The 57,671-nt window shown below is 45.2% G+C and carries 53 protein-coding genes (1 of these 53 running past the window's edge); 23 read left to right on the top strand and 30 right to left on the bottom strand.

Features of this window, described 5'->3' with window-relative positions; genetic code table 11:
* From ACED42_RS08355 to pilM, 13 genes are all read right to left on the bottom strand, one after another.
* Positions 1-250: the beginning of an ExeM/NucH family extracellular endonuclease gene (locus ACED42_RS08355; protein WP_371702138.1), read on the bottom strand. 2,345 nt of this gene lie to the left of the window's left edge; only the first 250 of its 2,595 coding nucleotides appear in the window; its start codon is at positions 248-250; the stop codon falls past the left edge of the window.
* Between the two features lie 384 nt (positions 251-634).
* Positions 635-1,651 carry a tryptophan--tRNA ligase gene (gene trpS / locus ACED42_RS08350; protein ID WP_010435234.1) on the bottom strand — a complete coding sequence of 339 codons (1,017 nt, stop codon included), beginning with the start codon at positions 1,649-1,651 and terminating at the stop codon, positions 635-637.
* A gap of 175 nt (positions 1,652-1,826) precedes the next feature.
* Entirely contained in the window at positions 1,827-2,513 is a 687-nt protein-coding gene (locus tag ACED42_RS08345; RefSeq protein ID WP_012604940.1) for a phosphoglycolate phosphatase, read from the bottom strand.
* Positions 2,514-2,615: 102 nt separating this feature from the next.
* Positions 2,616-3,290 (bottom strand): ribulose-phosphate 3-epimerase, encoded by a 675-nt coding sequence (gene rpe / locus ACED42_RS08340; protein ID WP_009848911.1) that lies wholly within the window; start codon positions 3,288-3,290, stop codon positions 2,616-2,618.
* A gap of 188 nt (positions 3,291-3,478) precedes the next feature.
* The gene (locus ACED42_RS08335) at positions 3,479-4,339 is read right to left on the bottom strand and encodes a Dam family site-specific DNA-(adenine-N6)-methyltransferase (RefSeq protein WP_012604942.1); all 861 of its coding nucleotides are present in this window, start codon (positions 4,337-4,339) and stop codon (positions 3,479-3,481) included.
* 69 nt (positions 4,340-4,408) lie between these two features.
* Positions 4,409-5,926: an SPOR domain-containing protein gene (locus tag ACED42_RS08330; protein WP_371702136.1), complete on the bottom strand. Its 1,518-nt coding sequence runs from the start codon at positions 5,924-5,926 to the stop codon at positions 4,409-4,411.
* A 79-nt stretch (positions 5,927-6,005) separates the two neighbouring features.
* Positions 6,006-7,094, bottom strand: coding sequence for a 3-dehydroquinate synthase (gene aroB, locus ACED42_RS08325; RefSeq protein ID WP_012604944.1), 1,089 nt, complete (start codon positions 7,092-7,094; stop codon positions 6,006-6,008).
* Positions 7,095-7,118: 24 nt separating this feature from the next.
* The gene (gene aroK / locus ACED42_RS08320; RefSeq protein WP_009848907.1) at positions 7,119-7,637 is read right to left on the bottom strand and encodes a shikimate kinase AroK; all 519 of its coding nucleotides are present in this window, start codon (positions 7,635-7,637) and stop codon (positions 7,119-7,121) included.
* A gap of 176 nt (positions 7,638-7,813) precedes the next feature.
* Entirely contained in the window at positions 7,814-9,532 is a 1,719-nt protein-coding gene (locus ACED42_RS08315) for a type IV pilus secretin PilQ (protein ID WP_017100004.1), read from the bottom strand.
* Positions 9,533-9,567: 35 nt separating this feature from the next.
* Positions 9,568-10,086: a pilus assembly protein PilP gene (locus ACED42_RS08310; RefSeq protein ID WP_371702152.1), complete on the bottom strand. Its 519-nt coding sequence runs from the start codon at positions 10,084-10,086 to the stop codon at positions 9,568-9,570.
* Positions 10,073-10,702 carry a type 4a pilus biogenesis protein PilO gene (locus ACED42_RS08305; protein ID WP_017100002.1) on the bottom strand — a complete coding sequence of 210 codons (630 nt, stop codon included), beginning with the start codon at positions 10,700-10,702 and terminating at the stop codon, positions 10,073-10,075. The genes ACED42_RS08310 and ACED42_RS08305 overlap by 14 nt, the downstream gene beginning before the upstream one ends.
* Entirely contained in the window at positions 10,695-11,309 is a 615-nt protein-coding gene (locus ACED42_RS08300; RefSeq protein WP_065679726.1) for a PilN domain-containing protein, read from the bottom strand. The genes ACED42_RS08305 and ACED42_RS08300 overlap by 8 nt, the downstream gene beginning before the upstream one ends.
* Positions 11,293-12,318, bottom strand: coding sequence for a type IV pilus assembly protein PilM (pilM, locus tag ACED42_RS08295; protein ID WP_371702134.1), 1,026 nt, complete (start codon positions 12,316-12,318; stop codon positions 11,293-11,295). Before pilM ends, ACED42_RS08300 begins: the two co-directional genes overlap by 17 nt.
* A 151-nt stretch (positions 12,319-12,469) precedes the next feature.
* Here pilM and ACED42_RS08290 point away from each other — a divergent pair, with 151 nt between their 5' ends.
* Positions 12,470-15,028, top strand: a complete 2,559-nt coding sequence (locus tag ACED42_RS08290) for a penicillin-binding protein 1A (RefSeq protein WP_371702132.1) — start codon at positions 12,470-12,472, stop codon at positions 15,026-15,028.
* A gap of 107 nt (positions 15,029-15,135) precedes the next feature.
* Here the strand turns inward: ACED42_RS08290 and oxyR are convergent, their stop codons facing one another.
* Positions 15,136-16,029, bottom strand: a complete 894-nt coding sequence (oxyR, locus tag ACED42_RS08285; RefSeq protein ID WP_017103618.1) for a DNA-binding transcriptional regulator OxyR — start codon at positions 16,027-16,029, stop codon at positions 15,136-15,138.
* Positions 16,030-16,250: 221 nt separating this feature from the next.
* Between oxyR and ACED42_RS08280 the strand changes: the two genes are divergently transcribed.
* Together ACED42_RS08280 and ACED42_RS08275 are read left to right on the top strand one after the other, a co-directional pair.
* The gene (locus tag ACED42_RS08280; RefSeq protein WP_010435300.1) at positions 16,251-16,979 is read left to right on the top strand and encodes a glutathione peroxidase; all 729 of its coding nucleotides are present in this window, start codon (positions 16,251-16,253) and stop codon (positions 16,977-16,979) included.
* 306 nt (positions 16,980-17,285) lie between these two features.
* Positions 17,286-18,752 (top strand): dihydrolipoyl dehydrogenase, encoded by a 1,467-nt coding sequence (locus ACED42_RS08275; RefSeq protein ID WP_371702129.1) that lies wholly within the window; start codon positions 17,286-17,288, stop codon positions 18,750-18,752.
* 179 nt (positions 18,753-18,931) lie between these two features.
* Here the strand turns inward: ACED42_RS08275 and ACED42_RS08270 are convergent, their stop codons facing one another.
* Positions 18,932-19,279 (bottom strand): RidA family protein, encoded by a 348-nt coding sequence (locus ACED42_RS08270; RefSeq protein ID WP_004729674.1) that lies wholly within the window; start codon positions 19,277-19,279, stop codon positions 18,932-18,934.
* Between the two features lie 87 nt (positions 19,280-19,366).
* On the opposite strand from ACED42_RS08270, the gene ACED42_RS08265 reads away from it, so the two are divergent.
* Positions 19,367-19,615 (top strand): DUF3624 domain-containing protein, encoded by a 249-nt coding sequence (locus tag ACED42_RS08265; RefSeq protein ID WP_371702127.1) that lies wholly within the window; start codon positions 19,367-19,369, stop codon positions 19,613-19,615.
* Positions 19,616-19,858: 243 nt separating this feature from the next.
* Here ACED42_RS08265 and argH read toward each other — a convergent pair whose 3' ends face one another.
* The 4 genes from argH to argC all read right to left on the bottom strand — a co-directional run bounded on the left by argH (position 19,859) and on the right by argC (position 25,211).
* The gene (argH, locus tag ACED42_RS08260; RefSeq protein ID WP_009848895.1) at positions 19,859-21,733 is read right to left on the bottom strand and encodes an argininosuccinate lyase; all 1,875 of its coding nucleotides are present in this window, start codon (positions 21,731-21,733) and stop codon (positions 19,859-19,861) included.
* Positions 21,734-22,080: 347 nt separating this feature from the next.
* Positions 22,081-23,292 carry an argininosuccinate synthase gene (locus ACED42_RS08255; protein WP_192889519.1) on the bottom strand — a complete coding sequence of 404 codons (1,212 nt, stop codon included), beginning with the start codon at positions 23,290-23,292 and terminating at the stop codon, positions 22,081-22,083.
* A 113-nt stretch (positions 23,293-23,405) separates the two neighbouring features.
* On the bottom strand, positions 23,406-24,194 hold the full coding sequence (argB, locus tag ACED42_RS08250; RefSeq protein WP_371702126.1) for an acetylglutamate kinase: 789 nt from the start codon (positions 24,192-24,194) through the stop codon (positions 23,406-23,408).
* A gap of 12 nt (positions 24,195-24,206) precedes the next feature.
* Entirely contained in the window at positions 24,207-25,211 is a 1,005-nt protein-coding gene (argC, locus tag ACED42_RS08245; protein ID WP_017091989.1) for an N-acetyl-gamma-glutamyl-phosphate reductase, read from the bottom strand.
* 153 nt (positions 25,212-25,364) lie between these two features.
* Here argC and argE point away from each other — a divergent pair, with 153 nt between their 5' ends.
* The 3 genes from argE (at position 25,365) to ACED42_RS08230 (ending at position 30,276) form a co-directional block, all read left to right on the top strand.
* The gene (gene argE / locus ACED42_RS08240) at positions 25,365-26,501 is read left to right on the top strand and encodes an acetylornithine deacetylase (RefSeq protein ID WP_004729680.1); all 1,137 of its coding nucleotides are present in this window, start codon (positions 25,365-25,367) and stop codon (positions 26,499-26,501) included.
* Between the two features lie 251 nt (positions 26,502-26,752).
* Positions 26,753-29,389, top strand: coding sequence for a phosphoenolpyruvate carboxylase (gene ppc / locus ACED42_RS08235; RefSeq protein ID WP_017096539.1), 2,637 nt, complete (start codon positions 26,753-26,755; stop codon positions 29,387-29,389).
* A 347-nt stretch (positions 29,390-29,736) separates the two neighbouring features.
* Positions 29,737-30,276, top strand: a complete 540-nt coding sequence (locus tag ACED42_RS08230; protein ID WP_009848889.1) for a PadR family transcriptional regulator — start codon at positions 29,737-29,739, stop codon at positions 30,274-30,276.
* 179 nt (positions 30,277-30,455) lie between these two features.
* Here ACED42_RS08230 and metF read toward each other — a convergent pair whose 3' ends face one another.
* The 3 genes from metF to ACED42_RS08215 all read right to left on the bottom strand — a co-directional run bounded on the left by metF (position 30,456) and on the right by ACED42_RS08215 (position 35,290).
* Positions 30,456-31,355, bottom strand: a complete 900-nt coding sequence (metF, locus tag ACED42_RS08225) for a methylenetetrahydrofolate reductase (protein WP_009848888.1) — start codon at positions 31,353-31,355, stop codon at positions 30,456-30,458.
* Positions 31,356-31,694: 339 nt separating this feature from the next.
* Positions 31,695-34,106 (bottom strand): bifunctional aspartate kinase/homoserine dehydrogenase II, encoded by a 2,412-nt coding sequence (locus ACED42_RS08220; protein ID WP_371702123.1) that lies wholly within the window; start codon positions 34,104-34,106, stop codon positions 31,695-31,697.
* A 2-nt stretch (positions 34,107-34,108) separates the two neighbouring features.
* Positions 34,109-35,290 (bottom strand): O-succinylhomoserine (thiol)-lyase, encoded by a 1,182-nt coding sequence (locus ACED42_RS08215; RefSeq protein ID WP_371702122.1) that lies wholly within the window; start codon positions 35,288-35,290, stop codon positions 34,109-34,111.
* Between the two features lie 208 nt (positions 35,291-35,498).
* Between ACED42_RS08215 and metJ the strand changes: the two genes are divergently transcribed.
* Positions 35,499-35,819 carry a met regulon transcriptional regulator MetJ gene (metJ, locus tag ACED42_RS08210; protein ID WP_004729686.1) on the top strand — a complete coding sequence of 107 codons (321 nt, stop codon included), beginning with the start codon at positions 35,499-35,501 and terminating at the stop codon, positions 35,817-35,819.
* A gap of 207 nt (positions 35,820-36,026) precedes the next feature.
* Here metJ and ACED42_RS08205 read toward each other — a convergent pair whose 3' ends face one another.
* Complete coding sequence (locus ACED42_RS08205; protein WP_009848885.1) at positions 36,027-37,316, bottom strand: malic enzyme-like NAD(P)-binding protein; 1,290 nt, start codon at positions 37,314-37,316, stop codon at positions 36,027-36,029.
* 331 nt (positions 37,317-37,647) lie between these two features.
* Entirely contained in the window at positions 37,648-37,866 is a 219-nt protein-coding gene (gene rpmE / locus ACED42_RS08200) for a 50S ribosomal protein L31 (protein ID WP_009848884.1), read from the bottom strand.
* Between the two features lie 330 nt (positions 37,867-38,196).
* Between rpmE and priA the strand changes: the two genes are divergently transcribed.
* From priA to rraA, 7 genes are all read left to right on the top strand, one after another.
* Positions 38,197-40,398, top strand: coding sequence for a primosomal protein N' (gene priA / locus ACED42_RS08195; protein ID WP_371702120.1), 2,202 nt, complete (start codon positions 38,197-38,199; stop codon positions 40,396-40,398).
* A 240-nt stretch (positions 40,399-40,638) separates the two neighbouring features.
* A complete protein-coding gene (gene cytR, locus ACED42_RS08190; protein WP_009848882.1) occupies positions 40,639-41,643 on the top strand; it encodes a DNA-binding transcriptional regulator CytR in 1,005 nt (334 codons plus the stop codon).
* Positions 41,644-41,765: 122 nt separating this feature from the next.
* Positions 41,766-42,305 carry an SPOR domain-containing protein gene (locus tag ACED42_RS08185; protein WP_009848881.1) on the top strand — a complete coding sequence of 180 codons (540 nt, stop codon included), beginning with the start codon at positions 41,766-41,768 and terminating at the stop codon, positions 42,303-42,305.
* Between the two features lie 228 nt (positions 42,306-42,533).
* Positions 42,534-43,082 carry an ATP-dependent protease subunit HslV gene (gene hslV / locus ACED42_RS08180; RefSeq protein WP_004729692.1) on the top strand — a complete coding sequence of 183 codons (549 nt, stop codon included), beginning with the start codon at positions 42,534-42,536 and terminating at the stop codon, positions 43,080-43,082.
* Positions 43,083-43,140: 58 nt separating this feature from the next.
* Positions 43,141-44,481, top strand: coding sequence for an HslU--HslV peptidase ATPase subunit (hslU, locus tag ACED42_RS08175; RefSeq protein WP_009848880.1), 1,341 nt, complete (start codon positions 43,141-43,143; stop codon positions 44,479-44,481).
* A gap of 155 nt (positions 44,482-44,636) precedes the next feature.
* Positions 44,637-45,554, top strand: coding sequence for a 1,4-dihydroxy-2-naphthoate polyprenyltransferase (locus ACED42_RS08170; RefSeq protein ID WP_371702118.1), 918 nt, complete (start codon positions 44,637-44,639; stop codon positions 45,552-45,554).
* Positions 45,555-45,627: 73 nt separating this feature from the next.
* Positions 45,628-46,146, top strand: a complete 519-nt coding sequence (rraA, locus tag ACED42_RS08165; RefSeq protein WP_009848878.1) for a ribonuclease E activity regulator RraA — start codon at positions 45,628-45,630, stop codon at positions 46,144-46,146.
* A gap of 109 nt (positions 46,147-46,255) precedes the next feature.
* Here rraA and zapB read toward each other — a convergent pair whose 3' ends face one another.
* The gene (gene zapB, locus ACED42_RS08160; protein WP_371702117.1) at positions 46,256-46,498 is read right to left on the bottom strand and encodes a cell division protein ZapB; all 243 of its coding nucleotides are present in this window, start codon (positions 46,496-46,498) and stop codon (positions 46,256-46,258) included.
* Positions 46,499-46,822: 324 nt separating this feature from the next.
* Between zapB and glpX the strand changes: the two genes are divergently transcribed.
* The 3 genes from glpX (at position 46,823) to ACED42_RS08145 (ending at position 49,141) form a co-directional block, all read left to right on the top strand.
* Positions 46,823-47,830 (top strand): class II fructose-bisphosphatase, encoded by a 1,008-nt coding sequence (glpX, locus tag ACED42_RS08155; protein ID WP_009848876.1) that lies wholly within the window; start codon positions 46,823-46,825, stop codon positions 47,828-47,830.
* A gap of 200 nt (positions 47,831-48,030) precedes the next feature.
* A complete protein-coding gene (locus tag ACED42_RS08150; protein ID WP_371702115.1) occupies positions 48,031-48,657 on the top strand; it encodes a helix-turn-helix transcriptional regulator in 627 nt (208 codons plus the stop codon).
* 136 nt (positions 48,658-48,793) lie between these two features.
* Positions 48,794-49,141, top strand: a complete 348-nt coding sequence (locus tag ACED42_RS08145) for a DUF3135 domain-containing protein (protein WP_012604966.1) — start codon at positions 48,794-48,796, stop codon at positions 49,139-49,141.
* A 68-nt stretch (positions 49,142-49,209) separates the two neighbouring features.
* Here the strand turns inward: ACED42_RS08145 and ACED42_RS08140 are convergent, their stop codons facing one another.
* Both ACED42_RS08140 and ACED42_RS08135 read right to left on the bottom strand, forming a co-directional pair.
* Positions 49,210-49,632 carry a DUF805 domain-containing protein gene (locus ACED42_RS08140; protein ID WP_009848873.1) on the bottom strand — a complete coding sequence of 141 codons (423 nt, stop codon included), beginning with the start codon at positions 49,630-49,632 and terminating at the stop codon, positions 49,210-49,212.
* Positions 49,633-49,718: 86 nt separating this feature from the next.
* A complete protein-coding gene (locus tag ACED42_RS08135; RefSeq protein WP_004729703.1) occupies positions 49,719-50,066 on the bottom strand; it encodes a 5-carboxymethyl-2-hydroxymuconate Delta-isomerase in 348 nt (115 codons plus the stop codon).
* Positions 50,067-50,315: 249 nt separating this feature from the next.
* Here ACED42_RS08135 and tpiA point away from each other — a divergent pair, with 249 nt between their 5' ends.
* Positions 50,316-51,086, top strand: a complete 771-nt coding sequence (gene tpiA / locus ACED42_RS08130; protein WP_012604968.1) for a triose-phosphate isomerase — start codon at positions 50,316-50,318, stop codon at positions 51,084-51,086.
* 150 nt (positions 51,087-51,236) lie between these two features.
* Here tpiA and pfkA read toward each other — a convergent pair whose 3' ends face one another.
* The 3 genes from pfkA to ACED42_RS08115 all read right to left on the bottom strand — a co-directional run bounded on the left by pfkA (position 51,237) and on the right by ACED42_RS08115 (position 54,097).
* Complete coding sequence (gene pfkA, locus ACED42_RS08125) at positions 51,237-52,199, bottom strand: 6-phosphofructokinase (protein WP_009848871.1); 963 nt, start codon at positions 52,197-52,199, stop codon at positions 51,237-51,239.
* Between the two features lie 316 nt (positions 52,200-52,515).
* A complete protein-coding gene (fieF, locus tag ACED42_RS08120) occupies positions 52,516-53,424 on the bottom strand; it encodes a CDF family cation-efflux transporter FieF (protein WP_009848870.1) in 909 nt (302 codons plus the stop codon).
* Positions 53,425-53,587: 163 nt separating this feature from the next.
* Complete coding sequence (locus ACED42_RS08115) at positions 53,588-54,097, bottom strand: CpxP family protein (protein WP_012604971.1); 510 nt, start codon at positions 54,095-54,097, stop codon at positions 53,588-53,590.
* Positions 54,098-54,276: 179 nt separating this feature from the next.
* Between ACED42_RS08115 and ACED42_RS08110 the strand changes: the two genes are divergently transcribed.
* The 4 genes from ACED42_RS08110 to trmL all read left to right on the top strand — a co-directional run bounded on the left by ACED42_RS08110 (position 54,277) and on the right by trmL (position 57,596).
* Positions 54,277-54,966 carry a response regulator gene (locus tag ACED42_RS08110; protein ID WP_009844719.1) on the top strand — a complete coding sequence of 230 codons (690 nt, stop codon included), beginning with the start codon at positions 54,277-54,279 and terminating at the stop codon, positions 54,964-54,966.
* Positions 54,966-56,345 carry an envelope stress sensor histidine kinase CpxA gene (gene cpxA / locus ACED42_RS08105; RefSeq protein ID WP_012604972.1) on the top strand — a complete coding sequence of 460 codons (1,380 nt, stop codon included), beginning with the start codon at positions 54,966-54,968 and terminating at the stop codon, positions 56,343-56,345. Before ACED42_RS08110 ends, cpxA begins: the two co-directional genes overlap by 1 nt.
* Before the next feature lie 76 nt (positions 56,346-56,421).
* The gene (locus ACED42_RS08100) at positions 56,422-57,039 is read left to right on the top strand and encodes a superoxide dismutase (protein ID WP_012604973.1); all 618 of its coding nucleotides are present in this window, start codon (positions 56,422-56,424) and stop codon (positions 57,037-57,039) included.
* 77 nt (positions 57,040-57,116) lie between these two features.
* On the top strand, positions 57,117-57,596 hold the full coding sequence (gene trmL, locus ACED42_RS08095; RefSeq protein WP_371702113.1) for a tRNA (uridine(34)/cytosine(34)/5-carboxymethylaminomethyluridine(34)-2'-O)-methyltransferase TrmL: 480 nt from the start codon (positions 57,117-57,119) through the stop codon (positions 57,594-57,596).
* Positions 57,597-57,671 lie beyond the last annotated feature (75 nt).

The following is a 57,671-nucleotide window of genomic DNA, read 5'->3' as shown; positions in this document are numbered from 1 at the left end:
CTTCACCGGGCGCTAAAACGTGGCCATTCAAAGGTAAAGTGGCGCCCCATGATCCATTACCATTCGCAGACTTCGCCAACGAGTAACCATCTAAATTAATGCTGCTATCGCCGTTATTGGCAATCTCAACCGCTTTGTTATAGCTGCCGCCTTCCACATATTGTGAAATAAACAAATCAGCGTGTGCGCTTGTGGTTAACAAGCTACCAATTGCCACTGCTAGCAATGAAGGTTTATGTAAAAGAGCCATCCGTTTCACCTAAGTTCATCGATTTATAGTCACTGCCATCTATGGGCAGTCATGTATTTTGTGGTAACTATCAGGTTTATTTATGAAAGGAATAAGTCAGTTGGCAAGAAAATGAGGAACTTATCACTTTGGAATCATCAATTGTTTGGCACGTTTTATATTTCCAACATATATAGAAACAAGAGTGACTTTATAAAGCTTGAGGATACCAAATAAGATCACCTGCACAGCATTAGCATGATGAATGTGTTAGCTAGATAATGCTTAAATTATCAATTCAAACAAGAGATTTACTGGGAAGGTAAATGGAGCAGGCAATAAAAAGCCCAAAGTAAACAAAGTCACTTTGGGCTTGAATTTCTAAACGAGTCGTTTTAGTAAACCCTATGGGCGAGTAACAAAACCTACCGCTTCGTATGCTTTTTTCAGTGTTACTGCAGCACGCTCAGAGGCTTTTTCGGCACCCGCTTTCATTACTGCGTCCATGTAAGCACGGTCAGCACGGATACGGTGGTATTCAGATTGAATCGGCTCAAGCATCTCAACCAATGCTGCGCCTACATCTTTCTTAAATGGACCGTACATTTCAACGCCTTGGTACTGCGCTTCGATCTCTTCAAACGTTTTACCCGTCGCCGCAGAGTAAAGACCCATTAGGTTAGAGATACCTGCTTTGTTTTCCCAATCGTGAGCAATACGTGGTGGCGTTTCTGCATCGGTTTGCGCTTTGTTGATCTTCTTGATGATCGACTTAGGCTCTTCTAGCAGAGTAATCACGTTCTTACGGTTGTCATCCGACTTAGACATCTTCTTCGTCGCATCTTGCAGGCTCATTACACGTGCATTCACTGTTGGAATGTAAGGTTCTGGTACTTGGAAGATTGGCGTTTCAGGACCGTAAATGTTGTTAAAGCGAGTTGCGATATCACGCGCTAGCTCTAAGTGTTGTTTCTGGTCGCTACCTACTGGCACTTGGTGAGCACCGTAAAGCAGGATGTCTGCAGCCATCAACACAGGGTAGTCGTATAGGCCTACGTTTACGTCGTTTGAGTGACGTGCAGACTTATCTTTAAACTGAGTCATACGGCTCAGTTCACCCATTTGCGTGTAACAGTTAAGAAGCCAACCAAGTTGAGCATGCTCTGGTACGTGTGACTGAACAAATAGCGTGCTCTTCTTTGGATCAACACCGACAGCAAGACAGATTGCTAATGCGTCTAGAGTCGCTTCGTGCAGTGCTTTCGGATCTTGGCGAACCGTAATTGCATGAAGGTCTACAACACAGTATTGGCAATCGTAATCATCTTGCATCTGTTGCCATTGACGTAGAGCACCCAAGTAGTTACCGATACTTAGTTCACCAGATGGTTGAACACCACTCAATACGATGGGCTTGCTCATGGTTTTAATTCCTTTGCTTGTTAGCTAAGCTCGTTAACTTAGTTTCTTAACCTAGTATCTGAAAAACTTAGCTTCTTAACTTTAAAATAGAAAGCCGTACAGCTCTTCTGTACGGCTCATCCAGTGTACTCATTGATAAGTATTTTGCTAGTAGGTTAGCTAACTTTTATCCGCTTTATGCTGAAACTAGAACGACATCTAGTAATTGCGCAATATTGTCTGCGACATAGTCAGGGTTTGATACTGAAATCGACTCACCGTGGTTGTAGCCGTATGTCAGACCAAACGAGTGACAGCCGGCATTCTTAGCCGCTTTGATGTCATTGCTTGAATCGCCAACCATCAGCATCTCTTCAGCTTTTACATTGTGCTTTTCTAGCAACCAGTTCAACGCTACTGGATTCGGCTTTTTCTCTGGGAAAGAGTCGCCGCCCAACACATCAACAAAGTACTTATCGATACCGTGTTGCGCCAGAACGGCTGGTACAAATTTCGATGGCTTGTTTGTTACAAGCGCCATGGTGAAGCCCGCTTTATCCAACTCAGCTAACGTTTCTTTTACTGATGGGTAAAGGTGGCTCAGCTTATGGCCACTCTGCTCGTAAAAATCATCAAACAAGATACGCGCTTTCTTTAGCAGTTCAGGCTCTAGGTTTGGATCAACCGTCAAGTTGCGGCTCAGTGAGCGCCCGATAAGAACGTCAGCACCATTACCCACGTAGTCGCGAACTTGCTCTTCGCTTACAGAAGAAAAACCCAGTTCCTGACAAGCCTGATCAGCGGCAACAGCCAAATCAGGCACGCTATCTAACAAGGTTCCATCCAAATCAAAGGCAATCAGTTTTATTGAGCTTAATGACATCTTACTTTCCTATTTATTATGTTCGTCTTATGAGTTGAGCTCCAAGACGTAAAAAAGGGGCCAATGAGCCCCTTAATATTCAATCTATCTGTAGTTTTACGATTATGCGTTTACTTTTGCAAGCTCTGAACGCATCTCATCAATCACTTCTTTGTAATCTGGTTGATTGAAGATAGCGGAACCCGCAACGAACATATCTGCACCCGCTTCTGCAATTTCACGGATGTTATCAACCTTCACGCCGCCATCAATCTCAAGGCGGATATCACGGCCAGATTCGTCAATAAGTTTACGAACAGCGCGCAGCTTATCAAGAGTATGAGGAATGAAAGATTGACCGCCAAAGCCAGGGTTCACTGACATCAGTAGAATCATGTCGACTTTGTCTAGGATGTAATCAAGGCAAGAAAGTGGCGTTGCTGGGTTAAGTACGACACCCGCTTTACAGCCGTGTTCTTTGATTAACTGTAGAGTGCGATCAACGTGCTCTGACGCTTCAACGTGGAAGGTAATCATTGATGCGCCAGCTTTGGCAAACTCAGGTACGATGCTGTCTACTGGCTTAACCATTAGGTGAACATCGATAGGAGCTGTGATGCCGTAGTCGCGCAATGCTTTACAGATCGGTGCACCAAAAGTCAGGTTAGGTACGTAGTGGTTATCCATCACATCGAAGTGCACAACGTCGGCACCGGCTGCGAGTACTTTTTCGACGTCTTCACCAAGACGAGCAAAATCTGCAGACAAAATCGATGGAGCGATTAGAAAATCTTTCATACCAAACCTCTTAAGAGTGAGTAAATTGCGAATATCACCGCCTTGTGACCTCTCATACACAAGTACAAGACTCAATCCCAAGACTATTTGGTGTGCAATTCTACCTAAGCACCTAAGCAGATCCTAGCAGTTCGAAAGATTAGTTTAAGAAAGTACCCGTGGGTCACTCAATTTAATGAGTTCGAGGATTATTCTGACGACGACAATTCTGTTGAAGCGTGTTGCTGGTTTTTCTCTTTATGGAAAAGCGCCAGTAACTCATCAACTTTATTGCGCCCTGCGCCATTACGGCTAATGGTGCGCTTAACCTTGACCACGTTCAGTTCCGCACCATGGTATAAACGGCGCGTTAAGGTGGTGTCATGGTTTGAAATCAAGACAGGAATATCGCGTTCCATCGCCGCTTTTTCAGCGACATCCGCCAGTGCAGCTTGGTCATCTAAGCTAAAACCATTACCTGCGTAAGAGGTAAAGTTAGCCGTGTTCGACAGCGGTGCGTATGGAGGATCACAGTAAACCACGCAACCTTTGCGCGCGCGGCTAAAGGTTTCATGGTATCCCTCACAGACGAAGGTGGCTTTTTTCGCTTTCTCAGCAAAAAACTCTAGCTCGGCTTCAGGGAAATAAGGTTTTTTATAAGAACCAAACGGAACGTTAAAACCGCCCTTCTTGTTGTAACGACACAAGCCATTGAAGCCAAATCGGTTCATGTACAAGAAAGCTAACGAGCGATACATAACGTTATCTGTACCATTGAACTCAGCGCGAACATCTAAGAACACTTCTCTACGGTTATTCTCCGGACAGAACCAACGCTTCGCTTCAGTGATATAGGTTTCAGGATCGGTTTTAAGTAGATTGTATAGGTTGATAAGATCAGGATTAATATCTGCAAGTAGGTACTGTTCAAAATCAGTATTCAGAAATACTGATCCGGCACCGACAAACGGTTCTACCAATTTACGAGCAGGTGGCAGGTGACGTTGGATGTCTTCAACTAGGCCATATTTACCACCAGCCCATTTTAGAAAGGCACGCTGCTTTTTCATTTACTGCTCTATCTATCAACTCAAAAATAAGGCTGCGGAATGTAACATATTTTGAGGCTAAGCTCAGGGTTATTTCGCACGTTCTATCTCTCGATGCACTTGATTCATCGATTTTGCCCAAGGTTCCAACTGTTGAAGTGGTTTTGATAACGCACTTGCCGCATCTCGCGCCACTTGAATCGTTGGGTAATCTTGATAAGTGATAATAAACCACTTGGTGTCGTTACGAAGTGTTGGGTAAATACGAACCTTGTTCTCAAGCTCATACTCTTCAATGAAAGATTGTACATCTTCCAATGATGTCATCGCACTCAACTGCAGGGTATAAGCGCGCGGCGAGATAGCTTGTAGCTCTTCGCGTGCAAATGAGAATGTAATTTTTTTTGTCGGAGGTGCTGATTGTGTTAGATCTGAACCTTCATTCGTTGCCGGCAATGACTCACGTTCCACAACATCAGGCTGCGGGATAACGACTGCATCTGTCTTTTCTTCAACTACAGCTTCAATTGCACTGGTATCAACACTCTCAGGTTTATCATCAAGTAAAGCATCGACCACATCAGAGGTGATCACCACACGTTGCTGATCTTGTTCTACCTGACCAACACTGGCTGTCTCTTCAACCACGACCGGCGGCAGAGAAGAGCTGTCATCGTCAGCACCTTGATAACTCATATCAACTTCGGCTTCAGAATCGACAGTTCCGTCGATTGTGGCTTGCTCAGTTACATTTTCCACTTCCAACGTTGGAATAACTGTCTGCTCAATAGGGGCGATAATAGATTGCGCTTTATCGTCAGGCGTTGGTTGATTAAACATCCACCAGTAACCGCCGCCGATAACAAGCAACAACAACGCCACCACAATCGCAATATTGATAGGTGAACCAATGATTGAGCGAATAATAATCCTTTTTTCCACTTTCAATTCTCCTAAGGCCATTAGCTCACCGGGCAAAGGTTGCGCTTTTTTAAATGCATTTCGCACCCGAGATTCTGACTCATCATCAACATATCGAATCACCAGTGACTCAAAGAAATGTTCAGCTTCTGGTTGCGAAAGATCATCGATCTCAAGGGCGATAGGTTTGTGCGGCTGACCGTAACTAAGTCGTGTTAATAGCGTGTCTAGGTGACCAGTTTGCGAGAACAGAACGATATTAATCGTCCATTGAGGGTTTGATTGAGATTCAAGTACCAACATCCATAATTCTGATACCAGTAGCTCAGACAGTCGGTGGGCGTCATCAATGACAATAAGCACATTACACGTATCTCCATCCAGCAACCTAGCAAGGCTATCAGATAAAGAATCATGTTGATTAAAGAGTGGGTCAGAAACAATCTGACTAAGAATAAGTGCGCGGCGCTGTTGATCGTCTTGGCTTGGGTGACAAAGCAGTAAACACTGATTTTTTTCTGTCGACCATGCTTCAAGATAACGCTGAGCTAACCAAGATCGGCCAGAACCCGTTTTACCAGCAACATTTACAAAGTTTGAACCAAAGTTAGTTAAAAGCTGTAAACGCTCTAGCAACTCAACTTGAGACTCTAACTCCAATACTCTTAAATCATGAGCCAAACTCATTGGGGATCCCTACTGATAAGTTCGATCTGTAAAGCGCTTCAGTTGCCTAGAGTTTAGCTAGGCAACCTCATAACCGAATTTAAAGAGTACGGCAGAAATCAATCGCTTGTTTAATGATGTCTTGAGGTACATCAGCAACCACTTCAGCAGTACCAATACTTGTTGGTAATACCAGACGCAACTGACCAGATAGCACTTTTTTATCGCGCATCATGTGCTTCATAAAGTCTTCAAAAGACATGCTTTCTGGCGTATGGATTGGTAGTTTCGCATTCTTGAGTATAGAAATAATTCGCTCAAGTTGCTGCTGAGAAATCAGTCCCTGTAATTGGGCGGTTTTTGCTGCCATTACAGTGCCTGACGACACAGCTTCACCATGTAGCCAATTACCATAGCCTAGTTCTGCTTCAATCGCATGACCAAATGTATGACCTAGGTTCAATAACGCTCTGATTCCTGACTCTTTTTCATCGATAGCAACCACTTCAGCCTTAATTGCACAACAACGAGCAATCGCGGTAATCAGTGCGTCTTCATCAAGTTGATACAGTTTCTCTAGATTCTGTTCCAACCAGCCAAAAAAGGCTTCATCGTAAATGATGCCGTATTTGATCACCTCAGCCATACCCGCTGCAAACTCACGCTCTGGAAGCGTTGATAGGCAGTTAGTATCGATGATGACAGATTTTGGTTGGTAAAAAGCGCCGATCATATTCTTGCCAAGGGGATGGTTCACTGCCGTTTTACCACCTACAGAGGAGTCCACTTGAGAAAGAAGGGTCGTCGGGATTTGAATGAAATCAATACCGCGTTGATAACAAGAAGCAGCAAAACCAACCAAATCACCGATAACACCACCACCTAAAGCAATCACCACCACATCGCGGCTGTAATTTCCTTCAAGCATGTAGCTCATCACTGAATTGAACGTTTCAAGGTTTTTGTACTGTTCACCGTCTGGCAGCTCGAGAAGAGATGTTTGACAGCCGACTTGATCCAATAGCGATAAAATTTTATCAGCATAAAGAGGCGCTACTGTCACATTACTGATAACAACAACTTTCTGCTTACCTGATAAAAAAGAAAGGTACGCCGGGTCTTCAAATAACCCGGCGCCAATAGAGATAGGGTAGCTACGCTCAGCTAGATTGACCGTAATCCGTTCCATGGGTTTGCTCTCCGAAAAATGAACTTAACGTTCTTCTAGCATTTTTACGATCTGGTTGGCTACCACTTTTGCACTTTGGTCGTCAGTACGAACTGTGTAGTCCGCCACTTCTTCGTATAGTGCGTTGCGAGATACAGCTAGATCTTCTAGCACATCACGCGGGTTGTCTGTTTGAAGTAGAGGGCGTTTCTTGTCGCGGTTAGTGCGAGCAAGTTGCTTTTCAATTGTTGTCTCTAGGTATACAACAATGCCTCGTGCAGATAGACGGTTACGGTTTTCTTTGCTCAGCACTGAACCACCACCTGTCGCAAGAACAATACCTTGTTCTTCTGTCAGATCGTTGATTACAGATTCTTCGCGCTTACGGAAACCATCTTCGCCCTCAACATCAAAAACCCATGCGATGTCTGCGCCAGTGCGCTCTTCGATCACAGTGTCAGAGTCTAGAAACTCCATATGAAGTTGGGAAGCTAGGTGTCTACCAATTGTACTTTTGCCGGCGCCCATTGGGCCAACAAGAAAAATATTGCGTTTCTCAGCCATGTTTTTAGCAGTAATTTACAACGTTAATTCAATGACATCGCCACAAGGTAGGTCAGTACAAGTACTGAAATTAAAAGGCCCGTGGCACCGATTCCTCACAGATAATTCGTGATAAGACCCGAAATTATCAAGGTTAGGTGCCACTAATGCAACTTTATTTTTAATCTAATTGCTCATTACTGAATCACAACTTTAGGTGTAACAAAAATAAGTAGTTCACTTTTGCCTACATTTTCATAGCTACGACGGAACAATGCGCCAAGAACAGGAAGGTCTCCTAACAGTGGAACTTTATCAACTTGGCTGCTCACACTGTGTTGAAAAATACCACCCAACACGACCGTTTCACCATTATTAACAAGCACTTGCGTACCAATTCTTTGCGTATCAATAGCGACCGCTTCACCGGTGCCGGTTTTCACCACTTGCCCTGGCCTATCTTGAGTCACGCTCAAATCCAATACCAAACGATTATCGGGGGTGATCTGCGGAGTCACCTTGAGACTCAATACCGCTTTCTTAAATGCGACTGAAGTAGCACCACTTGAAGAAGACTCTAAATAAGGGATTTCAGTACCTTGCTCAATATAAGCGGGTTTTTTATTGGTGGTAATTAAGCGTGGGCTAGAAATAATCTCTGCTTTCGACTCTTGTTGCAGTGCTGACAATTCAAGATCAAGCAAGGTATCAGAACCCAGCTTGGCTACCTGAAACGCAATACTCGACGCGCTCGGGGAAGTTGCTCCTAAATTAACGTTGAGGAAATCGTCAATCGCACTATTCCCACCATTGTCGTCATACGGCGTAATTTGCGATGGATGGTTGCCCTCTATCGAGCCGCCAACTTTGAAGCTTCCGTTAGTCGAGGAAACGCCCCAACGCACTCCTAGTTCATCAAGATTACCCTCAGTAACAGTGACAATACGTGCTTCTATCTGAACTTGCTTCACGGGAATGTCTAGCGATTCAATAATGCCTCGTATCACCGCAATGTTTTCTTCCAATTCACGGATCAACAGGGAGTTAGTTCGCTCATCAATGGTAATCGAGCCTCGCTCGGACAACATGCTTACCGCCCCTTCCCCACCAATCATGTCGGCAATGTCGGTGGCTTTGGCAAAGTTAATCTTGATGATTTCCGACTTGAGTTCACCTAGCTCTTCTTCCAAACGAGATTTCTCTAGCGCTTGTTGCTCTCTAAGGTCGAGCTCAGCTTTAGGTGCCACCAAGATAACGTTGCCATCAACACGCTTATCCAACCCCTTAACTTGCAAGATAATGTCGAGAACTTGCTGCCAAGGCACACCATCTAAACGTAAAGTCAGATTACCCGTGACTGAATCAGAAACAACGAGATTGAAATCGTTGTAATCAGCAATAAGCTGCAAAACATTACGTACAGGGATATCTTGGAAGTTAATCGATATCACCTTGCCTTCTTTTTCTAAAACATTTTTCTCTATTGTCACTTCATCAATAGTAGGCCTACTGATCATTACCTCAATAAAGCGACCTTTTAAGTTGTATTCATATTGATAGTCACCAGCGATCGTTGCCAACAATCGCGTACTGGGCGTTTCCTTATACACCTCAATACCTTCAACTGAGGTCGCGAAGTCCTTCACATCCAGGAGGTAAAGCTTATCGTCATTCACCTGAGTATTGAGTAACTCGATACTTAAACCTTCCTGAGCACGTTGAACATCCACCACAGCAGTGCTGGTTGCCAATTCGATAATGATGACGGCGTCTTTCTCCTTGTTGACCCTAAAATCAATATTTTCCAATTGATTTGGCAAGCTCTCGGCATAGCTGAACACGCTAACCACCAACATCACAGACACAGCAAAACCTTGTAGAGCCTTGCTCACTAATCCACTTATTCCTTTAATCATATTTACATCTCATATCCACATCATGTGACATTGGTTTACTTCAGAGCGAGCCTAACGTTGCGCTTATGCCAACAACCTAAACCATCTGGAAGAGTTTCATTAATCTGTACATACTGGCTCGTCACCTTAGTAACTCGACCATTGTTTAAGCCAATAAACTGACCTTTTTTCACATTGACCACGTTCCCTTTTGGGGTTTGTACTAACCCTGAAACGCTTGTTCCACGGCCCATTACGCCTCTTAAACGCAGCTTACTCAGCGGGTATTTTTCTAACTTGCCAATACGAGAACGAGCGTTCGGCTGCCAACAGTCTTTCTTCACCAAGGGTTGATTTTGAACCATGGCTTCTTTAGGAAGTTCAAAGGGAGGGCGAAAGGCGTGGCGTTGATAAGTTGCGGCTAAGAACTCCGTTTCTGGGACAAGTTTTTCTACCTCTTTTCTCGCCTTAGCTTCAACTTGCCTCACAAAATCTTCTAACGAATCCTGACTGGCTTTACAGCCTGAAAGCACAAGCAGTAACAATAGGGACAAAAGGACGCTACTGAATTTCATCATTCACCTCCGATTTAAACTGATAGGTGTAAGCTCGAACCCTGAAATGTAGCGTGCTGCTTTCTTGACTGACTCGCTGCCAATTCACATCATCGAAGCTAATAATGCGTGGCAGTTTTGCGATGGCCGCGGAGAAATCGCCAATCTCATGGTAATCACCGGTTAGCTCAATATTGAGGGGTAACCGATAGAGGAATTCCTTGTTCTGCTTTTGCCCCCAATCAATGCGCGTAAAGGTCAGCGCATTATCCAAACCAAGTTCATTCACTGAGGCCAACATACTGGCGAGCTCCTTTTGAACGGGTAGTTGTTCTAACAGATAGTCGTAGCGACTGGTTAGCTCATCCAACTGACTCTGAAGCTTAGGCAAAGCCGCAACCTTGTTCGCTTTTATCCTTAACGTTGCTTTCAAAGTCTGCTCTTGCTGCTTCATCTGCTGCAGTTCATCGTCTAAAGGCAGCAAATACAGCCAAGTCCCGACACCTTGGATTAATATCATCAGCAACAGAATAACGAGCAGTTGGGGCAACAACGGCCATTCGGTGATCTCATCAGCATCGAGATCTTGCAAGCTCACACTATTTTGCCAGCTAATCCTACTTTGAAGGTTAGCCATGATTTGCCCCCTTCTCTTTTCTGCTCGCGGTTGCGCTCTCTGCGGTTGTGTTTTCTAAAGAAACAGGGCTAAACACAAAAGAGACCTTGAAGGTCTGAAACTCTTTATTGAAGCGTTTTCGGTTATGGATAATAGAGTGCATCTCGACCCCTTTAAGAGAATCAGAACGCTCTAGATTGTCCAACATTGTGGCGAGGCGAGCCGTACTGTCGCTGATACCGGCCATCTCAATCTCCTGACCATTCATCTTTATCTTGTCGACATACACCCCTTCAGGAATCAGCTCCGGCATTAGATTCATAAAGTCGGTGGTCTTATTACGGCCAAGCTGTAACGACTCCACGACATCAAGTCGAGTCAGAATGGCTTTGTGTTCTTGTTCTGCAACTTTTAACGATTGAATTTGTCGGTCGAGCTCGGCAATGTATTGATTAAGATAATTGAGGCGAGCTTGCTGTTTGGCTTGTTGATCTTGAAAATAGTGACCAACCGCCCATTGCCCTGTAAGTGCAATGATGACGCCAAGAATGACTAGGTGAATAAAACGCTTCTTGTGCTGAGCGCGAATCTCATCACGCCACGGCAGCAGGTTAATTTGATGCAACATGCTTCTCTCCTTGCCACTTGAGTCCACTCATCGCCATACCCGCGGCAATGCCGAAATGTTGCCAGTTCATCGGCAGTTGGTGCCGCTTCGCCACCTTGTTCTCAAATAACGATAAAGGATTGAGCGATTCACAACTCATCTGAAAATGGCGCTCTAGATCTTCAACTACCATCGGAATGCTGGCTCCTTCGCCCATCAGCCAGATCCCGGATATCGGCTCAAGTGCATTCACTGAGGAATAGAGTTGCAACTGTCGCTTAAGCTTTTCAACCAAATTAACAATAAACCGATGTGTCTCCTCTGCGTTGCCGAACACACCTTCTGTATAACTCGGGCTGTCAGTACCGCGAAGATCTTGAGTACCAAAGGCGATGTCTTTATAGAAAGGTGCTGAATCCTGCGGGATAATGCCTAACGACGTTTGGTCAACTCCCACGTCCACCAGCAACCAGTTACTTTTTTCAGGATAAAGGCGTGAAGCCAACTGCCAAATATTGAGCAGACCATGTGCTTGGGTGTCGATGACAACAGGTTTAAATCCGGCTTTATTTAAAGCATCCGCTCGACTGTCTACAACTTCCTTACGAGTCGCATATATCTGATAGCTAGTTGTCGATCCTTTACCAAATCGTTTGTCTTCCAGCTTTACAAAATCTAAACTCAGCTCCTCGATAGGAAAGGGAGATTGATGAGCAAAGGTTTGATAGATAGAAAACTCCTTTTCTCTGTCTTCTAAATCACTCTCTATTTGCAGTACTTTGCTGATCACCGTGTTATCGGGTACCGAAATGGCGACGTTGCGACAGCCAAAAGGCAGTCCTTTCCTAAGTTCTTTAAGTTTCTTAACAGTTTTCTGATACTCCAAAGTATGGTTAGCTGTAAAAATGTCGTCCGAAATCGGCAGCTCTTTGTATCCCACTAGGGCATACAACTCCCCCACGGGTTTTAGTACCACGGCTTTGATGCTGTGATGATTTATATCTATACCTGTAATTAATGATGAACCCATGTGACCTAGCTCCTGAAGTGCCAAGCATTTCGTTGATTATCTAGGGGTTGTGATTATTAGTTAAATAAGCGTTAATAAACGAAAGCTAAGTTTTTAACCTAGAGTACAAGGGTTTGCTGCTTATCAGCCTTAACTAATCAGGGATTATCCGGTGAAGTTCATAAAGCGATTATTCATATTTACATTGATTTGCATGATTCTTGGAGTCAGTACAATTTTCGGATTTTACTATTACGTAAAACCAGAGTTGCCTGATGTTGCCACTTTGCGTGACGTAGAACTCCAAACGCCAATGCAAGTCTTCAGTCAAGACGGTAAATTGATCTCTCAATTTGGTGAAAAGCGTCGTAATCCAGTGACTTATGACGAGATTCCTCGCCACCTAGTTGAAGCTTTGATTGCTACCGAAGATAGCCGCTTTTACGAGCACCCTGGTATTGATCCAATTGGTATCACTCGAGCAGCACTCGTGGTTGCTATGTCCGGTTCAGCCAAACAAGGGGCAAGTACCATTACTCAGCAGCTTGCGCGTAACTTCTTCTTATCTAATGAGAAAAAGATCATGCGTAAAATCAAAGAGATCTTCATTGCGATCCACATAGAGCAACTTCTGAGTAAAGAAGAAATCATGGAGCTTTACGTAAACAAGATCTTCCTTGGTCACCGTTCATATGGTTTCGGCGCAGCAGCGCGTGTTTATTTTGGTAAGGATCTTCCTGAGCTCACCTTAAGTGAATTGGCTACGCTTGCGGGCATGCCAAAAGCACCTTCAACTATGAACCCTATTTATTCTGTTGAGCGTGCGACCAACCGTCGTAACGTGGTATTACGTCGTATGCTAGACGAAAAATACATCACTCAATCGGAGTACGATGACGCTCGCAGTGAAGAACTTATCTCGAAATATCACGGTGCCGAGATTGAACTGAGCGCACCATATGTAGCAGAAGTTGCACGAGCTTGGATGGTTGAACGCTATGGTGAAGCCGCTTACACATCAGGCATGAAGGTCTACACCACCGTTGATTCAAAACTACAAAAAGCAGCGAACCAAGCAGCGATTAAGAACCTACTTGGCTACGATGAACGTCACGGTTACCGTGGTGCTGAAAAAGTATTATGGCAAACGGCGCAATCGGCTTGGGATCAAAAACAAATCGTTAAGCACCTTAAGTCTCAACCAACCTATGGTGACTTAGTACCAGCAGTTGTAACCGCTGTTGATTCGAAAAGCGCTCAAGTTTGGGTTAAGAACCAAGGCGAAGGCACTATCGAGTGGCAAGGCATGAACTGGGCGCGTAAATTCCTAACGGACAACCGCCAAGGTCCAGCGCCTTCTCAAGCGAAAGAGATTTTGGCTGTTGGTGAGCAAGTTTGGGTTCGCCATGAAGCAGTAACCGGCGATGAAGTATCTGAAGAGCCTACCGAAGAAACAACAACTGAACCTGAAACACCGGTTGTATGGCGACTAAGCCAAGTACCCAATGCGAACACCGCTTTTGTTGCAATGAACCCGAACAACGGCGCGGTATTGTCGATGGTGGGTGGCTTTAACTTTGTTCACAACAAATTCAACCGTGCAACGCAATCTATTCGTCAGGTGGGTTCTGGTATCAAACCATTTATCTACTCAGCAGCGATTGAGAAAGGCTTAACGCTAGCCTCACTGATCAACGATGCGCCTATCAATCAATGGGATAAGAGCCAAGGCACGGCATGGCGACCAAAGAACTCACCACCGACCTATGTGGGTCCAACTCGTTTACGTATTGGCTTAGCTCAATCTAAAAACGTAATGGCAGTACGTGTACTGCGCGAAGTGGGCTTGGATGATACTCGTAACTACCTAACTCGATTTGGTTTTGATATTGACGAAGTACCGCGCTCTGAAACCATTGCTCTGGGTGCGGGTAGCTTAACGCCAATGAAGGTAGCTCAAGGTTACTCAGTATTCGCTAATGGCGGCTACTACGTTGAACCTTTCTACATCAGCCGCATTGAAACACCATTTGGTGAGACTGAATTCCAAGCGACACCGAAAGTAGTGTGTAAAGACGATTGCCAACAGCCAATGACCTCAGATTCAATGGCTGATGAGTTTGCCGAGCAAGATGTGGATGCCCAAGTACAGTACGCACCCCAAGTGATCACTGAGCAGAACGCGTTCCTTGTTCGTGAAATGATGTACAGCAATATCTGGGGCGGCGGTGACTGGAGTGCTGGCACAGGCTGGAATGGTACAGGTTGGCGTGCTCAACCGCTGAAGCGTCGCGATATTGGCGGAAAAACCGGTACCACCAACGATTCGAAAGATACTTGGTACAGCGGTTACGGCCCTGGCATGGTTGCAACGGTATGGGTTGGCTTTGACAACCACAACCGTAACCTAGGTCGAACCAAAGCGAACTCTAACCTTGGTAAAAATCAAATTACAGGTGCAGAAGCGGGCGCTAAAACAGCAGAGCCGGCATGGGTTGATTTCATGGGCACAGCGTTAGCGGGTGTTCCGGCACAACGTAAAGAGCTTCCAGAAAATATCGTTCGCGTTCGTATCGACCGTGAAACTGGCTTACTGACCAACAAGTTCGACAGCTCATCAATGTTCGAGTATTTCGAGAAAGGCACTGAGCCAACCGAGTACATTACTGAACGTTTCAATGATGACATCTACTCAACGTCATCAGGTGAAGCAGTAGAAGAGCTGTTCTAGTTAGGGTTTGTTGAACCAAGTAACATGAACCAACAAAAAGGGTTGATATGTATTCATATCAACCCTTTTTTTGTATCTATAATCAGAGCTATCTACGATTTAAATTACTAAACAGCTTTATCTAATTGAGTTCGGATAGCCTCAGCCAATTGCTCAAAGCGCCCCTTTAACGGAGAGCCCGGTCGGTAGGCAACAACAATGCGACGTGAAGGTGTTGGGTTCACCGCTGGAACGTAACACACACCATCTTTCTGTTTTTCCTTCGGTACCGATAGCTGAGGAAGCAAGGTAATACCTGCCCCTGCTGCTACCATGTTACGCAGCGTTTCTAAGCTGGTCGCTTTAAAGCGCTCATCGTCTTTTGCACCCGCAGCAAAACAGAAGCCTAAGGCTTGGTCTCGTAAGCAGTGACCATCACCCAGTGCAAGTACGGTTTGTCCATTTAACTGCAACATATCGACAGTGTCTTGCTTAGCCCACTCATGATCACACGGCACTGCGACGCTCAACGGTTCGTTATACACATCAATCTCTTTGAACGCCGCCGTTTCATCAACTGCAGCCAATACCAAGCAATCAAGCTTGCCATCTTCAAGTTGACTCACTAGCTGATGGGTCTGCGCTTCATGCAGGTAAAGCTCAAGATCGGGAAAGCACTCTTTAAGATGAGGAATGATCTTAGGTAAAATATAAGGGCCAACGGTCGGAATAAAACCAATGTGCATCGGCCCCGTCATCGCTTCACCGTGTCCACTTGCCATATCCTTAAAAGTCTTTACTTCATTGAGAATACGCTTGGCTTGTTCAACAAGTTGTAACCCTGATTCTGTAAATATGACCTTCCTTGGACTACGCTCGGTTAACTGAAGTCCAATTTCATCTTCTAGTTTGCGTATTTGACCGCTTAGTGTCGGCTGACTGACAAAGCACGCTTCTGCCGCTTTTCGGAAGTGTTTATGCTCTGCGAGCGCCACCAAGTATTCAAAGTCACGAATGTTCATGATCAGTCTCTTACCTCTGGTTTAATAAGAACAAGGGGTTTCATAGAAACATTTAAAAGAAAAATGCTCTTGATAGAATTTACCTATCAAAACCATAACATCAAACGATTAGAGCTATCAAAGGATTTGTCTAATAATGGGCTCAACGAAACGAAACAGAGCAAAGAAAAACGTTAAGCTCTGATAGAACAAAATTTAAAATACTATTTAAGGAAATCAATATGTTTGCATCTAAAGAAGGTCAATCAATCCCTCAAGTAACATTCCCAACTCGCCAAGGTGATGCATGGGTTAACGTAACGACGGAAGAGCTATTCAAAGACAAGACAGTTATCGTATTCAGCTTACCAGGTGCGTTTACACCAACATGTTCTTCAAGCCACCTACCTCGTTACAACGAGCTACATTCTGTATTCAAAGAAAACGGTGTTGATGACATTCTATGTGTTTCAGTAAACGACACATTCGTAATGAACGCTTGGAAAGCAGACCAAGAAGCTGAAAAAATCACATTCATCCCAGATGGTAACGGTGATTTCACAGACGGTATGGGTATGCTAGTTGAGAAAAACGACATCGGCTTCGGCAAACGTTCATGGCGCTACAGCATGCTGGTTAAAAACGGCGTGGTAGAAAAAATGTTCATCGAAGAAGACGTACCAGGCGACCCGTTCAAGGTTTCTGATGCAGATACTATGCTTAACTACATTGCTCCTGAGCACAAAGAGCAAGAGTCAATCACAGTATTCACTAAGCCAGGCTGTCCTTTCTGTATGAAAGCGAAGCAGAACCTAATCGACAAAGGTTTGAACTACGAAGAAGTAGTACTAGGTAAAGACGCGACAACAGTAAGCCTACGTGCAATCTCTGGTCGTACAACGGTTCCTCAAGTATTCATCGGTGGCAAACACATCGGTGGTAGCGAAGAACTTGAAGCTTTCCTAGGTTAATGACTTACCATCGATATAAGCTTAATCGTTAAGTTAACTAAGCAATATCAGCTAACCCACCCTCTTGTGGGTTAGCTATTCCAAATACTCTTATCTGAGCTTTGGAAAGAGAATATAGCTTGTGACTCGCCCGTCTTTAACTAACCTATAGTTAGTAACAAGAAGCAGATAGCAATAAAGGCAGAGCGACAAGCTAAACCTAATAAAACAGAATCACAAAACTGACCCCCAATCCTGACTCTTAAAAAATCACCAGAGTTGGAGGGGTTCGTTCAAACTAAATTTAGCTATTGCGAGAAAATTATTATGAAACAAGTCGATGTAGATGTAGCAGTTATCGGGGGCGGTACGGCAGGTTTAGGTTCTTACCGCGCTGCAAAAGCACACACTGACAGTGTTGTGATGATTGAAGGCGGCCCTTACGGTACAACCTGTGCTCGTGTTGGTTGTATGCCATCTAAACTGCTTATTGCAGCGGCTGAAAGTGTACACCAAATTGAGAAAGCTCCGGCTTTTGGCGTTCACCCACAAGGTGATATCGTGATTAACGGCCGTGAAGTAATGGACCGAGTGAAGTTTGAACGTGACCGTTTTGTTGGTTTTGTTTTAGAAGGTGTTGATGAAATTCCAGAGCAAGACAAGATCTCTGGCTACGCAAAGTTCTTAGATGACAACACGCTACAAATCGATGACCACACGGTTGTGACGGCTAAGCGTATTGTTATCGCAACAGGTTCTCGCCCTGCCTACCCTGCAGTTTGGAATGAACTTGGCGACCGTCTAATCATTAATGATGACGTATTCAGCTGGGATGATTTACCAGAATCAGTGGCGGTATTTGGCCCGGGCGTTATTGGCCTAGAGCTTGGTCAGTCACTGCACCGCTTGGGTGTAAAAACAAAACTGTTCGGTTTAGGTGGTCAAGTAGGCCCGGTAACCGACCCAGAGATCATGGCTTACGCAGACAAAGCCTTCAATGAAGAATTCTACCTTGATGCAGACGTAAAAATCGAAAGCATGCAACGTATTACTACTGACTCGGGTGAAGATCGCGTCGAGATCCAGTTCATCAATAAAGAAGGTGAACTAGAAACTAACGTCGTTGAATACGTACTGGCAGCAACAGGTCGTCGTCCAAACACTGATAAGCTTGGCCTAGAGAATACCTCTCTAGAACTTGATGAACGTGGTGTTCCTATCGCAGACCACTACACACTACAAACATCGCTACCATCAGTATTTATTGCCGGTGACGCAAGTAACCAACTGCCTCTACTACATGAAGCAGCAGACCAAGCACGTATTGCGGGTGATAACGCAGGTCGCTTCCCAGAGATTCGTGCAGGCCTACGCCGTTCTAAAATCTCAGCGGTATTCTCTGACCCACAAATCGCGATGGTTGGTGAAACTTACAAAGAGATCACCACACGCTTAGGCACATGTGGTTGTTTCGCAACAGGTGAAGTGTCTTTCGAGAACCAAGGTCGTTCACGAGTGATGCTGCGCAACAAAGGTATTCTGCACGTATACGGCGAGCAAGGTACAGGCCGCTTCCTTGGTGCTGAAATGATGGGACCAAACGCAGAACACTTGGCTCACCTATTAGCTTGGGCACACCAGAACAAGATGACGGTTTCTGAAATGCTAGACATGCCGTTCTACCACCCAGTGATTGAAGAAGGTGTGCGAACAGCGCTACGTGACCTCAATGCGAAACTGCACCTAGGTCCAGAGATGGTGAAACACTGTCTGGATTGTGGTCCGGGCTGTTAATCTCAGACTATCGTTAGTCAGTTAACAAACGCTAGATACTAAAAAGGAAAGCCATTGGCTTTCCTTTTTCTTTTGGCTGAACGCATCAGCTAATCAAAGTTAAACTCGTCATTTCAGAACCGAGGGACAAGGTATCTGGAATCTCTTGAAGCCATTGCGTCACTAAAAGCTTTAAGCAATTACTTCTCAGCAGCAATCACAGAGATCTCAACAAGTAGCGCTTCACGAGCCATATCACCCGTTACACATGCGCGAGCCGGAGCGTGACCTTCAGGAACCCATGCATCCCATACTGCGTTCATTTCTTGGAAGTCTTTCATGTCTTTCAAGTAAATCGTTGCTGACAGCATGTGCTCTTTATCGCTGCCCGCTTGCTCAAGTAGGGCTTCCACTTTATCTAGCATCGTTTGTGTTTGTTCTGTGATGTCTTTAGTTGCATCAGCACACACCTGGCCACATAGGTAGATAGTGCCGTTGTGTTTAACAATACGGCTCATGCGTTGTTTGGTTTCTTGGCGCTCAATCATCGACTTTCTCTCTCTGTGTCACCGAGATCCAATATCTTGTGACGTGTTATTATCAAGGCAACAAGCATAACGCGAATCAAACCTAAGATGACATGCATTCATTGCAATAAAAGTGAAAAAATCCGTAACAAACTCGGCCGCTGCCAGCGTTGTATGAACCAACTGATGGTGTTGTCGATTTTAAGTTGGGGAGTGTGGTGGTTCTTTTTCAAAGAAGACCCAAAAACCATCAATGCCATCGCCTTGATGATGGCCGCTTTCGCGTTCAGTGGGTTGCTGTCGTTGCATTGGATAATGAAATTTGTCGTGCTGCCTTTAAGGAACAAAAAGCGTTAACAGAGAGACGTTGCTAGATAAGCGATAAAGGCCAGACGCCCAATTAAATGCCCCTACTTAGCAAGCTCCCATCATTTCCCAAACAGCAGATAGAAAAAAGCCCCAGAACCAATCGATTCTAGGGCTTTCTTAGAAAATTCTAAGAAAAAGCAGTGGTACTTTAATAGACCGGACTTTTCTTAGTTTGTTCCCAAAAAAGATCAGATTTTTGATCTTTTTTTTAGGCGCCATAAAATCAATGCCTTATGCAACATTTACCTTTGCGATGATCTGTTCAACCAAGTTCACTTCCAACGCCACTTCATCACATGCATGTTGGCGAGGACACTGATCACAATCTTTCAGTACCTTCTCAGGCAACAGAGATTTTGATGTCGGTAAAAAGTCATGCTTCATAAAGAACTCTGGGGTACGAGTCAGCACAAACACCTTCTTGATCGCCATTTGTCGCGCTTTATCAACCAAGTGCTGCACAATCGCGGTGCCCTGCCCTTGACCTTGCCAGCCAGCTTCAACACCTAACGAACGGATTTCCGCTAAACCAGAGTCATACACATAGAGTGATGCACAACCCGTCACCTCGCCATGATGCTCTGCGACGGCAAACGAGCCAATATCACGCACCAGTTCATTACGAGAACGAGGCAGGTTTTCACCCATATTCGCCCAGTAGGCCACCATGCCTTCCAACGCTTCAATATCGGTCAGACGAGCAGAACGAACCTTAACGATAGAAGTATCACGCTGTGATAAACGCTTCTCTGCTTGGTCAACCGCGTAAGCCACTTGTTGTGGAGATACACCGCCTAGCGCGCTACGTTTTTCAAGACACGACTCAATGGTCAGGATGTCATACACATCCTCTTCAATCACCTCAGAGAACTCTTTCATCTCCGCGATGGTTAATTCTTCTAATGCGCAGCCTTTAGCAATCGCAGCAACTACCGTCACACCAACAATATGGTGAGCTTCACGGAAAGGAATGCCTTTCGCTACTAAGTAATCAGCCAGTTCAGTGGAGTTCGCATAACCTTGCTTCGCCGCTTCAAGTGTACGTTCGCCGTTCACTTTAATGCCGTCAAAACACAGCGCTGCCATTTCCATACAATCATTCCAAGTATCTAAAGCGTCGAATAGACCTTCTTTATCTTCTTGCATATCTTTGTTGTACGCCAAAGGCAGAGCTTTTACTGTCATCATCATTGCTGCTAATGAACCGTATACACGGCCAGTTTTGCCACGGATAAGTTCTAGTGCATCCGGGTTTTTCTTTTGTGGCATCAGAGATGAACCTGACGTCACTGTATCGGCTAACTCGATGAAGTTTGATTCACCTGAGTTGTAGAAAATCATATCTTCTGCAAGACGTGAAAGGTGAAGCATAGAAATAGATGCAATCGACATCAGCTCCATCACATGATCACGGTCAGATACTGAATCTAGAGAGTTACGCGTTGCACGATGGAAACCTAAGTTGTGAGCTAACTCTTCACGGTCCATCGGGTAAGCAGTTCCAGCAAGGGCACCAGAACCCAGCGGACATGTATCTAGACGCTTAATCGCATCATTCAAACGAGAATAATCACGCTCAAGCATTTCAACGTAAGCCAAGCACCAGTGAGCAAAAGTTACCGGCTGAGCACGTTGTAAGTGAGTGTAGCCAGGAAGCACGGTTTCTTGATGCTGAGAAGCGACGTTCACCATTTGGCTTTGTAGGCGATCCAATGCAAGTAGCAGTTGGTTACCTTGCTGACGACACCATAGTTTAAGGTCTGTCGCCACTTGGTCATTACGAGAACGGCCAGTGTGAAGTTTTTTGCCCAAGTCACCGACTTTGCCGATAAGTTGTTGCTCGACCCAGCTGTGAATATCTTCTGCATCAGAACGTAGAATCTGTTCAGGATCTTCCATCACCTCAAGTTTTAGCTCATTCAACGCTAACTCAAGCTTCTGTTGCTCTTCTTCGGTTAATACGTTGACCGACAGTAGAGCTTTAGACCAGGCAATTGAGCCCACAATGTCTTGCTCAGCCAATCGGTAATCAAAACGAAGAGAATCGTTAAAATCTTTAAACCGGGTGTCTGCTGCTTGGGTAAATCTACCGCCCCATAATGCCATTGTGTATCTCCTAATTGCACAGTGCTCACTGTTTTTGCAAATGATAATTCTGATTAAAATTCAGTATTTTTCTGATGGTTTAAACTTACGGCAATTCAAAATGAAAATAAAGTATTAATTCATTATTTTCACATATTTATTCATCAATGATTTAATCCATTATATATTTTCAGCGTGATTCGCGAATTATATGCCATTCAATGATAAAAACCGAAGCTGATTTATTAGACTAATAGATAGAAAAAAGCCCATTCACTAATCAATAGTGGATGGGCTTTGCATAATAATGTCTATTTGCTAGCCTTCCGTTATTCGTAAAAGGCTAGCTCACTAACTCATTGTTCGGATTACTTTTGGCTATTCAGAGCACGGATACGGCTTGATAGCGAGTAAAGACGGATGAAGCCTTCAGCGTGGCTTTGGTCGTAAACTTCATCTTCACCAAAGGTTGCAAACTCTTCTGAGTACAGGCTGTTGTCAGAACGCTTCTGAGTCACCGTTGCATGGCCTTTGTAAAGTTTGATAACCACTTCGCCGTTAACGTCTTGTGCTAGTTCTTCTGTTGCCGCAAGAATTGACTTACATAGCGGAGTGAACCAACGACCATCGTATACAAGGTGAGAAGCTTTAACACCTAGCTCTTCACGGAATTCAAATGCTGCTTTATCAAGAACCAGTTGCTCTACTGCACGCAGTGCTTCCATCATGATTGTGCCACCTGGAGTTTCGTAACAACCACGAGACTTCATACCAACAAGACGGTTCTCTACGATATCGATACGACCAACACCGTGTTTAGCACCTTTCTCGTTTAGGTAAACCAGCGCGTTGTATGGCGTCATTGTTTCGCCATCAACCGCTACCACTTCACCTTTTTCAACTTTAAGTGTCACAGTTTCAGATTCGTTTGGCGCTTGCTCTGGGTCTACAGTCCAAGCCCAGCAATCTTCATCCGGTGCGTTCCATGTATTTTCTAGCACGCCGCCTTCTGTAGAGATGTGCCATGCGTTTGCATCACGCGAGTAGATCTTAGTAAGAGAAGCCGTACAAGGGATGTTACGTTCAGCTAGGTAATCTAGACACTCTTCACGGCTCACTAGATCCCATTCACGCCAAGGTGCAATTACGTGTAGATCCGGTGCTAGTGCAGCAAATGCACCTTCAAAACGAACTTGGTCGTTACCCTTACCTGTACAGCCGTGACACAGTGCGTCTGCACCGACTTTACGTGCAACCTCAACCTGAGCTTTCGCGATAATTGGACGAGCCATCGAAGTACCTAGTAGGTATTTACCTTCGTAGTAAGCGCCAGTTTTTAGCGTTGGGTAGATGTAATCTGCCACCATCTCTTCTTTAAGGTCAGCGATGTAACACTCAGAAGCACCAGACGCTTTTGCTTTCTCTTCAATACCAATCAGCTCTTCATCGCCTTGGCCTACATCTGCAACAAATGCGATAACTTCGCAATCATAGTTCTCTTTCAACCATGGAATAATTACTGATGTGTCTAGACCGCCAGAGTAGGCTACTACAACTTTCTTTACGTTAACTTTGCTCATTTTCTTTCTCCTAGTTTCCATACTGCACATGGCGGTCAGCGTTGGAAATGACTTCATAATTATATGTTTATTTAATTTGTCTAAATTCTTTAAGTAGTGACTCGCTGTGAGACCTACTGAGGTAAAAACTGTGTTCCTATGCTTTTACCTGAAAACAGTTGTGTTAGCTTTTCTGGGTATCGCCAAGTGGCAACTTCGATTGGTCGTCCAAGGTCGTTAGCGGCTTCTAGTGCGGCTTTAACCTTAACGATCATGCCGTCAGTAATGACTTTACCTGTGATGAGGTCATCGGCTTGTTGTTGATTAAGGCTTGGAATCAGGTGCCCTTTACCATCCAACACTCCACTTACATCAGAAAGCAGTACCAGTTCAGCATCAAGCGCACCTGCAACGGCAACCGCGGCTTGATCGGCATTAACGTTCATCAGTTGTCCCTGATCAGTGAGACCAATAGAACTAATGATTGGCAATGCACCAGCATTAAGGATCGCTTGCAGAACGGTTGAGTCGCCCGGCTCAGCTTTACCTACTGCACCCAATTCAGGATTCAGCTCGCTGACTTTACATAAACCACCGTCTGCTAGGCTCAAACCAACGGCGTTGATACCGTCTTTAATCGCCTGACCTTGAAGTAATTTATTCGCTGTACCTGCTAGCGCGCCAGCAATCACAGGGATCTGATCATAAGGAGTAACACGTAGCCCCTCTTTCTTAACCGTTTCGAGGTTCAACTTATTCATCAAATCATCAACAAGGTAACCGCCGCCGTGAACAATCACGATTGGTCGTTGTGCCTGTTGTTGGTAAGCAGAGATAGCACCAAATAACTTGCTAAGTGTTTCACCACAAGATAGCGCAGCGCCACCTAACTTTATGATTAATGGTTGATTATTAAGGCTCATATCTAGATTCCCTTACACTAACGCAGTTAATGGCGCAAAACCATAACGTAAATTTAAACACTGCATCGCTTGGCTAGATGCACCCTTTAATAAGTTATCAATCGCTGAAACAACGATGATGTGTTGACCTTGAACCTTCCAGCCTAAATCGCAGAAGGGTGTCTGTTCTACATCTTGAATTCTTGGCAATGTCTCTTCGAGTAATCTCACGGCTGGCTTACCTTGATAAGCTTGCTCGAAGGCTTCTTGTATCTGTTGTTCTGTCACACCGTCAGCCAGTTTCATGGTAATGGTCGCTAAAATTCCACGCTTAAAGTTGCCTAGGTGCGGAGTGAAAATCACATCACACCCTAGGTGTGCAGCCATTTCAGGTTGATGACGGTGGTTAAATACACCATAAGCTTGCAGGCTTACTTCGCAGAAGCTGTTGACCATGGTCGCCTTGCGACCAGCTCCAGTAACGCCACTGGTCGCGTTAATCACTGGCCATTGGTTCTCATCCAGTAACTTTGCTTCAACTAAAGGCTTAATCGCCAGTTGTGATGCAGTTGGGTAACAACCCGCGACTGCAACAAGCTGAGCTTCTTTTATTTCTTGTTCGTTCCATTCCGCTAAACCGTAAGCCGCTTTGTCTAGCCATTGTTCGTGTTGATGTTCAAAACCGTAAAACTCTTGATAGAAGTTTTCACCTTTAACTCTGAATGCACCCGATAGGTCGAAAACTTGGCAGTCGTTCTCTAGAAAAATGGGCGCTAGGTCGTGACTGACTTCGTGTGCCGTTGCTAGAAAAATCACATCAGACTGTTTGGCCACTTCTTCCGGATTTGTTAAAGGTTGTACTGGCATATCAATCAGGCCAGCTAACTTACCGTGCAGTGCAGCAATAGGTTTGCCCGCATCTACGCTATTGGCTGAGACATATAAACCTGATAGCGTGAGCTCAGGGTGTCTGTTTATCATTAGAGCCAGTTCTGCTCCTGTATAGCCGCTTGCACCAATGATCGTGGTTTTCAACATCTCAACACATCCATTCTTGAGGTAAGTTATATTTCAAATTTGACTATTCATACTTAATTTTTAGCTATATTTGATTTCTTATGCATTAAATATGATTTAATATGTGTTTTACCGACTTATGGTTTTCCTGTCAATAGTAGAAGTGAAGATATTATGCAATTACCGAGTTTCCTTGAGGTCTATAAAGGCCTAATTTCCACCGACTCCATTAGCTCAACAGATCCAAGCTGGGATCATGGCAACGAGAAAGTGATCGAAAAAATGGCTCAATGGTTTAAAGACGTAGGCTTTAGCGTTGAGGTCGTGGAAGTCGAACCCGGCAAGCATAATATGGTCGCAAAGATGGGTTCTGGCGAAGGGGGCTTATTGCTTGCAGGACACAGCGATACGGTGCCATTCGATGAAGGACGTTGGAATTTCGATCCTCACGCACTAACAGAACACAACAACCGCTTCTACGGATTAGGCACCGCCGATATGAAAGGCTTTTTCGCTTTCGTTTATGAAGCCGCGAAGAAGATGGATTGGAGCAAACAGACCAAGCCGCTTTATGTATTAGCAACCTGTGACGAAGAAACCACTATGTTGGGTGCACGTCATTTCACTGAAAATGCGCCGTTTAAACCGGATTACTGCATCATTGGTGAGCCAACCAGCCTCGTGCCGATTCGTGGCCATAAAGGTCATGTCGCCAACGCAGTACGAGTAACCGGTAAATCAGGCCACTCTTCTGATCCAGCATTAGGCGTCAACGCCATTGAGATCATGCATGAAGTGCTGTTTGCTTTAATGCAGCTGCGTGACAAGCTAGTCAAAGAGTACCATCACCCAGGTTTTGCAATTCCAAGCCCGACGCTAAACCTTGGTCATATTCACGGTGGCGACAGTGCTAACCGTATCTGTGGCTGCTGTGAACTACACTATGACGTTCGTCCTTTGCCCGGTATCAGCTTAGATGGCTTAGATAACATGCTGCGCAGCGCACTTAAAGAAGTGGAAGCAAAATGGCCGGGCAGAATTGAAATTACTCCCCTGCATGAGCCAATCCCAGGCTATGAGTGCCAGCACGACCATCCATTTATCGGTGGCATGGAATCAGTTTGTGAGATTGAATCGCAAACCGTGAACTACTGTACTGAAGCACCTTTCCTTCAAGAGTTATGTCCAACCTTGGTGTTAGGTCCAGGCTCAATTGACCAAGCTCACCAACCGGATGAGTTCTTAAGCTTCGATTTTATTGACCCAACAATTGATGTTCTGAGTAAATCGATCCGTAAATATTGTTTCTAGTTATTACTTCCTTTCCAATATTTTCGTATATAAGCCACCCAAAAAGGTGGCTTTTATTCTGTTATCCCTGACACAGCCTGATCTTGTAATTAAATTTCACTTTTTCTCTAAGTTTTGAAAAATTTACTTCTCCCGCATTTTTAAACCTAATAATTGCAAACTTAGAATGCTTTATTTGACTAGATACAGCACTTTTCGCTAGATTGTGTACTTAACAAGGAACAATGGATGTAATTTTTTTACGAGGCAGGATGACAATGAACGAGAAATACGCCGCTCTCAAGAGTAACGTAAGCATGCTGGGACGCTTGCTAGGTAACACAATCCAAGATGCACATGGTGACGTTATCTTAGAGAAAGTGGAGACTATCCGTAAACTTTCCAAATCCGCCCGCGCAGGCAACAAAGCTGACCGTGACAGCCTAGTTGAAGAAATCAAAAACCTGCCGAACGAACAACTCACTCCTGTTGCTCGTGCATTTAACCAATTTCTCAACCTCACCAACATGGCAGAGCAATACCACACCATCTCTCGCCACTGTGAGGAGCATGTTTGCGAACCAGACGTGCTGCAATCTCTATTTTCTAAACTAAATCAAAATGACATCAGCAAGCTAGACGCGGCTCAAGCCGTTCGCGACCTGAACATTGAACTCGTTTTGACCGCTCACCCAACAGAAATCACTCGTCGCACCATGATCAACAAGCTGGTTAAGATCAACGAGTGTCTGTCTAAATTAGAATTAAGCGACCTATCACACAAAGAGCGTGCCAAGACAGAACGCCGCCTAGAGCAACTTATCGCTCAAGGTTGGCACTCGGATGTGATTCGCCAGCAACGCCCAACGCCACTTGATGAAGCTAAGTGGGGCTTTGCGGTTGTCGAAAACTCACTTTGGGAAGCTGTGCCTGATTTCCTACGTGAAATGGATGGTCGATTAAAAGGTTACCTTGGTGAAGGCCTGCCAATTGATGCGCGCCCTGTTCATTTCTCATCTTGGATGGGTGGTGACCGCGATGGTAACCCATTCGTAACGCACACCATCACTAAAGAAGTACTGCGTCTATCTCGCTGGAAAGCCGCTGATCTATACCTAGGTGACGTGAACGAGTTGATTACCGAACTGTCGATGACCAAGTGTAATGATGCCGTTCGTGAATTGGCTGGCGATGAGCACGAAGCTTACCGTGCAATCCTGAAGAGCCTACGTACTCTGCTCAACAACACGCTAGAAGTGCTTGATGCAAAACTGCACGACGCAGAAGTACCGAAGAAAGAAACTCTACAGAACATAGACCAACTTTGGACACCACTTTACGCATGTTACCAATCACTGCACGAATGTGGCATGGGCGTAATCGCGGACGGTTCTCTACTTGATACGCTACGCCGCCTAAAAGCATTCGGCGTGCATTTGGTTCGTCTCGATGTTCGTCAAGAAAGTACTCGTCACTCAGATGTGCTATCTGAATTGACTCGCTACCTAGGCATTGGTGATTACGACCAATGGAGCGAGCAAGATAAGGTTGCTTTCTTAACCAATGAATTAAGCTCAAAGCGCCCACTGTTACCACGCGACTGGGAACCATCTGAGCAGGTCAAAGAGGTTTTAGACACCTGTAAGGTCGTTGCTGCTCAACCTCGAGAAGCCTTTGGTGCTTACGTGATCTCTATGGCTCGTACTGCGTCGGATGTATTGGCTGTACATTTGCTTCTACAAGAATGTGGTTGCCCGTACCGCATGGACGTATGTCCATTGTTCGAAACGCTAGACGACTTGAACAACTCAGAAGCCGTAATGAAACAGCTAATGAGCATCGATTTATACCGTGGCTTTATCCAGAACCACCAAATGGTGATGATCGGATATTCTGACTCAGCTAAAGATGCCGGTGTAATGTCTGCAGGCTGGGCGCAATACGATGCAATGGACAAGCTAGTTAAGGCTTGTGAAGAAGAAGGCATTGAACTGACTCTATTCCACGGTCGTGGTGGTACGGTTGGTCGTGGTGGTGCGCCAGCGCACGCGGCTCTTCTTTCTCAGCCACCTAAAAGCTTGAAAGGCGGCTTACGTGTAACTGAACAAGGCGAAATGATCCGCTTTAAACTTGGCTTGCCAGATGTTGCAGTTAATAGCTTCAACCTATACGCAAGTGCGATTCTAGAAGCGAACCTTCTGCCACCACCAGAGCCAAAACAAGAATGGCGCGACCTAATGGAAGTGCTGTCTGAAGTATCTTGCGAAGCTTACCGCAACGTCGTTCGTGGTGAAGAGAAGTTTGTTCCTTACTTCCGCCAAGCGACGCCAGAGCTAGAGTTAGGCAAGTTACCTCTTGGTTCTCGTCCTGCGAAACGTAACCCGAACGGCGGCGTAGAAAGCCTACGTGCGATCCCATGGATCTTCTCATGGAGCCAAAACCGTTTGGTACTTCCTGCATGGTTAGGCGCTGGTGAAGCGATTCAATACTCTGTCGATCAAGGCCATCAAGCGCTACTTGAAGAGATGTGTCGTGAATGGCCATTCTTCTCGACTCGTCTAGGTATGTTGGAAATGGTGTACTCGAAGTGCAACATGGAAATAGCTAAGTACTACGACCAGCGACTTGTTGACGAAGAGCTATTACCTCTGGGTGAGTTACTGCGTGAACAGCTGCAAAAAGACATCAAAGCGGTGCTGAATGTAGAAAATAACGAGAACTTGATGCAAAGCGACCCTTGGGGACTTGAGTCAATTCGTCTACGTAACATCTATGTTGAGCCACTAAACATGCTTCAAGCGGAACTGCTTTACCGTACTCGTAAGTGTGAAACACCACCAGCAGAGCTAGAAGAAGCGCTAATGGTGACGATTGCAGGTATTGCAGCAGGTATGCGAAACACTGGTTAATTAGTGATTCCATCTACAAAAGAAACAAAAGGTCGCCATTGGCGGCCTTTTTATTTTGCCAAATGACCACTAGTGAGTATTTTGTCAGTTTTTTGGGTTATTTTGTCCATGTATTCTACTTTATGCTTATTATTTAGATATACTACTGCTCCGCTGCAGAAACACTCCAAAATAATAATCTGCGGCACTCGACCAATAAACTGGTCAACCTAGGTGATAAACGGCTTTGTAAGGTGACATAACCAACGATTAAGTTGGTGCTACTTGAACATAACCAATATAACGTGCCATAGAAGCACACTTGTTGTTCAAGTATTTGTTTACTGTTTACCATTTGGATTTCAGACATGTCATTACCACACGTAATTTTAACCGTTTTAAGTACACGCGATGCTACTGGTTACGATATCACAAAAGAATTCTCCGCAAGCATTGGTTACTTCTGGAAAGCTAGCCACCAACAAGTTTACCGCGAGCTAAATAAAATGGCTCAGAACGACCAGGTAACTTGCGTACTTGAGCCTCAAGAAGGCAAACCTGATCGTAAAGTTTACTCTATCACCGATGCTGGCCGTGGCGCGCTAGGTGAATGGTTTGAACAACCAACTGCACACCCAACAGTTCGTGACGAGTTCTCAGCTAAGTTAATCGCTTGTGCTGTACAACCTTCTGATGCGTACCGTGTACAACTTGCTGAACTAGTAGAAGAGTCTCGCAAACTGGTTTCTCACTACAAAGAAATCGAAGCGGCTTACTACGCAACGCCATCTACACTAGACAAGCAAGCACGCCTAGAGCGTCTAACGCTTCGTCGTAACCTACTGATCCGTGAAGCATGGATTGTATGGGCTGACGAAGTACTGCTTGAACTTGGCGCTCTTGCTTAAGTTAAGCTAGAAGCTAGAAGCTAGAAGCTAGAAGCTAGAAGCTAGAAGCTAGAAGCTAGAAGCTAGAAAAGTAAAAGGCTTGAACTCTTAGAGTCCAAGCCTTTTTTGTATCTATAGGATTTGAAATGTTACTACCAGAAGCTTTTACAAGCGCTTGGGCTTTACTTCCTAGACTTTACTTAAAGCGCAGCGACTTGTGGACGAACACCTAATGTGTGGCAAAGTGCATAAGTCATTTCTGCACGGTTTAGCGTGTAAAAGTGGAAATCTTTCACACCTTCACGGCTTAGCGTACGAACCATATCGATCGCTTGGCTAGCACCAACTAACTGACGAGTTGTTGGATCATCATCCAAGCCTTCGAACTGCTTCGCCATCCAACCCGGTACTTTTACGTTATTCATCGCAGCAAAACGAGACGCTTGCTTGAAGTTAGAAACTGGCAAGATACCCGGTACAATCTCTACGTCAACGCCAGCCGCCACACAACGGTCACGAAAACGTAAGTAGCTTTCTACATCGAAGAAGAACTGAGTGATTGCACGATTTGCACCCGCATCCACTTTACGTTTTAGGTTAATAAGATCAGATTGAGCGCTTTTTGCTTCAGGGTGAACCTCAGGGAATGCCGCTACTGATATATCAAAGTCGTGACGAGATTTAAGCAGCTCGACTAAATCAGACGCATACATATCTGGCGCACCGCCGCCTGCTGGAATATCACCACGCAACGCAACAATACTTTCAATGCCATTTGCCCAGTAATCGTCGGCAATTTGAATCAGCTCTTCGCGGCTAGCATCAATACACGTTAAGTGTGGTGCAGCAACTAAGCCTGTTTGGTTCTTAATTTCTTTAATGATTGAGTGGGTACGATCACGCTCACCCGAGTTTGCACCGTAAGTTACCGATACAAATTTAGGTTGAAGTGTTTTAAGACGGTGAACAGAATTCCACAGGGTCTCTTCCATCTTCTCACTACTTGGTGGGAAAAATTCAAATGACACATTGATGTTGTCAGAAAGCTCTGCAATATTCTGATTTAAAGCGTCGATATGACTTGCGTGTGTGTATCCCATCTTACTCTCCCTGTGGCAAAAGCAACCACTAAATAATCTCAAATCCCTAGCAACGTTTAGACGTCTATATGTCTCCAGAATGAATTGAATACGATTTAATGTCAACAGATCCATTATGAATTTTTTTCAAGTAGATAGTGAGAAAAGCTCAAGCCGATAGATGAGTCGCAAAGCAGAAATAATGTAGAAAAAAGGCTGAAAACACATCGTGCTTTCAGCCTTGTTTATCTTAGTGGATAGTATGCTATTTACGCATTTAAACAATTAATCTGAGTATTAAAACAATTGATCTGACTATTAAGCCAATCGCTCTACGTATTAAACCAACTGCTCAAAGTATTAAAACAGGCTAGACATTCTGTTTAAATCAGACTGAATTGCACCAGCTGTCACTTCACGACCAGCACCTGGGCCACGAATAACCAATGGATTATCTTTGTACCATTTGCTCTCAATCGCAAAGATATTGTCGCAAGGCAGTAAGTTCGCCAGAGCGTGTTCTTTAGATAACGCTTCAACGCCTACTGTTGCCTTACCATTCTTCTCTAAACGCGCTACGTAACGAAGAACCTTCTGTTGAGACTGCGCTTTCTCTAAACGCTCGGCCAACTCTTCACTCAGTACAGAAGCTTTATCAAAGAAGTCATCCACTGACAGATCTTGTAATTCTTCAGGTACCAATGATTCTACTTTGACGTTTTCAGGCTCAATATCTAAACCCGATTCACGCGCCAGAATCACTAGCTTACGCATCACGTCAGAGCCATCGAGGTCAGCTCGAGGATCCGGTTCCGTCAGGCCTTGTTGCCACGCTAAATCAACCAACTCGCTGAACGGCACAGTGCCATCAAACTGTTGGAATAACCAAGATAGAGTGCCCGAGAAGATACCTGACAGAGCAATAATATCGTCACCGCTTTCGCGCAGGTCACGTACCGTGTGGTTAATCGGTAAGCCAGCACCCACTGTCGCATTGTACAGCCAATGACGGCTGATCTTAGCGAAAGCATCTTGTACCTGATGGTAATACTCGCTTGATGCAGAACCTGCCACCTTGTTAGCTGAGATCAGGTGGATACCTTGTTGTGCGACTTGCAGGTATTTTGCAGCAAGCACCGGGCTTGCCGTAACATCTAACACAACCGCTTCATCGTAGCCCTGAATAGAACCCAAACGCTCTAGCCAGTCGTTGCCGTTATTGGCAATCGCTTCATCATCAAAACGCTTGCTCACAGAAGTCGCATCAATGCCTTGATCATCGAACCAATAAGTTTGGCTATCAATCACCGCAACCAATTCAAAGTTCATTCCACGACGCTTTTCAAGTTCCGCTTTTTGCTCAGCAAACAGGCTTAACCAACTTGAACCAATATTGCCCTTGCCACATAAAGCAATCGCAACACGCTTCTGCGCTTGGAACAGTTGAGAGTGAATGCCTTTCACTAGGCTTGATGTCTCACTCTTACGAATCACAGCGACTAAGCTCAAGCCAGAGTTCGCTTCTGAGATGAATTCAACTGGCGAGCTCTTGAGCTGCTGGTAGAAACCGTAGCAATGGTTCGGGTTCTTAGTCACACCCGCACCTACCGCCGCGATAAGAGAGAAACCTTCTTTGAGCTTAATCTCCGCTTCAATCGCGTGGTCTTGTAGATATTCTAATGCACCACCAGCGATCTCTTCTGTATAAGCAAGACGTAAGCAGTGCTGATCCGGTTCAAGCTCATAAGCAAGCGGCTCTAATTGAGCTCGCTTAAGCCCTTCCAGTACTTCACTTTCTAGACGGTCAAAATCATGGCCATGACCAAAGGTCAGCTGCACGATCAGAACTTCATCCAGAGAGGTAATAATTTTTGCGCCACGACCCGATGCCAGTACACGCTCTATCTGTGTAGAGCCCGCCTCCGGCTGGTAGCTGCAGCGCAAGCTGAGATCCATAGCACTTTGAGCCACAGGCTGTAGCGTTCGGCTATGGAGCACTGGAGCCGCCAGACGAGCGAGTTCACTCGCTTCATCAAGGCGAAGCAGAGGCAGTAAACACGCATCCGAAACCAAACGAGGGTCAGCGCTGTATACGCCCGCCACGTCACTCCAAATCGTCACACGTTCAACTTCAGCCAAGGCGCCAATCACAGTTGCTGAGTAATCCGAGCCGTTACGACCTAGCAGTACCGTTTCGCCTTCGCAGTTCTGAGCCATAAAGCCCGTAATCACCACTCGGCAATGCGTATGCTGAGCCAAAACTTCTTTAATCAGAGGATAAGAACGCGCGCGATCCACTTCGGGTTGAGCACCCGCTTCTGCACGTAAAAAGGCACGCGCATCTTGAGCAACTGCTTGTAAGTCATGTTGGCACAACAGAGCGGCTAACAAACGTGAAGACCAAACCTCACCGTGTCCTAACACCTGTGCTTTTTGCGATTCGCTTAGAGGAGCAGTTAGCTCACCCAAAGCAGTAAATTCTTGTTGAATAGCGGCCGTTAGCTGAGCCGCAGACTCACCTTCAAGCAGCGCTTCAATCAGCTCAAGTTGGAACTGACGAAGGGTTTGTAGACATTCGTGAGCGATACGACCATCTTTGTCGAGCGCTTCAACAAACTCAATCAAGCGGTTAGTTGTTTTACCCGCAGCTGATACCACGACCAAGTCAGTAGTTGATGAGTATTCTCTAAGAATATTGACCACGCGTTGGTAACACTCTGGGTTCGCTAAACTGCTGCCACCAAATTTATGTAGCTGGCGAAAGGTTGTCATTATTAAACCTCCCCTTCTGCGATAAAGCCTTGTGTTTTTTCAAACGCTTGCTTGAGATCATCAATCAAGTCTTCTGCATCTTCAAGGCCAACAGAAAGGCGCAGTAATTGTTGAGAAACACCCGCTTCTGCTAAGGCTTCTTCGCCCATAGCACGGTGAGTCATCGACGCTGGATGACAAATCAGGCTTTCAACACCGCCCAATGATTCAGCCAAAGAAAATAGCTCTAATTTATCCAAAAAATATTTAAGTGCCTCGAATGAACCCGCAAATTCAAAGCTCAACATTGAGCCAAAACCTGATTGCTGTTTCTTGGCAATATCATGACCCGGGTGTTCAGGCAGGCTTGGGTGGTAAATCGTACCCACCAGATCTTGTTGTTGCAGAGCCGTCAGAATTTCACGTGAGCTCTCTTCGTGAACGCGCATACGTGCACCTAGCGTACGAATACCACGTAGCGTCATGTAGCTATCAAATGGTGTGCCGGTTGCACCAATACAGTTACCCCACCATGCTAGCTCTTCAGCGTGCTCTTCTGTCTTAGTAACTACAACACCACCAATGACATCTGAGTGTCCGTTGATGTACTTGGTGGTTGAGTGGATAACAAAATCCGCACCCAGCTCTAAAGGCTTTTGGAACACAGGCGTCAAAAACGTATTGTCGACAGCAACCAGAGCACCTACTTCTTTCGCTTTACGGCAAGTTTCTGCAATATCAACCACACGAACCAATGGATTCGATGGCGTTTCGATTAAGATTAACTTTGGCTTAAGCGCGATCGCAGCATCCAGTGCGGCTTGATCCGATTGATCAACAAACAGAACTTTGAAGTCACCTTTGAGTGAGCGTGTGTTAAACAGACGGTAAGTACCGCCATAGCAGTCGTGCGGTGCAATAATAAGATCATCGCCACCTAAGAAAGCGGATACCCATAAGTTAAGTGCCGACGTACCACAGTTAGTAACAACTGCGCCTTTACCAGACTCAAGCTCAAATAGTGCCGTTTCTAATAGACCGCGGTTTGGGTTACCAGAGCGGGTATAATCGTACTTTGGCACTTCACCAAAAGCGGGAAACCCATAGTTAGTCGAAAGATAAATAGGTGGGACAACGGCATGGTGTTGCGTGTCTGACTCGATGCCAGTACGTACTGCTATGGTTGCTGGCTTCCGGCTGCTCATAGGTGCTTCCTTACAAGTTTTGCGTCTGAGAATCACAGCTGCTTGTCGGCATTTTGTGGCTGTGTTAGATATATGTTACTCACTTTACTTTCATAAACGTGAGACGTCAACACTTCTGGACGTCTATATGTCTTTGCTTATGGCAGTAAATCCCGCTAAAATCAGCACTATTAATTTATTCTAACAACTAAAGTGATGAAGGTACGCAATGGCCGACTGGAATGGTGAATACATAAGCCCATATGCTGAGCATGGAAAGAAAAGCGAACAAGTAAAGAAAATTACAGTTTCTATCCCTCTAAAAGTGTTAAAGGTTCTTACTGACGAGCGCACTCGCCGCCAGATCAATAACTTACGCCATGCAACAAACAGTGAGCTACTGTGCGAAGCCTTTCTACATGCGTACACAGGCCAACCACTGCCAACGGATGAAGACCTTCGTAAAGATCGTCCAGACGACATCCCAACTGAAGTCAAAAAACTGATGACAGAGATGGGCATCGAGTTCGAAGCGTTTGACGAAGAATAAAAACAACTCAGTCACCGCCTTCATTATTGATTCGCTATAGCTGAACCCTATTTGTCACATCACCCACTACGTTATCTGTAGCTGCGCTGTGAATGATAGACATAAAAAAACCGACTCCTATGAGTCGGTTTTTTATTATTCTTTTTCGCTCAATAGAGCAACAGCTACTGAGCTACTAAGCTACTAAGCTACTAAGCTACTAAGGCATTAAGCCATATAGTTGGCAGGCATCTCAATTCGAGCAACGCCAGACTCAACAGCCGCTTCAGCAACTGCTTTTGCAACGCGAGGAAGCAGACGCGGGTCCATTGGCTTAGGAATGATGTAACCCTTACCGAACTCCAGTGCAGTCTCACCCGCAGCTGCCAGTACTTCAGCTGGAACTTCTTCTTTTGCTAGTTCACGAATCGCTTTAACCGCCGCTAGCTTCATTTCGTCATTGATTTCGCTCGCACGCACGTCTAGTGCACCACGGAAAATGAATGGGAAACAAAGTACGTTGTTTACTTGGTTAGGGTAATCACTACGGCCAGTACCCATGATTAGGTCAGAACGAACTTCATGTGCAAGCTCAGGCTTGATCTCTGGATCTGGGTTTGAACATGCAAACACAACAGGCTTATCAGCCATCAGCGTAAGTGCCTTAGCTGGTAGCAGATTAGGACCCGATACACCCAAGAACAGGTCAGCGCCTTCGATAACATCTTCAAGCGTGCGCTTGTCGGTGTTATTTGCGAACAGCTCTTTGTATTCATTCAAGTCATCACGACGAGTGTGGATCACACCTTTACGGTCAAGCATGTAGATCTTCTCACGCTGAGCGCCACACTTAATCAGTAGCTCCATACAAGCGACCGCTGCTGCGCCAGCACCTAAACAAACGATCTTACACTCTTCCAGTTTCTTACCTTGAAGCTCGATCGCGTTAAGCATACCCGCTGCCGTTACAATCGCAGTACCGTGTTGATCATCATGGAAAACAGGTACATCACAACGCTCAATCAGGCGACGCTCGATTTCAAAACAGTCTGGTGCTTTGATGTCTTCTAGGTTAATACCACCAAATGTATCTGCGATATTCGCAACCGTATCAACGAACTCATCGATTGTGCGGTGTTTTACTTCAATATCGATAGAATCTAAACCAGCAAAACGCTTAAACAGTAGCGCTTTACCTTCCATAACTGGTTTAGAAGCAATAGGACCAAGGTTACCCAAGCCAAGAATTGCAGTACCGTTAGAGATAACTGCAACCATGTTGCCTTTACCTGTGTACTTATAAACGTTATCGACATTCTGTGCGATCTCGCGAACAGGCTCAGCTACGCCAGGACTGTATGCCAGTGCTAGGTCTTCTGCAGAGTTTGCAGGCTTCGTCAGTTCTACGGCAATTTTGCCTGGAATTGGGAACTCATGATAATCAAGAGCTTGCTGACGGAATTGTTCTTGAGGCGATAATTCTTGAGGGGATTGATCTTGGCGGCTGTCTTCAGACATAGGTGTAGGTTCCTAGGATATTATTATTTGGGGGATCTTGTTCATGTTAATGGATGTACTTCAAAGTTCCTAGGTGGTTGAAGCATCTGTATCATTAAAAAACGAGATTTCACTACTAATAAGACCAGTGGGCAGTTGAAATTACTGTCGCCTGCTCAACTTTAGAGCGAATTTCGAGGAAGGAGTGTTGGGGTAAGCGATGAAATAAAATTTACGCCAGTAACCTACCACTTTAAATGAGCTAATAATGAAATACGATTCAGTATTTTTTCAAATTTCAGGCAACAAAAAAGGACACCGAAGTGTCCTTTTTATGTCTAAATAGCGAGAATTACTTCTTGCTAGAAAGAGCACCGAAACGCTTGTTGAAGCGATCAACACGGCCGCCTGTATCTACGATACGTTGCTTACCAGTGTAGAACGGGTGACATTTGTCACATACGTCTAGGTGGATTGATTCTTTTGCTAGCGTTGAGTTGAACTCAAATGTGTTGCCGCAAGAACAAGTTGCAGAAACTGCTTTGTATTCTGGGTGGATACCAACTTTCATGGGAAAACCTCAATTAGGCCGCGTCGCCATCCGATTCTAAGCCGGACACCACACGTAGTTAAAAAATAAATAAAGACACCGCTGTATCACTAAACCGCGATAAAGCCATACCTTTAAGGCGCAGTATAGTAATGAATCTGTGAGGTAGGATCAACTGATTTGATACATTTTTCACCAACACTGTCCTTAAACCTTCCATTAAGCGTTATTTTCTGGCTCCAGTAGCATTCAAGCCTCAAGTAAGCTCTGTCATCTAAACTGCTCCTCGAATTTAACGCCCTTATCCATTAGACTGTTCGCTCTCGTCAACTCAGATAAAGCCGTCCCTTTATGCGTCCAATGATTGCCCGTGTGGCACTGCCTGTTCCACTCGACAAGCAGTTCGATTACAAGATTCCTAGCCGCCTATTCCCGATTATTGGCGGTCGAGTCTCTGTGCCTTTTGGACGACAAACCTTAACCGGTATCGTGACGGCTCTGGTTAACGAATCAGAATTCGAGCTCGACAAGCTCAAGCCGATTAAAGCCTTATTAGACAACCAACCCGTTTGGCCTGAATCGGTCTATTCACTCTTGGTATGGTGCAGTCAGTTTTATCAGTACCCTCTTGGCGAAACCTTGGCTAACGCTCTGCCCAGCGCTTTACGAAAAGGCAAAGCTGCCGATTTCGCGACGCTTGTCGAGTGGCAACTGACCCCATCAGGTAGAGATCAACTGATGCAAGGCTTTGGTCGCGCCGTCAAACAAGCCAAAGTGATGCACATGCTTGAACACGGCCCAGTTCCTCATCAAGAGTTCATTGATGAAGAGGTGGGCAGCGCAGTACTGAAGACGTTGGAAGAAAAAGGCTGGATTGAGTCGGTAGAGAAAAAGCCGAAGCGTAAACCATGGCCAGTTGAACTCGAAAACGACCAAGACAAGCCTAAACTCAATGCAGAGCAAGCCATCGCGATTGCGACAGTAAACAGCCAAACCGATTTTGGGTGCTTCTTGCTAGAGGGTGTCACAGGCTCGGGCAAGACCGAGGTCTACCTGAATATGATCAAGCCGATTCTCGACCAAGGCAAACAGGCGTTAGTGTTAGTGCCCGAGATCGGTCTAACCCCTCAAACGATTAACCGCTTTAAGCGACGCTTTAATGTGCCTGTTGAGGTTATCCATTCTGGTTTAAACGATTCTGAGCGACTGAATGCTTGGTTATCGGCGCGTGATAAAATAGCGGGCATTGTGATCGGTACTCGTTCAGCTCTGTTCACACCGTTCGCGGATCTGGGCATTATTATTGTCGATGAAGAGCACGACGCCTCTTATAAGCAGCAAGATAGCCTACGCTACCACGCTCGTGATGTTGCCATCATGCGTGCTCATAAAGCGCAGATTCCGGTTGTGCTAGGCTCGGCGACTCCGGCCTTTGAAACGCTGCACAATGCTCAGATCGGTAAATACAATTACCTCACCCTGACCTCACGCGCAGGTGTCGCGCTGCCGACCACCAATAAAGTGTTGGACGTTAAGGGGGAATATCTAGAAAGTGGCTTGTCTGCGTCGTTGATTGCTGAAATGCAAAGACACCTCAAAGCAGGCAACCAAGTGATGTTGTTCCTCAATCGTCGTGGGTTTTCTCCCGCATTAATGTGTCACGATTGTGGTTGGACAGCAGAATGTAAGCGTTGTGATGCCTACTACACCTATCATCAATACAGCAATGAGATGCGCTGCCACCACTGTGGCTCGCAGCAGCATATCGTGCATCATTGCCAAGGTTGTGGTTCAGCAAACTTAGTGACAGTAGGTGTTGGTACCGAACAGTTAGAGGCTCAACTGGGTCAACTATTCCCTGAATACAAAACAATTCGTATTGACCGAGACAGCACTCGCCGCAAAGGCAGTTTAGAAAGCGCGTTAGAATCGATTCGTAAAGGTGAATACCAAATTCTGATTGGTACACAGATGCTTGCTAAAGGGCATCACTTCCCGGATGTGACACTTGTGGCATTGCTGGACGTTGATGCCTCTTTATATAGCAGTGACTTCCGCGCCTCTGAGCGATTGGCTCAATTGTTTACTCAAGTCGCCGGTCGAGCAGGACGAGCCAGTAAGCCGGGGGAAGTTATCTTACAAACTCACCATCCAGAACACGGCTTATTACAGGCATTACTGCACAAAAACTACAACCACTTTGCTCAGACTGCATTAGCAGAGCGTAAACAAGCGATGTTGCCGCCTTATACCTTCATGACTCTGTTTAGAGCGGAAGCCAATGACACTCGCTTAGTGGAAGAATTTTTGCGTCAAGTGCGCCACACATTGGAATCGCATCCGTTATTTGACCAATATTGTATGGTGCTAGGGCCAACCCCTGCACCACTAGCCAAACGAGCAGGTAAATCTCGCTGGCAGCTTATTTTACAAACACAGACTCGCTCGTTGATGCAAAAGCTATTAATGAGCGCCAAGCCAGTAATCAATATGTTACCCGCTGCGAAAAAAGTCCGTTGGTCACTCGATATTGAGCCGCAAGATCTGAGCTAAACCCACTTGGGTTAAAACTAATGATAAGTTTGTTCACAAATATTTCATATTTCTCGTGAGCAACTTCACACTAGTCATGTGATTTTTGTTAATCTAGCCGTAACTTTACATGGGTGAAACGAATAAAATATTGCAATAAAAAAAGTGTTAGCAACACTTTCACAATATCTATTCGATTACATTTATTATTCATGCCTTAGATACTTAGGCAGCAAAGGAATTAAAAAGAGGGTTTAATTTATGGCGACAATGAAGGATGTTGCCCAGCTAGCAGGCGTTTCAACAGCTACGGTATCACGTGCATTGATGAACCCTGAAAAAGTCTCGGTTTCTACTCGTAAGCGAGTTGAGACAGCAGTACTTGAAGCTGGATACTCACCCAATACATTAGCTAGAAACTTACGTCGCAACGAATCAAAAACCATCATCACTATTGTTCCTGATATCTGTGACCCGTATTTCGCAGAGATCATTCGTGGTATCGAAGATGCCGCAGTAGAAAATGACTACCTCGTTTTACTGGGTGATAGCGGCCAACAGAAGAAGCGTGAGTCTTCATTTGTTAACTTAGTATTCACCAAACAAGCTGACGGCATGCTACTACTTGGCACCGACCACCCGTTTGATGTCAGTAAGCCTGAACAAAAAAATTTACCGCCGATGGTGATGGCGTGTGAGTTTGCCCCTGAGCTTGAACTCCCTACCGTACACATCGATAACCTGACCTCAGCATTTGAAGCGGTGAATTACCTAGCTCAGTTAGGCCATAAACGTATTGCTCAAATCTCTGGTCCTATATCGGCAACGCTTTGTAAGTTCCGACAACAAGGCTACCAACAAGCGCTACGTCGTGCAGGAGTATCAATGAATCCTGCCTACAGCACTGTCGGCGACTTTACCTTTGAAGCGGGCGCTCAAGCTGTTCGTCAATTACTCGCTCTTCCTGAACAACCTACAGCGATCTTCTGTCATAACGATGCGATGGCCATCGGCGCGATTCAAGAAGCGAAAAAATTAGGCTTACGCGTTCCTCAAGACCTATCGATTGTCGGCTTTGATGACATCCAATTCGCTCAATACTGCGATCCACCGCTAACCACTATTTCTCAGCCTCGTTATGAGATTGGACGCCAAGCAATGTTGATGATGCTCGACGTACTTAAAGGCAACGATGTGCAAGCGGGGTCGCGTCTGCTTGAAGCCAAATTAGTCGTTCGAGGTAGTACAGCGCCGCCTCGAATCTAATCTGAAGAAATATCCTTATAATTCTGCGGCACATTTTGATGTGCCGCTTCCATTTCTGCACTGTTATCCTCGCTCAATCTGGATTACCATGAGAGCAGAATCAGCAACTATTGAATTGTCTTGTGGCTAATAGAGATTATGTAAAGCGCGGTCGTGGCACAAAAAAACCGACCAAGAAACAAGCCCCTCGCCGTAAACCATGGCGTAGTGGTCTTTTGGCGATCCTCCTTGCCGGTGGTTTTGGTTACGGTCTTTACCTATTGAGTAATGATCCTGAGCCGCCAGCACCGACTCCAGTGGTAACCAAACCAAAGCCTAAGCCGAAACCAGCAAAAGTAATTCCGCCGCCTCCAGAGGAGAAGTGGGATTACGTTGAAACCTTGCCAAGTCGTGAGATTGAAGTAAAAGCCAAAGAGCAACAGATCTCGAAGATCCCTTACATCATGCAATGTGGCGCTTACAAAACCTCAAGCCAAGCTGAAGCACGTAAGTTGGATATTGCTTTCCAAGGTATCTCAAGTTCAATCCGTAAAAAAGATGGAAGTAGCTGGTACCGTGTGGTTCTAGGGCCATATAAATTGAAGCGTGATGCAGAGCGAGATCGCCATAAGCTGCAGCGAGCGAAAATCGAACCTTGTGCTATTTGGAAAGACACCGAGTAGTTTTAGATTCAGCGGCAGTCGCAGTCTTAATCTTAGCAAAAGCCGAAAACCAAACACCGAAAGCCTCCCATTGTGGAGGTTTTCTTTTATCTACACCCTTTAGCCAAATTTCCTTACAACTTCCGCCGATAAGTTGCGCGACATCACTCGACCTTCCTTGAATTATCCGAGCACCATCCTCATATACTTTTTATACCCAAAGATAAGAAATATTAAGAGGCCCTACTCGTGACTACCATTGTATCTGTACGTCGTAATAATAAAGTCGTCATCGCGGGTGATGGACAAGTATCTCTAGGCAACACCGTAATGAAGGGCAATGCCCGTAAAGTACGTCGCCTATACAACAACAAAGTACTGGCTGGTTTTGCTGGCGGTACCGCAGATGCTTTCACGCTATTCGAAAAATTTGAAAGCAAGCTGCAAATGCACCAAGGCCACCTAACCAAAGCTGCCGTTGAGCTGGCGAAGGATTGGCGTAGCGACCGTGCTCTACGAAAATTAGAAGCACTGCTAGCAGTAGCGGATGAAACTGCTTCATTGATCATCACAGGTAACGGTGACGTAGTTCAACCAGAGAACGACCTGATTGCTATCGGTTCGGGCGGTAACTTCGCTCAAGCAGCAGCCACTGCACTATTAGAAAATACAGATTTAGATGCGCGTGAAATCGCAGAAAAGTCGCTGAACATTGCGGGCGATATCTGTGTATTCACCAACCATCACCACACTATTGAAGAACTAGAAAGCACCGTTGAGCTACCAAAGCCAGAATAACGACCGCTTCCATCAATAACGTTGTATTCAACAGTGATTAAAGAATTAAGGAAAAACCATGTCTGAGATGACTCCTCGCGAAATTGTTCACGAACTCAATCGCCACATTATCGGCCAAGACAACGCTAAGCGCTCAGTGGCTATCGCTCTTCGTAACCGCTGGCGTCGTATGCAGCTTGAAGAAAGTCTGCGTGTTGAAGTATCACCAAAAAACATCCTGATGATCGGCCCAACCGGTGTAGGTAAAACTGAAATTGCTCGCCGTCTAGCTAAACTAGCAAACGCGCCTTTCATCAAGGTAGAAGCGACTAAGTTCACTGAAGTTGGCTACGTTGGTAAAGAAGTTGAGACCATCATCCGGGATCTAACGGACGTTGCCATCAAGATGACACACCAACAAGCGATGGAAAAAGTACAGTACCGCGCTGAAGAACAAGCTGAAGAACGCATTCTTGATGCCCTTCTACCACCAGCACGTGATGCTTGGGGTCAGAACGAGCAATCAACTGAAGACACTACTTCTTCAAACACTCGCCAGATTTTCCGCAAGAAACTGCGTGAAGGTAAGCTAGACGACAAAGAGATTGAAGTTGATGTAGCGGCGCCACAAATGGGTGTTGAAATCATGTCACCTCCAGGCATGGAAGAGATGACTAACCAGCTACAAGGCATGTTCCAAAACCTCGCTGGCGACACCAAGAAAAAGCGTAAGATGAAAATCAAAGACGCATTCAAAGCACTGACTGAAGAAGAAGCGGCGAAGCTTGTGAACCAAGAAGAGCTAAAAGAGAGCGCGATCTTCAACGCTGAAAACAACGGCATCGTATTCATCGATGAGATCGACAAAATCTGTAAGCGTGGCGACAGCTCAGGCCCAGATGTATCTCGTGAAGGTGTTCAACGTGACCTACTTCCTCTTATCGAAGGCAGCACAGTATCAACTAAGCACGGTATGGTTAAAACTGACCACATCTTGTTTATCACTTCAGGTGCATTCCAAGTGGCTAAGCCATCAGACCTGATCCCTGAACTGCAAGGTCGTCTACCAATCCGGGTTGAACTTGAAGCGCTTTCTGCGCATGACTTCAAACGTATTCTTACTGAGCCAAAGGCATCACTGACAGAGCAGTACATTGCCCTGATGAAAACAGAAGATGTCGGCATTGAGTTCACTGAAGATGGCATCAACCAAATTGCTGACGCAGCATGGCGTGTGAACGAAACCACTGAAAACATCGGTGCACGTCGTCTACACACCGTCATGGAGCGCCTAATGGATGAGATTTCATTCGACGCAACAGACCGAGCAGGCAGCAAATTGGTGATTGATGAAGCTTATGTAATATCTAAGCTTGGCGAGCTCGTAGAAGACGAAGACCTAAGCCGCTTCATCCTGTAGCACACCAAACTCCAACTTATTGCTCTATCTCAAAGAAATAGCAGCTAATAAGCGAATTCAAGGCCCACTTTCGAGTGGGCTTTTTATTACCTGAAAAATGGGCGTATACTCAAATCACAGTATGAAACGAAGACTTACAAAGAATTAGACCTACGATGAAACAATCTCTACTGATTTGGCTTGATGCCGCACGCCCAAAAACTCTGCCTCTCGCACTTGTCTCTATTCTTACAGGAAGTAGTTTAGCGTTCGCTGGCGGTCATTTTTCTTTATCAATCGCACTATTGGCTTTTTTAACCGCCACTCTATTACAGATTCTGTCAAACTTAGCCAATGACTATGGCGACGCGGTAAAAGGCACAGACAACGAAAACCGTCTAGGGCCAACACGTGCAATGCAATCTGGCGCGGTGACCGCGAAAACCATGAAGCAAGCGATCATCCTCAACATTGTATTTACCATGCTCGCTGGGCTGATTCTTATCTTTCATGCCTTAACCTCGATTGAGAGTATCTTATCTTTCATTGCGTTAGGCGTATTAGCCATTGTTGCAGCCATCGCTTACACCGTCGGCAATAAACCTTATGGTTATATTGGCCTTGGCGACTTATCGGTATTTATCTTCTTCGGTTTGTTAGGCGTTTCAGGGACTTATTTCTTACACACTGGCCATGTTGAACCAAGCCTATTCCTTCCGGCATTGGGCTGTGGATTAATGGCGGTTGCGGTACTCAATATCAACAACATGCGTGATATTGAAAACGACAGCGAATGTGGCAAACGCACCATGGCTGTTCGCCTAGGGCAGCGCAAAGCCAAACACTATCATTTTGCACTGCTTGGGCTCGCCCTTGCCTCTTTCGCTATCTACCTACTGATTCAAGAGAAACCGGTCTGGTTCAGCCTGCCGTTTTTACTGAGCATTATTATTGTTTATAAGCACGGTAAGGCCGTTTGGGAAACCGAAAAGCCAGCACAGATTGCACCAATGATGCCCGTGATAGTGAAATGTTCACTGGTCACTAACCTATTGTTTGCAGGGGTTGTCGTAGCTCAAACTCTATTGAGTTAAATGAGACTAATCATTGCAAAGGGATCAAGCACCGATATACTCAAAGTAAGCTCATTGTTCAAAAGGTATACTAATGGAATACAACACTTCAGCACTGTGCGACATATATTTGGATCAAGTTGATGTCGTGGAGCCAATGTTCAGCAACTTCGGTGGACGTGCATCCTTCGCAGGACAGATCACGACATTAAAGTGTTTTGAAGACAATGCTTTAATTCGCTCCGTATTAGAACAAGATGGTTTGGGCCGTGTGTTGTTAATCGATGGTGGCGGCTCACTGCGTAAAGCGCTGATCGATGCTGAGATTGCCCTACTTGCTGAAGACAATGAGTGGGAAGGTATTGTGGTTTATGGCTGCGTACGCGAAGTCGATGAGCTAGAAGACATGAATCTTGGTATTCAGGCTTTAGCCTCTATTCCTGTGGGTGCAAGCCAAGAAGGTGTCGGCGAATTGGATGTACCTGTGAACTTTGGCAGCGTGACCTTCTTACCGGAAGATTACCTCTATGCAGACAACACTGGCATTATTCTTTCGGCAGAGCCTTTGGATGTAGAACTCGATCTGGATGTTGAAGAAGAAGAGGCCGAGTAACTCACTCAGCTTCAAATAATAAAATAAGCCATAGAACACAAAGCCTAAGAATACAAACGAAAACGCCCGCTACTGAGTAGCGGGCGTTTTTTTAAATCTGAAGAGTCGATTACTCTACGTCATCCATTTTACCAAGAAGGTTACGGATGCGATCTTGCCATGCTGAATGCTCTTCCTGCATTTGCTGAGTTTTTTGCTCTAGCTCGTGACGGCTTGCTTTAAGCTCATCAGCTTCTGTTGCTAGTGCTTGTTTCTCTTCTTTAAGCTCTTCCACTTCCATTTGAAGAAGTGCAATTGTATCTACTGCTGTTTGAATTTTTGCTTCTAGCTGCTCTAGTACTTCAAAAGACATTCTGGCCTACCTTTAAGTTATCCGTTTGATGGTGAAGGTTCACTCCACTTATTTCCCCATTCTACTCAGCAGAGCAAGGATAAACACTCAATATATTCGATATTTTGCGCCATTCGATGAAAAAAACAGCGCTTTTTACCGAATATTGACGTGAGTGATTACCGCCACAAGGGCAAACCGATTATTTTGATGAATAATAACTGTTTTCCACTGCGAATTGATCGAGAGCAATCTCCAAAAAACAAAAAAGCAAACGTTTCCTTTGGGATATGGTAAAATTCGCCGCGAAATTTCTATTCCCCCTTTGATAATTTTGGAGTCCGCATGAAACGCGATTTAGCAATGTCATTCTCTCGTGTCACAGAAGGTGCAGCACTAGCTGGTTACAAGTGGCTTGGTCGTGGCGATAAAAACGCTGCAGATGGCGCTGCTGTAGAAGTAATGCGTAGCCTACTAAACAAAACCGAAATTAGCGGTGAGATTGTTATCGGCGAAGGTGAAATCGATGATGCACCTATGCTATATATCGGTGAAAACGTCGGTGTGGGCGGCGATGCTGTCGATATCGCCGTAGACCCAATTGAAGGGACTCGCATGACAGCAATGGGTCAATCAAATGCATTGGCGGTATTGGCTGCAGGCGAAAAAGGCAGCTTCCTTAAAGCGCCTGACATGTACATGGAAAAATTGGTTGTTGGCCCTGGTGCTAAAGGCGTAATTGACCTAGAGCTGCCACTAACAGAAAACCTAGAAAACATCGCTAAAGCACTAGGTAAAACACTCGATACGCTAGTAGTAACCACACTGGCTAAGCCTCGTCACGATCAAGTCATTGCCGACATGCAAGCCATGGGCGTTCGTGTATTTGCTGTGCCAGACGGTGATGTTGCTGCTTCTATCCTAACGTGTATGCCAGACAGCGAAGTAGACGTCATGTACTGCATCGGCGGCGCGCCTGAAGGTGTCGTTTCGGCTGCTGTTATTCGCGCACTCGACGGCGACATGCACGCACGTCTGCTTCCTCGTCATGAAGTAAAAGGCGATACAGAAGAGAACCGCAAACACGGTGAGCTTGAATTAGAGCGTTGTGCAGAAATGGGCGTAACGGCGGGCATCGTCTTGAAAATGGAAGACATGGCACGCAGCGATAATGTTGTGTTCTCGGCAACAGGTATTACTAAGGGTGATCTTCTAGAGGGCATCACTCGCACAGGCAATATCGCAACCACAGAAACTCTGCTTATCCGTGGTCGCTGTCGTACGATTCGCCGCATCAAATCTATCCACTACCTAGAGCGTAAAGACCCAGAAGTAATCGGTCACATCCTGTAGACCTAAACTAGCTCTAACAGAAACGTTCCAAGGCTGATACCAAGTATCAGCCTTTTGTTTTATTAGTGCACCAGAATCTCACCATTTGCTGTCGCTAGAGTAAAACGCTGTCTATATAGTAAATCCCCATCAATATAGTAAATGGTTTGCTTTATAAACACCTTGCCTCATAATAGTAAGGTTGATGAGGTAGGGATAGTATGAAAACAAGCGACAAAATCTTACAGACCATTAAGCGTCAAGGCGCGGTAACCGCGAAACAACTGTCAGAAGAATTTGGCATGACGACAATGGGTGCAAGGCAACATCTGCAAAGTCTGGAAGATGACGGTATTCTTGCGTTTCATGATGTGAAAGTAAAAGTGGGTCGCCCGACTCGCCACTGGTCCCTGACTCAACAAGGCCATAGCCAATTTTCAGACCGACACGGTGAACTCACTATTCAAGTAATTGATGCCGTAGAAAATCTATTCGGTAAAGAAGGGTTAGCTAAGGTTGCTGCCGAGCGAGAACAACACACTCTGAAGCAGTATCAATCTGCACTGTCTGGCTGTGATTCGCTCATGAGTAAGCTTGAAAAACTCACACAGCTTCGTGAAGACGAAGGCTACATGGCTGAACTTCAAGAGCATGATGAGCACTACATCTTAATTGAGAACCACTGCCCCATCTGCAAAGCAGCAACTCGTTGCCCTAGCCTATGCCAATCTGAGCTCAATGTTTTCACTGAACTGCTCAAAAATGAGTGTCATGTAAACCGCACTGAACACATTATTGCCGGCGAGAGACGCTGTACTTACACCTTAACGCCCACGCCTTTATCGTAATACCAAGCGCTAAGGGCTAGTCCCAACCCACCGATTTCGTCTCAATATTGAGAAAATGAGAATAGATTAAAATTTGTACAAATTTATTTCTTAAGCTTAAAGCATATGAAACACGCTTAATGCTAAGGAAGGAATCATGGCACAGCCACAGCCAAATCAAAAACTGCCCCCCTTTGATGAACTGGTCCAACTCGCCAAAAGCGATCCGAAAGCATTCAATCAATTCAAACATGAGATGTGCGAACAGATGATTTGTTCGGCCTCAGAAACTATGCAAGACAGGCTACGCGCTCAGCAAAGTCACATCGATTTGGTGGTCGGTCGCTGTAAAAACCCACATCATGTTAATGTCGTGCTCATGCAAGAGCTCCGCTGTCAGGTCTGTAAATTCCAAGATGCACTCGAAGGTCGCTGTAGTTTTGAAGAACCTAAACCTGAAAATGTCGTGCCTTTCAGGCCGAATACAGAACCCAAAATGTACTAAAAGTAGAAAAGTATTAAAAAGAAAAAGGGAGCACAAGGCTCCCTTCTTACTTATCAATCATTCAACCTTTAAACGGGATCTTCACCGTAATCATTACGGCCTTCTGTGCCTTTCAACAAACCACACTCAATCAGAATCCATAAGCCACACACTAACGCTGCAACGGTCGCAACCATATGGATTGGCGATACCGGCTCAGTGGTCGTCGCAGCCATTGGCGAAGCCAAACGACCCAGTACTAGGGGCACATTTAGTAGTAACCAGTAATTCGACTTATTGCGGTCGTGCCAGCGCTTAGCGGTGACCGCAAGATCTGGGATCACTAGCAGCAATAGGAATACTGGCAGTAGGATGTAAGAGTAAGCAGGGAACAACACAGAGATACCAGAAGCAAAACCAGTAATCGCTATGTAGTAGAAAATATTCCAAATCCAGTAAGTCTTACGACCAATTCTCCCTTTGAAAGAGAGCAGTAAATCTTTCATCGACATCTTAAAACACTCAAAAATTAATACGCTACCAAAAAGTTAGCAGCAAATAGTTAGTGAATCACTTTTAGTTAGTTGATTATTTTTAGCTAGTTAATCACTTTCTGAAAGCAACTTTTATCCATATCCCGTATGTTGACCGTTAGGCTACGGATATGGCTTGCCTGTTCTTGTAAGGTTTGCATTAACAAACGCGACAATTCTCTTTTCTGTTCTTCAGTACGTCCAGAAAGTAACTCGAAGCTAATATGAACAAAATCTACATTGTCCTCTTCATCACCGACCAACCAGTTATGACAGCGTAGTGAACGAGACTTCACAGAAGGTACATCAAACAAACCACAGTTTAATGTAACTTGATGAAGGTCTTCCAGTAAACCTTGGATATTCACTCGCTCATCCACTGAATTTGAGTACTCTAGAACTAGATTCGGCATTATTACTTCCTATTGTTAACGCAATCGTTTGTCCCTTAATAGCAACTAACGATGAAAAATCCGAGAAGTTAGCTATTATTCTGTCTGCCGGATCACTGATATTTGCTCAAAATCTACTCTGACCATTGAGTAAGATCCAAGAAAGTCATGACCACAGTCATGATCTGTTGATATTATTCTGTTATATTATTTCGTAATAAAGTTTACTTTTTTACATTCGATTTATTTAAATACTTTGGAGATATTCCTATGCGTCATCCTGTAGTTATGGGTAACTGGAAACTAAACGGCAGCAAAGAAATGGTTGTTGATCTACTAAACGGTCTTAACGCTGAACTTGAAGGCGTAACAGGCGTAGACGTAGCAGTTGCTCCACCAGCACTTTTCGTTGATCTTGCTGAGCGTACGCTTACTGAAGCGGGCAGCGCTATCATCCTAGGTGCTCAAAACTCTGACCTAAACAACAGCGGTGCATTCACTGGCGACATGTCTCCAGCAATGCTTAAAGAGTTCGGCGCATCTCACATCATCATCGGTCACTCTGAGCGTCGTGAATACCACGCTGAGTCTGACGAATTCGTTGCTAAGAAATTCGCATTCCTAAAAGAGAACGGCCTAACTCCAGTTCTTTGTATCGGTGAATCTGAAGCACAAAACGAAGCAGGCGAAACTGTTGCTGTATGTGCTCGTCAACTTGACGCTGTTATCAACACTCAAGGTGTTGAAGCTCTTGAAGGCGCTATCATCGCTTACGAACCAATCTGGGCTATCGGTACTGGTAAAGCAGCTACAGCTGAAGATGCACAGCGCATCCACGCTCAAATCCGTGCACACATCGCAGAGAAATCTGAAGACGTTGCTAAGAAAGTTGTTATCCAATACGGCGGTTCTGTTAAGCCAGAAAACGCAGCAGCTTACTTCGCACAACCAGACATCGACGGTGCTCTAGTTGGCGGCGCAGCACTTGACGCGAAAAGCTTCGCAGCTATCGCTAAAGCAGCAGCTGAAGCAAAAGCTTAATTTAAACTTCACCGTTTAGATTAGATGAAAGGTCAACTTAGGTTGGCCTTTTTTGTGCCTGCCGTTTGTAAAAACTCAAACGACAGGCACAAAAAAACCGCTGAACAATCAGCGGTTTTTAATATTTTTTAAGCGAACGCTAAGCTTGGCTTAGAATAACTCTTCTGCAACGCGGAACAACTCAGAACGGTCTGGGTTCTGCATGTTCTCGATACAGTCGATGATATCGTGGTGAACAAGAGCTTCTTTCTCGATACCAACACAACGACCACCTTGACCTTCTTGAAGAAGGTGAACAGCGTAGTTGCCCATACGAGAAGCCAGTACACGGTCAAATGCAGTAGGACGACCACCACGTTGAATGTGACCAAGAACGGTTGCGCGAGTCTCACGACCTGTTGCCGTTTCAATCTCTTTAGCCAATTCGTTCGCGTCCATCATTAGTTCAGTTAGAGCGATAATTGCGTGCTTCTTGCCTTTCGCAATACCATCTTGGATATTGCTGATTAGCTGATCTTTATCTAGGCCAGTCTCAGGTGTAATGATGTACTCACAACCACCCGCGATTGCTGACATAAGCGTAAGGTCACCACAGTGACGGCCCATGATTTCAACAATAGAAATACGTTGGTGAGAAGAAGACGTATCACGTAGACGGTCGATTGAATCGATAACAGTGTTAAGCGCAGTTAGGTAACCGATAGTGTAATCAGTACCCGCGATATCATTATCGATTGTGCCTGGAAGACCGATACATGGGTAACCCATCTCAGTCAGTTTCTTAGCACCCATGTAAGAACCGTCACCACCGATAACAACAAGTGCTTCGATACCGTGCTTCTTAAGGTTCTCGATGCCTTTCTCACGAACAGCCACGTCTTTGAACTCAGGGAAACGTGCAGAACCTAAGAAAGTACCACCACGGTTGATCACGTCAGATACGCTTGAACGGTCAAGCTTTTCGATACGGTCTTCCACAAGGCCTTGGTAGCCGTCGTAAATGCCGTAAACTTCAATGCCAACTGATAGCGCAGTACGAACTACACCGCGAACTGCTGCGTTCATGCCTGGAGCGTCACCACCACTGGTCAAAACACCGATCTTCTTAATCATGCTCACCCTCGATTTTTGGGAATCTATTATTCAATTCTTGTTCTTGCTGATTGTATATCAACAAGATTTTAAATCTATATTTGTACGTTATGTTACATTTCCTCAACAGGAATAGCACTTAAATCACGTAAAATTATGTAACATTTCTACTTCTGTAAGAGTATTACAGTTTTACTCAATAACTTTGTTGATTCACATCAGAATCAACATTAATTGTTACTAAGGTGATTTTTGAATCACCTTTGAGTTAGCAATTTTTACTCACTTTAGTTCAAAAGCCATTCACTTGCCATTTGCTGCCTAATTTTTAGACGCATTACCATGAGTGAAATTTCTGCTGCTTCTCTGGGCCAAATACGACCGAATATGGATCTTGATGAATTAATACATCAGCATCAGGGAACACTGAAATAAGCTTGTCCTCTACTTCGTCAGAAATGCGGTGAGCTTCAATCAGTGGGATATTATCTTCGAGTTCTAAATGCAATTGAATGAAACGAACAGGCCCAGAACGGCGCGTTCTTAGTTGATGTACACCCAGTACCCCTTCCACACTCAACGATGCCTCTTTAATTTGCTTGAGCTCTTCATCGGGTAGCTTGTGATCAAGTAGAGATTGCACCGCTTCCATCGCCATTTGGTAAGCACTGTAAAGAATGTAGATGCCGATACCAATCGCGAATACCGAGTCTGCTTGACCGATACCAAACCAGCTCAGTGCTAGCGCCAGCATAATCGCCGCATTCATATAGAGGTCAGATTGATAATGCAGTGAGTCAGCCGCAATGGCTTGGCTACCCGTTTTGCTCACAACATGCTTTTGGAATCGAACCAAACCGAAGGTCATGACCATTGCGAACAAGCTGACATAAATACCAATTTCAGGAGAGTTCAGTTCATGCGGTCGGAAGAAACGTTCAATACCGTTAAGAATAAGGAAACAAGCTGAACCAGAAATAAACATCGCTTGTGCTAATGCAGCAAGAGATTCGGCCTTGCCATGACCAAAGGTATGTTCTTTATCAGCTGGCTGCAGAGAGTAACGAACCACCACAAGGTTGACGACAGAAGCGGCGATATCCAACAGTGAGTCAACAACAGAAGCTAATAAACTGACTGAGCCTGTCACCCACCACGCTGCAACCTTCACAACCAATAATATGGAGGCAATGATGGTGGCAGCCCAAGCGGCGAGCGTAACTAAACGTGCGTATTCTTGTTTCATAAATTGGCTATAAAGTGACTGATAGCACAAAGTATAACCCGCAAAACACCGATTGAATATGACAGCTAGGATCTAATACATTCATTTTAAAGATCAAAAAAAGCGGCACTAGGCCGCTTCTTTCTAAACACTTTCAATCAATCCAGCTTTTTCAAACCATGAATTACTTGTCTTTGTTCATGCGTTTTTCCATTTTGTCCGCACATTTAGCCATGCGATCTTGCTGGATTTCTTTCAGTTGAGTCTTCTGTTCAGGTGTTAGTACGCTCATCATTTGATGTTGCTTCTTCAGCATGGTTAAACGACGCTCTGTTTGCTTCTCTACCATTTGGCTTGCTAGGTCGTTTGCCGCCGCTTCATCAAAGGTATCGGCTAGAACTAAATCTTGAACTTTCTCGTGGTGCGCTTTCATCTGCGCCATCTTGTCCGCTTTATTACCTGAATGCTTTGCTTTCATCTCAGCACGGTTCGCTTCACGCATCTCTTTTAGCTCTGCTTTTTGAGCATCCGTCAGATCCAGTTGACGCATCACTTTTTTGTCAAAGCCGCCACACTTGCCGTGCATGCCTTTGTGGTCACCTTTATCGCCACCGCCATATGCGAACGCGCTTGCTGTACCTAACATAAGTGGAAGTGCCGCAGCTACTAGTACAAGTTTCTTAGTCATTTTCATAATTTTTGCCTCAATTCGGTATAATCAGTCATGTGTTGCGTTTGTTTTCAGCGCTTAGATATAGATTAGTCTTTCCCTCGTAAAGCGACGTTTAGAAAGCGTAAAGAATCGTAAAGAGTGAAAGTTGACGAATAATTAGCAGTATTATTAACCTATAAACAACTGATTAAGGCTTCCCAATGGCGAACATTCTTCTTATTGATGACGACACCGAGCTAACCGGCTTACTTAAAGACATACTGAGCTTTGAGGGGTTCACTGTTTCCGAAGCCAATGACGGCTATGCGGGGTTGGAAGCTATCAATGATGAGATAGATTTGATTCTTTTGGACGTGATGATGCCGCGCCTTAACGGTATGGAAACGCTAAAGAAACTAAGAGAAAATTGGGAAACGCCAGTACTGATGCTGACAGCTAAAGGTGAAGAGATCGACCGTGTTATTGGCCTTGAGCTTGGCGCAGATGATTACTTGCCAAAGCCTTTCAGTGACCGAGAGCTGCTCGCTCGTATTCGTGCCATCTTACGTAGAACGCAGATCAACACCGCTCCTAAAGCAGCCAGTGATAAGATTCAATATCAAGACATTGAAGTATTTCCAGGTAAACAAGAAGCTTATTGTAATGGCCAGCTTATCGATCTTACCACCACCGAGTTCGCTTTGCTGAGTCACCTAATCCAGAACCCAGGGCAAGTGATCACCAAGGAAGCGTTGAGTTTGGATGTTCTGGGTAAAAGGCTTGCAGCATTTGACCGTGCGATAGACATGCACATATCCAACCTGCGTAAAAAAATTCCAGAACGCAGTGACGGTAAATCTCGCATCAAAACCTTACGAGGCCGTGGTTACTTATTGGTAGAGGAAGATTAATGCGTATCCCTAAAATCACCAGCTTATATGGACGTATCTTTGCTATCTTTTGGTTCACCATGTTACTGGTGCTTTTGTCGGTACTGTCACTTCCCCATTTAGACCCGCGAGTGGCGCGCGATGTGCCTGCCGATCATCTCGATAAACTCGAACGTATCGCTAAATTCACAGAAAAGCGCTACGCCAAAGAATCTAACCTGGGAAAAATAGTGTTCCAACTTGAGGCACCGCGTAGCCGCAAGGATTCTCGTGCTCGTATTTACCTAACCGACCTTGAAGGCGCGGTCCTTACATCGAAAAGACACTCAAATTACAAACTTAAAGCGATTCGTAATTTTGTTACCTCGATAGATAACCCTGAATTACCCAAGCAAAAGTTATACGGACATTACATGGTAGCAGGGCCAGTCCCTATCACACTCGCTGGAGAAGAATTACTGATGTATGCCGGAGTAAAATGGAACCAACCTCCTCCATTTTTGCTGCGCTTATTTGATAGACCTTTACAGTTATTGCTTGCGGTAATGCTAGCAAGTACCCCACTGCTATTATGGTTAGCTTGGGCATTGAGCCAACCTGCTCGTAGGCTTGAACGCGCAGCACAACGTGTGGCGAAAGGTCAGTTTGAGGTCGATCCCACACTCGAAAAAGGCACCTCAGAATTCAGACAAGCGGGTGAGAGCTTTAACCAGATGGTCGAAGCGGTTAATCAGATGATTTCGGGGCAACAACGCCTACTTTCAGATATCTCACACGAGCTACGATCGCCATTGACCCGCCTTCGCATGGCCAATGCTCTTGCGATTCGTAAACAAGGTGAGAGCCAAGAGTTAGAACGTATTGATATGGAAGCTCAGCGATTAGAACAAATGATCAGTGAGCTACTGACGCTATCACGCATGCAGGTCGACAGCCATATTACTCGTGAGGTTCAGCCTATTTCGAGCTTATGGGAAGAGATTTTAAAAGATGCAGAATTTGAAGCTGAACAGATGGGTAAATTACTGACGTTTTCAGAGATCCCAGATCGTTCTATTTCGGGTAACCCTAAGCTACTGATGAGTGCCTTGGACAATATTACGCGCAATGCTATCTACTACGGTAAAGACCAAGTCGATGTGCAATTCGATGTTGTCCAAGATCGGCTGACGATTTGCGTCAATGATAATGGCGATGGTGTGCCTGATGACGAACTGGATTCTATCTTTAGACCTTTCTACCGAGTTTCAACGGCGCGAGATCGTAACTCTGGCGGCACAGGGCTTGGCCTAACCATTACAGAGAGTGCGATTCGTCAACACAGCGGAACCATCACTGCAAGCCGTAGCCAGCTCGGTGGATTACAACTCAAAATCACCCTGCCTATCCTGCCAGTGTAATACCCCTACAAAGATCGCAGTTGATAATGATTTCCATTATCATTATGGTAAGTCCTCTAATTAAGGAGGATTTACCATGTCACACTCTTTTCCTGCTCTACCCTACGCCTACGACGCCCTAGAACCTTACATTGACGCTAAGACGATGGAAGTGCATTACAGCAAGCACCATAGAACCTACTACGATAAGTTTGTTGCGGCGATTTCTGGCAGTGAACTTGAGCAGCAATCTCTGACCGAGATCTTCGCTAACATCTCTCAGCACAGCCCTGCCGTTCGCAACAATGGCGGCGGTTACTACAACCATATTTTATATTGGAACTGCATGGCTCAAGATGGCGGGGGTGAACCAGCAGGTAAACTTGGCGACGCGATCCAAAGTACTTTCGGAGATTTCGAGACGTTCCAAGATCAGTTCGCTCAAGCGGCAATCAATACCTTCGGTTCAGGCTTTGCTTGGTTGGTAGTAGAAGAAGGACAACTGAAAATCATCTCGACCTCAAACCAAGACAACCCGTGGATGGATACCATCGCCAGCAACGGTGAGCCGATTCTTGCACTGGATGTCTGGGAACACGCCTACTACATCAGCTACCAAAACCGTCGCCCTGATTACATCAATGCATGGTGGAACGTGGTGAATTGGAATGCGGTTTCTGAAAACTACGCACAAGCACTCGCGAATAAAGCGTAAGCCAATGGTGGTGAACTGTACTCACTCAGCTTGCCACCGTATACTCTGGCTATCTTTGATTATTCTTGTGAACCAACATGTTTGATATCGCTCTATACGAACCTGAAATTGCGCCCAATACGGGTAACATCATCCGCCTATGTGCTAACTGCGGCGCAAACCTGCACCTGATTGAGCCGCTTGGCTTTGATTTTGAAGAGAAGAAAGTTCGTCGTGCTGGCTTGGATTACCACGACCTAGCGCGTGTTAAGCGTCACAAGAACCTAGAAGCCTTTCTTGAGTATCTAGAGAATGAACGCGAGGGTGACTTCCGCATCTTTGGTTGCACGACAAAGACCACAGGTCACCACGTGGATGCGAAATTCCAACAAGGTGATGTGTTGATGTTTGGCCCTGAGACACGTGGCCTGCCTGCAGAGTTCATCGAAAGCATGCCAATGGAACAACGCATTCGTATTCCAATGATGCCAGATGCGCGTAGCCTCAACCTATCTAACGCGGTTGCTATTATTGCATTCGAAGCGTGGCGACAAATGGGCTTTGAAGGCGCGGTATAACCGAACGCTCACCCCCTGCTAGCAATAAAAAAGGTTCATCGCGGCTTTCCGGGGAAAGCCGCTTTTATCTTCAAG

It is taken from the genome of Vibrio sp. FF145, from assembly GCF_041439075.1.
Lineage (GTDB): Bacteria > Pseudomonadota > Gammaproteobacteria > Enterobacterales > Vibrionaceae > Vibrio > Vibrio tasmaniensis_A.
This window is presented reverse-complemented; position numbering and strand designations above follow the sequence as displayed.

Excerpts from the sequence above, each read along its gene's own strand:
- ACED42_RS08220 (WP_371702123.1), bottom strand. The coding sequence starts at position 34,106 with ATGACAACCTTTCGCCAGCTACATAAATTTGGTGGCAGCAGTTTAGCG.
- ACED42_RS08215 (WP_371702122.1), bottom strand. The coding sequence starts at position 35,290 with ATGAGCAGCCGGAAGCCAGCAACCATAGCAGTACGTACTGGCATCGAG.
- tpiA (WP_012604968.1), top strand. The coding sequence starts at position 50,316 with ATGCGTCATCCTGTAGTTATGGGTAACTGGAAACTAAACGGCAGCAAA.
- glpX (WP_009848876.1), top strand. The coding sequence starts at position 46,823 with ATGAAACGCGATTTAGCAATGTCATTCTCTCGTGTCACAGAAGGTGCA.
- ACED42_RS08100 (WP_012604973.1), top strand. The coding sequence starts at position 56,422 with ATGTCACACTCTTTTCCTGCTCTACCCTACGCCTACGACGCCCTAGAA.
- rpmE (WP_009848884.1), bottom strand. The coding sequence starts at position 37,866 with ATGAAAGTTGGTATCCACCCAGAATACAAAGCAGTTTCTGCAACTTGT.
- pfkA (WP_009848871.1), bottom strand. The coding sequence starts at position 52,199 with ATGATTAAGAAGATCGGTGTTTTGACCAGTGGTGGTGACGCTCCAGGC.
- priA (WP_371702120.1), top strand. The coding sequence starts at position 38,197 with ATGCGTCCAATGATTGCCCGTGTGGCACTGCCTGTTCCACTCGACAAG.
- aroK (WP_009848907.1), bottom strand. The coding sequence starts at position 7,637 with ATGGCTGAGAAACGCAATATTTTTCTTGTTGGCCCAATGGGCGCCGGC.
- argB (WP_371702126.1), bottom strand. The coding sequence starts at position 24,194 with ATGAGCCTTAATAATCAACCATTAATCATAAAGTTAGGTGGCGCTGCG.
- metJ (WP_004729686.1), top strand. The coding sequence starts at position 35,499 with ATGGCCGACTGGAATGGTGAATACATAAGCCCATATGCTGAGCATGGA.
- rpe (WP_009848911.1), bottom strand. The coding sequence starts at position 3,290 with ATGAAAGATTTTCTAATCGCTCCATCGATTTTGTCTGCAGATTTTGCT.
- ACED42_RS08135 (WP_004729703.1), bottom strand. The coding sequence starts at position 50,066 with ATGCCGAATCTAGTTCTAGAGTACTCAAATTCAGTGGATGAGCGAGTG.
- ACED42_RS08310 (WP_371702152.1), bottom strand. The coding sequence starts at position 10,086 with ATGAAATTCAGTAGCGTCCTTTTGTCCCTATTGTTACTGCTTGTGCTT.
- ACED42_RS08110 (WP_009844719.1), top strand. The coding sequence starts at position 54,277 with ATGGCGAACATTCTTCTTATTGATGACGACACCGAGCTAACCGGCTTA.
- ACED42_RS08335 (WP_012604942.1), bottom strand. The coding sequence starts at position 4,339 with ATGAAAAAGCAGCGTGCCTTTCTAAAATGGGCTGGTGGTAAATATGGC.
- cytR (WP_009848882.1), top strand. The coding sequence starts at position 40,639 with ATGGCGACAATGAAGGATGTTGCCCAGCTAGCAGGCGTTTCAACAGCT.
- ACED42_RS08270 (WP_004729674.1), bottom strand. The coding sequence starts at position 19,279 with ATGATTGAGCGCCAAGAAACCAAACAACGCATGAGCCGTATTGTTAAA.
- trpS (WP_010435234.1), bottom strand. The coding sequence starts at position 1,651 with ATGAGCAAGCCCATCGTATTGAGTGGTGTTCAACCATCTGGTGAACTA.
- argC (WP_017091989.1), bottom strand. The coding sequence starts at position 25,211 with ATGTTGAAAACCACGATCATTGGTGCAAGCGGCTATACAGGAGCAGAA.
- metF (WP_009848888.1), bottom strand. The coding sequence starts at position 31,355 with ATGGGATACACACACGCAAGTCATATCGACGCTTTAAATCAGAATATT.
- argH (WP_009848895.1), bottom strand. The coding sequence starts at position 21,733 with ATGGCATTATGGGGCGGTAGATTTACCCAAGCAGCAGACACCCGGTTT.
- ACED42_RS08275 (WP_371702129.1), top strand. The coding sequence starts at position 17,286 with ATGAAACAAGTCGATGTAGATGTAGCAGTTATCGGGGGCGGTACGGCA.
- hslU (WP_009848880.1), top strand. The coding sequence starts at position 43,141 with ATGTCTGAGATGACTCCTCGCGAAATTGTTCACGAACTCAATCGCCAC.
- zapB (WP_371702117.1), bottom strand. The coding sequence starts at position 46,498 with ATGTCTTTTGAAGTACTAGAGCAGCTAGAAGCAAAAATTCAAACAGCA.
- ACED42_RS08280 (WP_010435300.1), top strand. The coding sequence starts at position 16,251 with ATGTTTGCATCTAAAGAAGGTCAATCAATCCCTCAAGTAACATTCCCA.
- pilM (WP_371702134.1), bottom strand. The coding sequence starts at position 12,318 with ATGGGTTCATCATTAATTACAGGTATAGATATAAATCATCACAGCATC.
- trmL (WP_371702113.1), top strand. The coding sequence starts at position 57,117 with ATGTTTGATATCGCTCTATACGAACCTGAAATTGCGCCCAATACGGGT.
- ACED42_RS08150 (WP_371702115.1), top strand. The coding sequence starts at position 48,031 with ATGAAAACAAGCGACAAAATCTTACAGACCATTAAGCGTCAAGGCGCG.
- ACED42_RS08255 (WP_192889519.1), bottom strand. The coding sequence starts at position 23,292 with ATGAGCAAAGTTAACGTAAAGAAAGTTGTAGTAGCCTACTCTGGCGGT.
- cpxA (WP_012604972.1), top strand. The coding sequence starts at position 54,966 with ATGCGTATCCCTAAAATCACCAGCTTATATGGACGTATCTTTGCTATC.
- ACED42_RS08300 (WP_065679726.1), bottom strand. The coding sequence starts at position 11,309 with ATGTTGCATCAAATTAACCTGCTGCCGTGGCGTGATGAGATTCGCGCT.
- ACED42_RS08265 (WP_371702127.1), top strand. The coding sequence starts at position 19,367 with ATGACATGCATTCATTGCAATAAAAGTGAAAAAATCCGTAACAAACTC.
- ACED42_RS08205 (WP_009848885.1), bottom strand. The coding sequence starts at position 37,316 with ATGTCTGAAGACAGCCGCCAAGATCAATCCCCTCAAGAATTATCGCCT.
- ACED42_RS08170 (WP_371702118.1), top strand. The coding sequence starts at position 44,637 with ATGAAACAATCTCTACTGATTTGGCTTGATGCCGCACGCCCAAAAACT.
- ppc (WP_017096539.1), top strand. The coding sequence starts at position 26,753 with ATGACAATGAACGAGAAATACGCCGCTCTCAAGAGTAACGTAAGCATG.
- fieF (WP_009848870.1), bottom strand. The coding sequence starts at position 53,424 with ATGAAACAAGAATACGCACGTTTAGTTACGCTCGCCGCTTGGGCTGCC.
- aroB (WP_012604944.1), bottom strand. The coding sequence starts at position 7,094 with ATGGAACGGATTACGGTCAATCTAGCTGAGCGTAGCTACCCTATCTCT.
- ACED42_RS08305 (WP_017100002.1), bottom strand. The coding sequence starts at position 10,702 with ATGGCTAACCTTCAAAGTAGGATTAGCTGGCAAAATAGTGTGAGCTTG.
- ACED42_RS08330 (WP_371702136.1), bottom strand. The coding sequence starts at position 5,926 with ATGAGTTTGGCTCATGATTTAAGAGTATTGGAGTTAGAGTCTCAAGTT.
- ACED42_RS08315 (WP_017100004.1), bottom strand. The coding sequence starts at position 9,532 with ATGATTAAAGGAATAAGTGGATTAGTGAGCAAGGCTCTACAAGGTTTT.
- ACED42_RS08145 (WP_012604966.1), top strand. The coding sequence starts at position 48,794 with ATGGCACAGCCACAGCCAAATCAAAAACTGCCCCCCTTTGATGAACTG.
- ACED42_RS08345 (WP_012604940.1), bottom strand. The coding sequence starts at position 2,513 with ATGTCATTAAGCTCAATAAAACTGATTGCCTTTGATTTGGATGGAACC.
- ACED42_RS08230 (WP_009848889.1), top strand. The coding sequence starts at position 29,737 with ATGTCATTACCACACGTAATTTTAACCGTTTTAAGTACACGCGATGCT.
- oxyR (WP_017103618.1), bottom strand. The coding sequence starts at position 16,029 with ATGAACATTCGTGACTTTGAATACTTGGTGGCGCTCGCAGAGCATAAA.
- argE (WP_004729680.1), top strand. The coding sequence starts at position 25,365 with ATGCAATTACCGAGTTTCCTTGAGGTCTATAAAGGCCTAATTTCCACC.
- ACED42_RS08115 (WP_012604971.1), bottom strand. The coding sequence starts at position 54,097 with ATGAAAATGACTAAGAAACTTGTACTAGTAGCTGCGGCACTTCCACTT.
- ACED42_RS08140 (WP_009848873.1), bottom strand. The coding sequence starts at position 49,632 with ATGTCGATGAAAGATTTACTGCTCTCTTTCAAAGGGAGAATTGGTCGT.
- rraA (WP_009848878.1), top strand. The coding sequence starts at position 45,628 with ATGGAATACAACACTTCAGCACTGTGCGACATATATTTGGATCAAGTT.